Genomic DNA, 57,671 nt, shown 5'->3' on the forward strand with positions numbered 1-57,671 from the left:
ACCGCAATATTTAGGCTTAGCTCGTCCAGCTGCTCTTGGTGAATGGTTGACGGTGCGTCAATCATAACATCTCTTCCCGAGTTGTTTTTTGGGAAGGCAATCACGTCGCGGATGGAATCTAAACCTGCCAATAAGGATACGAGTCGGTCAAAACCAAAAGCCAATCCGCCATGTGGAGGAGCACCGAAGGTAAAGGCCTCCATCAGGAATCCAAATTGTTTTTTTGCTTCTTCAGGACTGAATCCTAGATGTTTGAACATGATCGATTGCAGCTCCCTGTCGTGGATACGGATTGATCCACCACCGACTTCTACACCGTTTAAAACAAAGTCATAAGCATTTGCTCTTACTTCCCCAGGATTGGTATCTAAAAGTGGGATGTCTTCCGGTTTTGGTGAAGTGAACGGGTGGTGCATTGCATGGAAGCGGCCATTTTCTTCGTCCCATTCCAATAGGGGAAAATCAACGACCCATAATGGTGCAAAGGTTTCTTTGTTGCGGAAACCAAGTTGTGATGCAACTTCAAGGCGTAGTTCATTGAGTTGTTTGCGAACTTTGTCTGTTCCACCAGCCATAATTAACAATAGGTCGCCAGGTTTCGCGTGAAACGCAGCTGCAATGGCAGTTAGTTGTTCTGGTGTAAAAAATTTATCTACAGAGGACTTCACTGAACCATCTTCATTCACGCGTGCATATACCAATCCTGTTGCGCCAATTTGTGGACGTTTGATGAAATCTGTCAACGCATCCAATTGTTTTCTGGTGTAATGTGCACAGTTTTCAGCGTTGATACCAACAACTAATTCTGCGGCATCAAATACAGGAAAACCTTTTCCTTTGGCGACCTCGTTTAGTTCAACAAACTGCATTCCGAAACGGATATCTGGTTTGTCTGATCCGTAAAGGCGCATCGCATCCGCGTAAGTCATACGAGGAACAGTACCTAGGTCAATTCCTTTGATTGTTTTGAAGATATGTTTTGCAAGACCTTCGAAGATATTTAACACATCTTCCTGTTCTACAAAAGACATTTCGCAGTCTATTTGCGTGAATTCTGGTTGGCGATCTGCACGTAAATCTTCATCACGGAAACATTTTACAATTTGGAAATAGCGATCAAAGCCCGAAACCATCAATAATTGTTTGAAGGTTTGTGGGGATTGTGGTAACGCATAAAATTCTCCAGGATTCATACGGGAAGGTACGACAAAGTCGCGTGCGCCCTCTGGAGTTGATTTAATCAGATAAGGGGTTTCTACTTCCAGGAAGTTTTGGGAATCAAGATAACGACGTACCTCTTGGGAGGTTTTATGACGTAAAATCAAGTTTTCACGTACGGGGTTACGCCGTAAATCCAGGTATCTGAACTTCATTCTGATGTCATCACCACCATCTGTTTCATCTTCTATTGTAAAAGGAGGTAACTTAGCAGCATTTAATATTTCAAGATTTGAAACCTTGATTTCAATATCTCCAGTGGAGATTTTAGCATTTTTATTAGAGCGTTCGATAACTTCTCCAGTTACCTTGATGACATATTCTCTTCCGAGCTCACGGGCACTTGCGCGCAAGGAAGCATCATCATCTGCATTGAACGTTAATTGTGTGATACCATATCGGTCTCTAACATCGATGAAAGTCATACCGCCCAAATCGCGGGATTTTTGAACCCATCCACTTAGGGTAACCGTTTTCCCTAAGTCAGCTAGTGTTAATTCTCCACAAGTGTGTGTTCTGTGCATATCGTTATGAAAATTATATTTGACGCAAAATTATTGGTTTTACTCGACAATAACGAATTCTGTTCAGGTTATTTGAGTAGCGTTCTCCCACTTTCTTCCACATCTTTTGCCGCTGTTTTTGATGTCTCCCACTTTTCCCCCTTTTTGGGAAAAAAATGAGTGAAATTAGATTTCTAAAGAGTGAATTTTTACAATTCGTTATTGGTTTTGACAAAGAAAAGAACGAAAAATCATGTTTCTTGTATTAGCTTGTTTTGTGAGTAAATAGGGGTTTAACTGTTTGTAAATAAGGTTTTATGGTATTTTTCTTTGACGTCGACTTCCGTTTGTTGTAGCTATTTTTCGATGTGGAAAACTTTTTTATGTGATAAAGTGGGGGAAAGTGGGAGAAAGTGTATACTTTTACATTTAAATTAGAATAGGATAATTGGCGACATGACTCAGTTGATCGGAGAATTCGAATGCAAGTTAGACACCAAAGGAAGAATGGTGTTGCCAGCTGCGCTCAAGAGGCAAATGCCTCATGTAGAGCGGGATGGTCTTGTAGTGAATCGCGGTTTTGAGAAGCATTTGGTGTTTTATCCAAGGGAGGAGTGGGATTTAATGACGGCTAAGCTGGCGAAATTAAATCAGTTCGATCCCAAAGTTCGGGCGTTTGTTCGTGCTTTTACGCGTGGCGCCACAGAATTGACATTGGATGCTGCGGGTCGTGTTTTATTACCGAAAAGTTTGCTGGAATTTGCGGGAATAAGCACTGAGCTTGTTTTGGCTTGTCAGTTTAATAAAATTGAGGTTTGGTCAAAAGAGGGGTATGATGAATTGATGGGTGATGGCGGTGTTGAGGATATATCATCTTTGGCGGCAGAGGTAATGGGAGATATTAATTTTGGACTATAAGCGTATGGAGAATGTATATCATGTTCCGGTAATGTTGCAAGAATGCATGGATGCATTGGCTATTAAGCCAGATGGTGTTTATGTAGATGTGACTTTTGGTGGTGGTGGCCATTCTCGGGAGATTCTGAAGAGGTTAGGGCCGAAAGGGAGGCTGTTTGCTTTTGATCAGGATCCGGATGCATTAGAAAATGCAATTGACGATCCTCGTTTTACGTTGATACACCAAAACTTTAGGTTTCTAAAGAATAGCCTTCGTTTGGAAGGTGTACGTTCTGTAGATGGTATTTTAGCAGATCTAGGTGTTTCTTCGCATCAATTCGATGCTGCAGATCGTGGCTTTTCTATTCGCTTTGATGCAGACTTGGATATGCGTATGGATCAGGTGGGCGATTTGGATGCAAAGTCGCTGTTGGCAACCTATTCGGAGGAGGATCTGCATCGTATTTTTGGTATGTATGGTGAAATCATGAACGCCAAGTCGCTTGCGAAAACAATTGTTACTGCGCGTTTGTCACAGCCGATCCAGACTGTTGCCGAATTGAAAGAGGTGATTCAACGTATGGTTCCAAAGGGTAAAGAACATAAGTATCATGCACAGGTATTTCAGGCTCTTCGTATCGAAGTGAATCGCGAGTTGGAGGCCTTGCAGGAATTTTTGTTGCAGACCGTTGATGTACTCCGTGTTGAGGGCCGATTGGCTGTGATGTCTTATCACTCTTTGGAGGACCGTTTGGTTAAGAATTTTATGGCCAAAGGTAAGTTTAAAGGGGAAGTTGAAAAGGATTTTTTTGGAAATGAAATTAAGCCATTTCATGTATTGAGCCGTAAAGCAATTACGGCATCTGCACAAGAGTTGGCGGTAAATAATAGATCGCGCAGTGCGAAACTGCGTATTGCTGAAAAGTTGGATTTGTCTTAAAAATGGAGCGAGAGGATGAGCAGAAATACGATAAGACAGAAAGAATTGAGTGAAGAAGTTCAGGAGGAACTACAAGAAACTGTCGAAGAAAAGGCGGAAGAAACAGAAGCGTTTATTAAAACGCTTTTTACCGTTGGAGACCTTTCGTTAAATAAAATATTGCAGTACTTGCCTTTTGGTGCCTTTATCGCTTTTCTGATGTTGTTATATATTTCCAATCGTCATTTTGCCGAGCGAACTATCCGGAGTATTGATAAAGTGAGTAAAGAGGTAAAGGAATTGGGCTGGGATCATAAGTCCCTCTCTGCTGAGCTGATGAAAATGTCTACACAGACAGAAATTGCCAAACGTGTGGATTCTTTGGGGTTGAAAGAGCGTGTGGAGCCACCGATCAAGGTTGAAGTTATAGAGAATAAAGAAGATAAATAGGAAGAGTTATGAGTATCAGAAATACGATTCTTGTTCGTGTCTACTTTGCTTTTGGGCTTATCGTGCTACTTGCGTTTTTGGTATTTGGAAAAATGACCAAGTTGCAGTATGTCGATGGAGAGCATTGGAAAGCTTTAGCGGATAGCCTTTCTATTCAGGAACGAGAGGTGGAAGCTGCTCGTGGTAATATTTATTCAAACGACGGAAGCTTATTGGCTACTTCAGTGCCTGAATATGAACTTCGTTTTGATGCAATGGCGATTTCCGAAGAGGATGAGGAGTATTTCAATTTGAAAGTTGACTCCTTGGCTATTAAACTTGCTGATTTTTTTAAAGATAAATCATCTCGACAGTATTTGACATTATTAAAACAGGCGCGGAACAAAAAACAGCGCTACTTGTTGCTCAAACGCAATGTGTCACATCAGGATTTAAAACGGGTAAAACAATTTCCTCTACTTAAATCTGCTCGTGTCAATAAGGAACGGTTTCCAAGTTGTTTGATTACAGATAGGCAGAATAAGCGTATTTTACCTTTTGTCAATCTTGCTGCAAGAACCATCGGTTATAAAAATGTGAAAGAAAATATTCATGTTGGATTGGAAGGGGCATATGGAGAATATATCGACGGAAAAAGTGGGAAGAGGTTGATGCAACGTATTGCTGGTGGGGTATGGATTCCTGTTAACAAAGATATTGAGGTTGCTCCGGTTGATGGGTCTGATATTATTTCTACCATTGATGTAAATATGCAGGATATGGCTCAAAGGGCGCTGGAGAAGCAAATGATTACGAGTAATGCGGATGAGGGCTGTGTGGTGATGATGGAAGTGAAAACAGGGGAGGTGCGTGCGGTAGCCAATTTTATGCGCGATAAAGATGGAGTCTATCGTGAAAAGTTCAATCTTGCGATTGCGCAAAGTGCAGATCCAGGTTCAACGTTTAAGTTGGCTTCTTATTTGGCTTTGATTGATGATAAGAAAATAGACTCGAGTACAACAGTGAATATTGGTAATGGTAATTGGCCAATTTATAAGCATACGATTCGTGATTCACATGCGCCTAAGAAGTCTATAATTTCAGCGAAAAGGGCTTTTGAGGAGTCGTCCAATGTCGGTGTTACGAAGTTTGTATATCAAGCCTATAAGGATAACCCGGATCAGTTTACATCAAAGCTACATTCTTTTGGTTTTGGTAAGACGCTCGATCTACAGATTCCGGGGGAAGGTATACCCTTGGTGAAAACGTCGAAAAGTAAAAGCTGGAGCGGGTTGTCGCTGGTACAGATGGCTTACGGCTATGAAATGAAAATTACGCCATTGCAAACGTTGACATTTTATAATGCTGTCGCAAATAACGGGAAGTTGATAGCGCCGCTATTTGTTAAGGAAATTCGGCATTTAGGAAATACAATTCAAACGTTTCAAGCGAAAGTGATTAACGAAAAGATCGCTTCGGATCATGCTTTAGCAGAGGTGCGGGGAATGATGGAAGGTGTTATGACTGAAGGGACAGGTAGAAGTGTTGCTAGTCCGTTGTATAGCTCTGGTGGTAAAACAGGTACAGCACAGATGGCTGACGGCTCGAGAGGATACGGTGCTAGACGATATCAATCTTCATTCGCTGGATATTTTCCGGCTGAAGATCCAAAATATTCCATTATTGTGGTAATTCGTAACCCGAGAAATGGATACTATGGTGCATCGATTGCTGGACCCGTGTTTAAAGAGCTTGCAGACATGGTATATGCAAACGATATGGAAATGGAGGGGAAAAAGACGTTTAAAGCAGTCAATGTAGGCGGAAGAATGCCATTGACTTTGCAGGGTTCGAAGGAAGCTAGTAAAAAAGTGTACGATAGATTGGGGATTAATACCGTGAATTGGGATACGATCGCGCGGGGAGAGGTGGATAGCTCTACACGAGGCGTACCATTCATGGATTTAAAATATAAAGAAGGAATTGTTCCGAATGTGGTTGGCATGGGGTTGATGGATGCTTTATATGTTGTGGAGAATGCCGGATTTAAGGCGCACGTGACGGGAAAAGGAAGAGTTGGAATGCAGTCGTTAGCTGCGGGGCAGAAACTGCCTTTTGGAACGGCGATAAATTTAGAACTTAAGTAAATGATGGATTTAAAAAAAGTATTGCATGCTATCCCTGTACAGCAGGTTGTAGGGAACCTCGAAGAGGTCGATGTGCACTCTTTGTGCTTTGATTCCAGAAAAGTGGAGTTGGGAAGTTTGTTTATCGCAGTGCGAGGTGTTCAGACAGATGGTCACTTGTTTGTGGACAAGGCAATTACCTCGGGAGCTAGAGCCGTTATTGTGGAAGAGTTGCCAAAAGAAACGTTGGATTCTGTCGTCTATATCTTGGTGGCGGACTCTGCTTATGCTTTAGGTGTCGCTGCTGCTAATTTCTATGGCAATCCTGCTGAGCAGTTGAAACTTGTCGGTGTAACCGGTACAAATGGTAAAACGACAGTCGCAACATTGTTGTTTCAGCTGTTTACTGAGTTGGGCTACCATGTTGGCTTATTATCTACGGTACAAAACCAGATTGGAACGAAGGTTATACCCGCAACGCACACAACGCCAGACCCTATTCAATTGAATAAATTGTTACGGGATATGGTTGATGATGGCTGTGATTATGCGTTTATGGAGGTTAGTTCACATGCTGTCGTTCAGAAACGTATTGCAGGCTTGGTGTTTGCGGGCGCAATATTTACGAATATTACCCATGATCACCTGGATTTTCATAAAACTTTTGATAACTATATTAAAGCGAAAAAAAAGTTTTTTGATGATTTGGATGCGAATGCTTTTGCTTTGACGAATGCTGACGATAGAAATGGTCAGGTCATGCTTCAAAATACAGTGGCACATCGGAAAAGCTATGGCTTACGTTCTGGAGCGGATTTTAAAGCAAAGGTGATCGAAAGCCATTTCGATGGTATGTTGATGAGCGTGGACGGGCAGGAAGTGTGGGTAAAATTGATCGGCGATTTCAATGCTTATAATCTTTTAGCGGTTTATGCTGCCGCTATTTTGCTAGAGCAGGAAACGGTGAAAGTGCTAACCGCGCTCAGTACATTGAAGGGAGCAGAGGGGCGGTTTGAAACGATGAAATCAGCTTCGGGTGTTTTTGGAATCGTAGACTACGCGCATACACCTGATGCGGTTGAAAATGTGTTGAAGACCATAAGTTCATTGCGACGTCCAGAACAAAAAATCATCACTGTGTTGGGATGCGGAGGAGACCGGGATAAGACCAAAAGACCTGAAATGGCAGCGGCAGCGCTGCGTTATAGTGATCGTTTTTTGATTACGTCCGATAATCCGCGTACAGAAGATCCTTACCAGATTATTAGAGATATTGAGGCGGGTGTGGCGGCAGACCAGAAGGTGAAGACGCTCTCTATAGCTGATCGTAAGGAAGCAATAAGGACAGCCTATCAGCTGGCTAGTCCTGGAGATATTATCCTAGTGGCAGGAAAAGGGCATGAGAAATATCAAGATATACAGGGTGTAAAGCATCATTTTGATGATAAAGAAGTTTTAGAGAATACATTTAACGAACAATAGAAATATGTTGTACCATCTTTTTACGTGGCTTAGCGAATATATTCATATACCTGGAGGAGGTTTGTTTCAATACATCTCCTTTCGGACATCTATGGCTGTAATCGCTTCATTGATTATTACCACGGTTTTTGGGGGAAAATTGATTCAATTCTTGCATAATAAGCAAGTTGGAGAGACAATTCGTGATTTGGGGCTTGAAGGAGAAAAAAAGAAAGCTGGTACGCCGACAATGGGTGGGATCATCATCATTGCAGGTATCCTTATACCGACCTTGTTATTTGCGAAATTGACGAATATCTATGTGATTATCATGATCGTGACAACACTTTGGATGGGCGCAATTGGATTTTTAGATGATTACATAAAGGTCTTTAGACATAACAAAGAAGGTTTAGCTGGTAAGTTTAAAGTTGTTGGGCAAGTTGGCTTGGGAGCGATTATTGCTTGTACGATGTACTTTCATCCAGATATCGTTGTCCGAAAAGGGGTGGATAAACCGACCTCCACTAAACCCGTTGAAGTGGTTATCAATGAAGGTACAGGTGAGAAAACCTACGCTGAAAACGTGAAATCATCGAAGACAAATATTCCATTTTATAAAAATAACGAGTTTGATTATGCTAAGGTGTTTAAGATATTCGGACTACAAAGTGATTATCTGACTTTTATCGTCTTTTTAGTTGTTGTTATTTTTATCGTTACGGCAGTTTCAAACGGCGCAAATATTACGGACGGTATCGATGGTTTAGCTACGAGTACATCCGCTATCATTGGTGTTACTTTAGCCATTTTAGCTTACGTGTCGGGTAACGTGATCTTTTCAGATTACCTCAATATTATGTATATCCCCAATTCCGGAGAACTCGTGATTTTCGCTGGAGCATTTGTGGGGGCCTGCGTGGGTTTCCTATGGTATAACACGTATCCTGCTCAAGTTTTTATGGGGGATACGGGAAGTTTGGCGATCGGTGGTATTATTGCTGCTTTCGCGATCCTGATCCGGAAAGAATTATTGATACCGATTCTATGTGGTGTATTTCTGTTGGAAAACCTTTCGGTAATTCTTCAAGTGTCGTATTTCAAATACACTAAAAAGAAATACGGTGAGGGTAGACGGATTTTTTTGATGTCGCCATTACATCATCACTTTCAGAAGAAGGGGTATCACGAGGCAAAAATTGTAACACGTTTTGTTATCGTAGGAATTATATTGGCCATTCTTACTATTGTAACATTGAAAATTAGATAATGATGTCAAATATTGCAACAACATATTATCCTCAATCTGGAAGTTTGGTCATTTTAGGTGCTGGCGAAAGCGGTGTTGGAACGGCAATTCTGGGAAAAGAAAAGGGATTTGATGTATTTGTGTCAGATAAAGGGCTTATTGCAGACCACTATAAGGAACAACTAAAAGCGGAAGGAATAGCTTTCGAAGAAGGTCAACATGACGAAGGCCGTATCTTGAATGCTGCACTGGTTGTAAAAAGCCCTGGTATTCCAGCGACCGTACCATTGGTCGTTGCATTGAGAGCAAAGAATATACCTGTGATTGCAGAAATTGAATTTGCGGCGCAATATACGGATGCAAAGTTAATCTGTATTACAGGGTCAAACGGAAAGTCTACCACGACGATGTTGACTTATGAAATGCTTAAGCATGGCGGTTTAAACGTCGGATTGGCAGGTAATATCGGGAAAAGCTTTGCATTGCAGGTGGCTAAAGAACAGTTCGATTGCTATGTATTGGAAATATCGAGCTTTATGCTGGACGATATGTACCATTTTAGAGCAGATGTTGCTGTTATACTGAATATTACTCCTGATCATTTGGATCGCTATGACCATAAAATGGAAAATTATGTGGATTCAAAATTCAGAATGATTCAGAATCAAACGGAGAAGGATTATTTTATATACTGCCTGGACGATCCGGAAACAGTTAAGGGATTGGAAAGACATCATAGTAAAGGGACCTATTTGCCTTTTACACAAGAACAACTTGTTGAATTGGGGGCTTATTTAAATGCCAACAAAACAATAATTATTAATACACCAAATAACGATACATTCACTATGAGAGCTGAGGAATTGTCATTGCAGGGGAAGCATAATATTTATAATAGCATGGCTTCTGGATTAATTGCGAAAGTGCAGGAATTGAGAAATCAAGTGATGAAAGAAAGTATGGGGTCGTATGTGAATATTCCGCATCGCCTTGAACATGTAGCCTGTATCGGCGGTGTAAATTACATTAATGATTCAAAGGCGACGAATGTAAATTCGGTATGGTATGCTTTGGAAAGTTTCTCTACACCAATCGTGTTGTTATTGGGTGGCGTGGATAAAGGAAACGATTACAGTATGCTTGCTGATTTGGTCAGAGACAAGGTGCGCGCTATCGTTTGTTTAGGAAAAGATACGGCTGCAATTCATAAAGCATTTGAACAAGATGTAGAGATTATTGTCAACAGTACCTCCATGCAAGATGCCGTGGTATTGTCGTCTCACTTGGCTCAAAAAGGTGACACCGTCTTATTGTCTCCTGCTTGCGCTAGTTTTGATTGGTTTAAGAATTATGAAGATCGTGGCGATAAATTTAAGGCTGCTGTAATGGAATTATAAATGGTGTAACCCAATAAGAGGAGGAAGGATATGCTACAGAATATAATGTCTAAATTGAAGGGTGATCGATGGATATGGATCATTGTGATTATCTTATCGGGATGGTCACTTTTGGCTGTATACAGTTCGGTGGGTACGTTGGCTTATAAAGAAGGGAAAGGGACTGAAATGTATCTGTTAAAGCATTTCTCTATTATTGCCATAGGCTTTGTCCTGATGTATCTTTCTCACAAGTTAGATTATCGGTATTATGCGGGTATATCCAAAATAATGATGGGTATTACAATCCCTTTATTGTTGTTTACGCTGTTGTTCGGAAGTAAAGTTAATGAAGCTAGTCGTTGGTTGACTATCCCTGGTATAGGTTTGACCTTTCAAACATCGGATTTAGCAAAGTTGTCACTTATCGTCTTTCTTGCAAGGATGTTATCCCGGAAGCAGGAAGAGATCAAAGATGTGAAAAAATCGTTCTTACCCATTATGGGGTCGGTGTGTGGTGTGTTTATTCTGATTGCCTTGGCCAATCTATCTACCGCATTGATGCTGTTTGGCGTGAGTGTTTTATTGCTCTTGATCGGACGGATTAGTTTTAAGCAGATAGCCATTGTTTGTTGTGGCGGAGGGGTGCTTCTCATGATGGTTATCTTCTTTGGTCCCCGTAGAACGACTTATATCAGTCGGGTAAAATCTTTTTTTCATACTGAAAAAGTGGATAAAACGGTATCCTTCCAGGATGATAAAAATTATCAGGCAAACAATGCGAAAATTGCTATAGCAACTGGTGGGCTTTTTGGAAAAGGACCGGGAAATAGTGTGCAACGTAATGTGTTGCCGCACCCTTATTCCGATTTTATTTACGCGATTATCATCGAAGAATATGGAACAGTCGGGGGGGTGATTCTGCTATTTCTGTATTTGGCATTTATGTATCGATGTATACGTATTGTCACGATGAGTCCCAAAGCTTTTGGTACTTTTCTGGCTGCGGGTTTGGGATTTAGTTTGACGATTCAGGCCTTGGCTAATATGGCTGTGGCAGTAGGATTAGGACCGGTAACGGGGGTTCCGCTTCCACTAGTGAGTATGGGGGGAACCTCGATTTTATTTACGAGTGTCGCCTTGGGAATCATCCTGAGCGTGAGTAGAAATATTGAAGAATTAAAAGGTAAAGAAGAGCTGGATGAAAAGCCTAAACCGAAAAAAGTGGTTATAGGATCTATTCCTGCATAATAATAAATTAAGCATGGCAATTCGCGTAATTATCAGTGGTGGTGGGACCGGAGGACATATCTTTCCGGCGATTTCAATTGCAAATGCGTTGAAGGCAATGGATCCTGCAAATGAAGTTCTATTTGTGGGTGCCAATGGCCGGATGGAAATGGATAAGGTGCCGGCTGCAGGATATAAGATTGTTGGACTCGACATTCAGGGAATCAATAGAAAGCAGCTGTGGAAAAATATCTTTTTGCCGTTTAAGCTTATGAAAAGTTTAAGTAAAGCAAAAAGCATAATCAAGGATTTTAGACCGGATGTGGCTGTAGGTGTAGGCGGTTTTGCTTCTGGTCCATTGTTAATGATGGCTAATAAACTGGGGGTGCCAACAGTGGTGCAGGAGCAAAATTCCTATGCGGGGGTAACCAACAAAAAAGTTGGCGCTAAGGCAGCAAAAATATGTGTGGCATATGAGGGGATGGAGCAATTTTTCCCTGCTGAGAAAATATTGCTTACGGGCAATCCAATAAGACGCGAGTCTATTGCGATAGCAGGAAAAAGAGAAGAGGCCTTAACGTTCTTTGCGTTAGATCCACACAAAAAAACAATTTTGGTACTTGGAGGTAGTCTGGGGGCCAAAACATTAAACGAAAGTGTCGTTGCCTATCTGAATGAGCTGAAAGCAGAAGAAGTGCAGGTGATTTGGCAATGCGGCAGTTTCTACGTTGAACAGTTACAGCAAGAGCTTGCAGGAAAGCTTCCAGGTAATATTAAGATGTTAGCCTTTCTTCAGCGTATGGATTATGCTTATGCTGCGGCAGATTTAATTATTAGCCGTGCCGGAGCTGGTACTATTTCTGAGCTCTGTGTGGTTGGAAAACCTGTTGTTCTTGTACCTTCACCTAATGTTGCTGAAGATCATCAGACCAAAAATGCAATGGCGTTGGTCAATAAAGGTGCTGCATTATTGGTGAAGGATAGTGAGGCAAAAAGAGACTTAATACCTGCTGCTTTAAATTTATTAAAAGAGGTTGATCAGGTCGCACAATTAAGTGAAAATATCAAAAAACTCGGTAGGTTGGATGCTGACGTGCAGATTGCCGAGGAGGTGTATAAATTGGTTAATAAAAAATAGACGAAGTATGAATCTAGATGCAATAAAACAAGTTTACTTGATCGGAATAGGTGGTATAGGCATGAGTGGTCTTGCACGCTATTTTAAGCATTTGGGCTGTGAGGTGAATGGATATGACCGTACAGAAACTGAGCTGACTAAAACCTTAGTCGAGGAAGGAATTGTGATCTCCTATCAGGATGATATCAATACGATTGATGGTATTTTTCATGCCCCAACAGCAGAGACACTAGTCATTTTTACACCTGCTATTCCTAAAGATTCGAAGATTAAGGCCTTTTTCGAATCACATGGACATACGCTTTATAAACGGTCTCAGGTTTTGGGGATCATTAGCGAGAGTAGATTTACAGTAGCTGTCGCTGGTACACATGGTAAAACAACAACTTCTACTATGGTGGCACATGTATTGAAGGATTCGGGTTACGACTGCTCTGCCTTTTTGGGAGGAATTAGTTCTAACTACGGTACAAATGTGCTTTATGGTAATAATAATACAGTTGTGGTTGAGGCTGATGAATTTGATCGTTCATTTCTGACGCTTCACCCCAATATCGCAATAGTAACTTCTTCTGATGCGGATCATTTGGATATTTATGGCGACCGTAGCCATTTGCTTGAATCGTTTCAAATGTTCTTGGATAAAGTGGTTGAAGGAGGTACACGTATTATAAAAAAGGGCCTTGAGTTTAAGGGGCAAATCAGTTATTCAGGCCATGAAATCGCTGATGCATATGCTTCCAATGTGCATGTACGCGATGGAGAGTTCTTTTTTGATTATCAAGATACCAATGGAAAGATCGATGATATCCATTTGGGGATTCCTGGTATCCATAATGTTGAAAATGCGGTGGCTGCAATTGCAGTGGCCCGTTTACTTGGGATTGAGAACGAAGCGATCAAGAAAGCGTTGACGACATTCAAAGGAGTGAAAAGAAGGTTTGAATATATTGTCCGTAAACCTGGAGCGGTGTATATTGATGACTATGCACACCATCCAGAGGAATTGCGTGCATTTTTAACTTCGATGCGTAAATTGTATCCCACAAAAAAACTAAATGTGGTGTTTCAGCCGCATTTATTTACGCGTACGCGGGATTTTGTGGATGGTTTTGCCGAGGTATTGTCCATGGCAGACAATCTGTTGTTAATGGAAATTTATCCAGCACGGGAGCTCCCCATTGAAGGGATCAATTCGAGTTGGTTATTGGATAAAATTACGGCAACGGAAAAACAGCTTGTAACAGCAGAAGAAGTCCTGGAATTCGCACGCGATGAAAAGCCGGAACTAATTGTTACAGTTGGGGCAGGTGATATTGACAAATTGGTTAAACCGTTACAGGCGATTTTAGAGCATGCTTAAAAAATTACGTAACATACAATGGAATCGTGTCCTCTACTTTACGCTGTTTTTTATCGGCGTAATAGTCGTCGTCGTGATTATGAGTATTGTTGGGAAACGTGATGAGCAGCAGGTTTGTAAAGATATTAAGATTGTCATTGAAGGCACAGAAGCTTTTATTGATCAGGCTGATATCTCCAAATTGATCGAACAGAACTATGGTAGTTTCGTGGGGAAGAAAGTCAATGGAATCCCCTTTCAGAAGGTTGAAAAAACCTTGCGCAAATTACCGTATGTTTCCGATGCCAGTATACATGCCGATATGGATGGTACGATCAGAATTAACATTAATCAGCGCGAGGCTGTCATGCGGGTCATCAACAAAAATGGCAAGGAATTTTATGTAGACCCCAAAGGATTGAAGATACCGACAACGTTGAAGTATATACCGCACATCATGGTTGCTACAGGTAATATTGCAGAAGGATATAATGAAGCATTGGATACCATCGCAACACCATTGGTTAAAGATTTGGTCAAGGTTGTTGAATTTATCAAAAATGACGAATTATGGAATAACCAGGTGGTGCAGATATATGTGAATCCGGATAAGGATATTGAACTTGTACCTCGTGTAGGGACACAGCAATTGATTGTTGGATCGGCAGATTCATTGGAACAAAAATTTGAATTATTAAAGACCTTTTATACGCAGATCATGCCAAAGGTAGGTATAAATGCTTATGGTGTTGTCAACGTGAAATATGGAGGTCAGATCATCTGTGAAAAGCGAGGAAACTGGAGTTTTTCAGATGATCAAACAAAAAAAGTAGCAAATAATACATTATAGTAATACAGCAACAATACAGGAAATTATGAACTCAAAGGCAGCAGAAATTGAAAGAGAAAACCCAATTATCGTGGGACTCGATATTGGTACTACCAAAATTTGTGTTACGGTTGGGAGACGTAGCTCAGGAAACAAAATTGAATTATTAGGTGTGGGGAAAGCGGACTCTGCCGGTGTAAGCCGCGGAGTAGTTGCTAATATCCAGAAAACTGTGGGGAGTATTTTAGAGGCTGTTGAGATAGCCGAAGCACAGTCCAATGTGGATATTAAAGTGGTGAACGTAGGGATTGCTGGCCAACACATCAAAAGTATTCAACACCGCGGAATATTTACCAAAACTGATGGTGACGACGAAATTATTCGACGCGATATCGAACGACTGATTTCGGATATGTATAAACTGGTACTGCCTCCAGGAGAAGAAATTATACATGTTTTACCACAGGAGTTTACGGTAGATAACGAGCCTGGTATTCGCGAACCAATCGGTATGGCAGGGCGTCGTATTGAAGCAAATTTCCATATTATATCGGGACGTGTAACTGATATTAAAAACATCAAAAAATGTATTGATAATTCCAATCTGGAAGTTGCTGAATTAATTCTCGAACCTTTAGCGTCTTCAGAAGCTGTATTGGATGAAGACGAAAAAAATGCTGGTGTTGTATTAGTAGATATCGGTGGTGGAACCACAGATGTTGCCATCTTCCATGAAGGAATTATTCGTCACACAGCCGTGATTCCTTTAGGCGGTAATATCGTCACAGAAGATATCCGTCAGGGATGTTCTGTTTTGCGTTCCCAAGCTGAATTGTTGAAAACTCGCTTTGGATCAGCTTTAGCCGATGAAAACAAAGAAAATGAGGTGATTTGCGTGCCCGGATTAAAAGGTCGTGAACCAAAAGAAATTTCTGTTAAAAACCTAGCTTATATCATCCAAGCTAGAATGGAGGAAATTATTGAGCATGTATATTATGAAATCAAATCTTCTGGATATGAAAATAAACTGATCGGTGGTATTGTAATTACCGGTGGTGGTGCTCAATTAAAACATCTGGTACAACTTGTTGAATATATTACTGGAATAGATTGTCGTATCGGATTTCCGAATGAATATCTTTCTAAGAATGAGGTTTTGCCAAAACCGTTGTTTGAAGAATTGAAAAGTCCGTTGTATGCAACGAGTATCGGCTTGTTGATCAAGGGAATCCAGTCACACGAGGAAGAGGAAGATAGCCGTAGAGAAATGCACACCCCATCTAAAAAAGTGCAGGCCGCTACAGTGACGACAAAAGAGGTTTCTGAACAGCAACAAAAGGAGCAAGGATTATTGTCATGGTTCAAACGTTTTATCAAAGACGGTAATGAAATCGATGACGCAAGTTTTTTAGATAAGAAGTAAGTTTTCCACAATAGTTGAAGTTTTCCACAATTTAACAAATGTGGAAAACTTTTGTTGAAATTATATTATTATTACATTACATATAGTGGGTTTGATTCGTTTTGATATCATCTTCATTGTAAGTTAAATAGGGATAAGTTATGTCAATACAGTTTGAAATGTTAAAAGAACAATCTTCAATAATCAAAGTTATTGGGGTTGGTGGTGGTGGCGGCAATGCCGTAAACCACATGTATAAACAAGGAATTAGTGGGGTAGATTTTATCGTGTGTAATACTGATGCGCAAGCATTGGAATTGAGCCCGATCCCAAATAAAGTTCAATTGGGGATAAGTCTGACCGAAGGAATGGGGGCAGGAGCAGATCCTGATGTAGGTGAAAATTCAGCGATCGAAAGTATTGAAGATATCAAACGTATGTTGGGTACCAATACCAAGATGTTGTTTATTACAGCTGGTATGGGCGGTGGTACTGGTACTGGTGCTAGTCCAGTATTGGCGAAAGCTGCCAAAGAATTGGGTATTTTAACTGTTGCGATTGTAACTACACCCTTTACGTTTGAAGGTAAACGCCGTCGTTCACAGGCGGAAGAAGGTTTATCTGAGTTACGTAAATATGTAGATTCTTATCTTGTGATTTCAAATGACCGCCTTCGTGAGATTTTTGGTAATTTGACGATGACTGCGGCTTTTGCAAAAGCCGACGATATATTGACTACCGCGGCAAAAGGTATCGCCGAAATTATAACTATCCCTGGTTATGTAAACGTCGATTTTAAAGATGTTCGCACTGTTATGAACGATAGTGGTGTTGCCATTATGGGGAATGCTGTTGCCGAAGGTGAAGATCGTGCATTACGTGCAGTGGAAGGTGCCTTAGCTTCTCCATTGTTGAAAGACAATGAGATTGAAGGTGCTCGCTATATTTTATTGAATATTACTTCTGGAACGAAAGAAGTAACTATGGATGAAGTTGCGATCATTACGGATTACATTCAGGAAAAAGCTGGTTTGTCAGCAGATTTAATCTGGGGTAACTGTATTGATGAGAATTTTGAAGACGAATTGTCAGTAACAATTATTGCCACTGGTTTTCAAACATCTGAAGAACGTGATAAAGAACGTGAAAATACAAAGGTGTCTATGCCCTTAACTGCTGAACCGGCTAATTCTTTTATCAAACCTGTTTCTCAGGTAGCGCCAAGAGAAGTTCCAGCTACGAATAGTTTCGTAACTCCGGTTCAACGTGTGGATACACCAGCACCTTCTACAAATACTTCTACTCCAAATAATTTGCAATCTGACTTGTTCACTTCTCCCAGAAATGCGGTACAACAACAGGTAGCTGTTGAGGAACCACAAGTAATACGTCATGATTTGGGTTTTGATGGTGGTTATGAAGAGGAAACTTCATTTGGAGATAGTGATTTTCAATTGAAAACCTCGCCGTCAGTGTTTCAATTCCAGATGCCAACAGTGTTTGATTCTTACACAGCTCCTTCTGCGTCAGGATATGAGGAGAAACCTACATTTTCATCAAGTACAACAAATGAGCAAGTAGAAGTCCCTCAGGTAGAAGAAGAGCAAGTTTCGTTTGAAGATCAGCTGGTTCGTACAAAAGAACGCATCTTGCGTCTTAAAGAATTGAGCATGAAACTAAAATCTTCTAATGGTCTACATGAGTTGGAAAACGAGCCTGCTTATAAGCGGAAACAAATGTCATTGGAAGATACACCGCATTCTTCACAATCTCAGGTGTCTCGTTTTACACTTTCCTTTGAAGACGGAAATACTGAAATTAGACCGAACAATTCTTTTCTACATGATAATGTAGACTAATTGATTCACCATAAAATAACAAAAAGCCATCCGATCGGATGGCTTTTTTAGTATCTTTAAATACCGAAATAAGACAATTATACAAGCTATGACGACAAAATTAAATAACCCTGTATGGGTAATGAGTTCTGCATTTGATAAATTATCCTTACCGGAGTTGATTCAGACGACCAAAAGAATCGGAGCAGGGGGGATAGACCTTTGTGTGTTTAGAAAAGATGGGACCCGTGAAGATCATACCGCAACGCATTTGGATTATGATGATTTTACTCCTGCAAAAGCGAGGGAAATCATTGAGCTGTTCAATCAGGCTGATTTAAAACTTTCGCTTGGTGCTTTTGAAAATATGATTGGCGGAGATCCTGAGCAACGAGTGAAGAATCAAAATCATTTATTGAAATTGATCCGTATTGCACATTTGCTGGGAGGTGATGCAAATAACGTTAAGGTAGGGACATTTGTGGGGTACAATCATGAATTGGGCAATCAAATTGACGGATTTCAGAAAAATCTTGAAGAATACAAGCGTGTATTTGCGCCCATTATTAATTATGCAGAGAGTTTAGGTGTAACGATCCTTTATGAGAACTGCCCAATGGAAGGATGGCGCTCATCACGTTATAGCTCTACCTATAACAATCTTCCAGCAGTGCTTGCTGCTCGTAAATTAATGTATGCGATGATACCAAGTAAGGCTCATGGTGAGATCTATGATCCTTCACATGATGTCTGGCAAAATACAAACCCCATAGACGTTATTCGTAATACGGACATCACGCGCTTACAACGTATACATGTGAAGACTACGCGTAATCTACAGACTGCTGCACGTATTGATTGGGGTGGTATGTATCCCATGCAGCATGTTGACGCCGAATTGGCTAAAAAAGCGAATGTAAGTATACCGGGCCACGACTGGGATAGACATCATTACGAAGCTATGTTGCCAGGCTTTGGCGGATCTGACAGTATGGATTGGCGCGGGTTTGTTGACTTATTGCAAGAACGTGGTTTCAGTGGACCTTTTGAGATTGAAAATGAAGCTAAAAATTCGAAAGACACGGGTGATTTTTCTGCAACGGTTCAAGGCTTTACAACCTGTCTTAACTTTTTGGCACCGATGTTATGGGATTTAGAAGCAGAGGTGGGGTATTCTTATAAGAAATCTCAACCTTTAAAAGACCTGAACGTAAAAGATGTTCCTGTTGTTACGATGGATGAGTTAATTTAGTATGATAAAAATACACTCCAACAAAAATGATTAGTTGTTGGAGTGTATTCTAAAAAGTTCGATAAGTTCTGGAATATTAGAAACATTGAGCTTTTCAAAGATTCTACTTTTATATGTGCTCACTGTCGAAGGGCTTAACTCCAACAAGCTGGATACTTCAATAATGCCCAGTCCCTTTATCAATTGCTTGGCGACGTCCACCTCTCTATTTGACAAACGTGCCAACGGATTTAGTTTCGTCAGTTCAGACTTGCTCTGCGTCAATTTTTGAATGTATAAGTCCTGTACATTGCTCGACATGTACTCCCTCTATCCTGAATAGCCAAAATAGCATTGGAAAGTTCAGCCATTGCTGTTGTTTTATTGAGATACCCTACTGCTCCGGCTTCGATATAACGTAAAGCGTAAAGTGATTCGTCATAAGATGAGAAAATCAAAATTTTAACGCTTGGTCGAATTTGAAGGATTTCCTCCACGACACGTATATTATTTCCTCCCGGCATATTAATGTCCAATAATAATAGGTCGAAATCCTCTACCTTTATTTTTTCAAGAACCTCGTCAAAGGTTTCAGCTTGGAATATTTCTGCTTTTTGAAGAGTTTCTTTAATAATAACGGAGGCTCCTAATCGTACAATGCCGTGGTCGTCTGCTATAAGAATCTTTTTCATAGATACGCTATCTGATGCTTGGCTTTAATTACTGTATGAAATAAAGTACTAACAATATACAATATATCTTGATATTTTACTAGTTAACGGCCAAATATAAGAAATTAAGTTAACAAAAATTAGTGGAGTACGGGGTACACGTCTTTTTTATAAAATAGGGCAAAAGCTAGAAAATAGCGCACAATATGAGTTTAACGATAAAAAATTAGCATATTTTAATTAGATTTATGTGACAATTATTAGTTTTGTCATAATTCATGGACTAAAAAATTTAAATATGGGATTTTTAAAAGAGTTTAAAGAGTTTGCAATGCGCGGCAGCGTGGTTGATCTAGCTGTCGGTGTTGTCATCGGTGGAGCTTTTGGTAAAATTGTTACCTCATTGGTTGATGATATTATCATGCCGCCCATTGGTTATTTAACAGGTGGCGTTGATTTTTCATCCAAGAAATTGATCTTGAAAGCTGCTGATGAAGCTACTAAACAAGCTGAAGTATCTATTAATTATGGAAACTTTATTAATGTAGTTATACAATTTTTAATTGTAGCATTCTGTATTTTTTGTGTTATTAAGGCATTAAATTCATTGAAACGTAAAGAGGAAGCAGCTCCGGCGGCACCGGCAGCACCGACGAAAGAGGAAACACTTTTGACTGAGATCAGAGATATCCTGAAAAATAAATAGGGTAGGATAGATACTGCATTTTATAAAAATCAGTACAGCCAAGCTGTGCTGATTTTTATTTTATGGTACATGGAAAATTGTTTTTTGAAGCTGTAGCTGAATAAATTAGCTTGTCCGCTTCACATTAACTTTAAATGTTCGTAATATTGTTTGTTTTTCTCTAAAATAAACTTTACTTTTGCATTCCTCTTGGGGAGTTTTGTATTAATTGAAGTAAGAACAAATTAGCATAATAGCGTCATGAAAAGAACATTTCAGCCATCGCAAAGAAAAAGAAGAAACAAACACGGTTTTAGAGAGCGTATGAGCTCTGCAAACGGTAGAAGAGTATTAGCTTCACGTAGAGCTAAAGGTAGAAAACGTCTTACAGTGTCTGACGAATACCGTCACAAAGGTTAATCTTTGACAAGGATCGGTGGCCGCTTATAAGAGCTTTTTCTAATAAGATTAAGTCATCGTATGAAAAATACATTTACAAAAGAAGAACGGTTATGTGCGAAAAGGCGTATTGATACGCTTTTTAAAAGCGGTTCTTCTTTTGTCTTGTATCCGTTTAGAGTTGTTTTTATCTTCGAGAAAAACACTGCGGCTGACGATATCCCCTCCAGTCAGTCTATTATTTCTGTATCCAAACGTAGGTTCAAAAGAGCAGTTGATCGCAATTCGATTAAGCGAATGATGCGTGAGAGTTACCGTTTACAAAAATCGAATGATTTGATTCCATTTTTGTTGGAACATAATGTAACTTTGTATTTAGCTATTCAATATGTAGGCAAGCAAATCTTAGCGTATGATATGTTTAGTGCCGCAATGAATAAAATGCTAAAAAAATTGCAGGATGAATGTGCTGAAGCTTATTTGGAAAAAGGGGATTAAGCCCCTGTTTAGTTTTATTTTCTTGGCTATTATCCGTTTCTACCAAGTTTTTATCTCACCATTTTTAGGCGCCAATTGTAGATACACGCCTACCTGTTCTCAGTACGGGAAGGACGCCATTCTGAAATATGGTCCTTTTAAAGGTGGATGGATGGCTTTGAAACGAATCGCACGTTGTAACCCCTGGGGTGGGCACGGACATGATCCTGTGCCTTGATTTCAATAATGACGATGAATAATTTAATTTTACAAATTGATACTTCAACCACGATTTGCTCGGTTGCTTTGAGTGAAAATGGTCAAACGCTACGGGTTATCGATCTCGATGAACCTAATGCTCATGCGGCTAAATTGACTATTTTGATCGCGAAAGTCCTTAAACAGACAAACCGAACGATGCAGGATTTAAGTGCTGTAGCGGTGAGCATGGGACCGGGCTCTTATACTGGTTTACGAATAGGGGTATCTACGGCTAAAGGTCTCTGTTATGCGTTAGATATACCTTTAATCGCTATTAATACGTTAGAAGCGTTGTTTCTAGGGTATAAGGGACAATTTGGTTCAACAGCAGGTGATGCTTATCTTCCTATGATCGATGCCCGCCGTATGGAAGTGTATACGGCAGTTTATGACCATAATGCTGCATTGGTGAAAGCGACATCAGCAGAAATTATCGATGTCGATTATTTCAATGAATTATTACAGAACTACCATCGTGTCCATTTATTTGGTTCGGGAGCCGATAAATTCGAAGATTTGTTCAGCGCATCGGATCGGGTGAATGTGCTTAGCAGGTTTAATGTTTCCGCAACTTTTCTATCGACGTTGGCCTTTGATAAATTTCAGCGGCAAGAGTTTGAGGATGTTGCGTATTTTGAGCCATTCTATCTTAAAGATTTTGTGGTTACCACGGCAAAGAAAAAGGTTGGCTTATTATAGCCAACCTTTTCTTTTGAACCACAGATAAATGGCAAGGGATATGGCGACCATGATCCCCATGGCCACTGGATATCCATAGTACCATTCCAGTTCGGGCATATTTTTGAAATTCATTCCATAAATTCCTGCCACAAAAGTGATGGGCATAAAAAATACGGAGAAAATTGTCAGGATACGCATAATCTCATTGGTGTGATTAGATGAGATGTTGAAATACACATTAAGCAGTTGAGCTACATTTTCCGATAAGTTTTCGTACAAGGTTGATGTCCGGACCTGCAGGTCTTTTAAATCCCGGGTATAGACATCTTTTTTTGACGAAGAATGGAAATGCTCGACGACCTCCCTGTAGAGAAAGATGACCTTTCGCGCAACATCAATCTGCCTTTTGATAAAATAAAGATTTTTCAGTATCGGCTGTTGTTTCATGCGTTTGAGGAATATCAATTCTTCGTAAGCATCGATTCGTGTTGAAAGTTGTTCTAACGTTTGGCTAAAGGTAAATACAGCCGCAGTCGTGATAAATACAGCCAGTTTACGACTATTTTTTGTCTTGATAGACGTGAATTCAATATTTTTAAGTTTTTCTAAAAACTCGATGCGACGTTTGTGTACCGTAATCACAAAATCACTTCCATAGAAGATGGTCAAGCGATCGGTGATTTCTCCGATACTGTCTGAATTTTCTTTAAAATTGTCCGACATGACACGAAGAATGACAAAAGTATAATTCTCAAATTCTTCAATTTTAGGTAGATGTTCTGGTTCTTTGGAATCCTTGATCGATGCTTCATTCAAATTGAAGCGCTCTTTGATGAAGGCGAAGTCTTCTGAGGTTGGCTCAGCTATATCTATCCATTCGTAGTTCGCGATTTCTTTTTCAACAATCGTTCTGACCATAAATCTAATTTTAGTAAGGACAAGATAAGAAAGAAAATAAAAAAAGCCATCAACTCAGTTGATGGCTTTCTTAAATTAGGATGATCTTCTATTTATTTGAAGATTTATATTCTTCATTTAACTGTTTAATTACTTCATTCGTGATTTCCAAAGATGGGTCTGCATACAATACTGTTGGGTTGGTCTTCGAATAGGTCAGCACCAGTTTGTAGCCATTTTCAGCAGCATGTTTTTTCAGGAATTCGGTAATTTTGTTATAAACATTGTTGAATTCTTCAGACTCGTCCTTTGCAATGGAAGAAGAAGCTGTTTGGTCTAAACGTGCAAGCTCATCTTGTTTACGCGCCAGTTTTTGTTCCGTAGCTTGTCTATCAGGAGCAGACATTGTGGCTGCATTTTTTTGATATTCGGCAACTTCGCGTTGGAAGGCAGTACTTTTAGATTGCAGATCTGTTTGTGCTTTCTTTACTTTGTTTTCAAGCTTTGACTTAATGTCCTTAAAATATTGATATTTTTCAGAAAGTGAATCCGAGTTTAAATAGACGATTTTATCTTTGTTACTTCCCTGACTTTCCTTGCTTACCGTATTAGAGTCATTTTTTGCAGGTTCGTTTGCTGTTTTTGCACCTTGATTACATGATGCAATAGTTCCAACCAATAAAAGGCCAAAGGAAACTTTCGATACAATTGAAAATATAGTATTCATTTTTTTGTTATTTGCAAGTTATTACTGAAAACAAACCTAACATAAAAAAATCGAAATTCTAGTTTTTAGTATTAAAAAAGTAAAATTATCCTATGTATCATTAATTCCGAATATCGGGTCAATACTTCCTTATAGACTTGATAAATCGGCCGAAATTTCGTATTTTTGAATATTACATTTAAGAGGTTTTCAATGAGCGAAGAAAATAAAAATGCATCCACCTATTCGGCCGATAATATTCAGGTATTAGAGGGTTTAGAGGCGGTTCGTAAGCGTCCATCCATGTATATTGGTGACACCGGTGTAAAAGGATTGCACCATTTGGTATACGAGGTAGTTGACAATTCAATCGATGAAGCTGTAGCGGGATATTGTACAGATATCTTCGTTACTATCCATAAAGATAATTCGATTTCTGTCCGCGATAACGGTCGTGGTATTCCCACAGGAATCAACAAAAAAGAGAATAAATCGGCCTTAGAGCTTGTAATGACAGTATTGCATGCTGGAGGTAAATTTGATAAGGATACATACAAGGTTTCTGGTGGTCTGCATGGTGTCGGTGTTTCCTGTGTGAATGCGTTGTCCACCCTTTTGAAGGCTGAGGTTCACCGCGATGGAAAAATTTTCCAGCAAGAATACCAAATTGGTAAGCCTTTATATGATGTAAAGGAAGTTGGTGTTTCGGATAAGACGGGTACTATTGTAACGTTCCATCCGGATGCGACAATTTTCACGCAGACAACTGTTTATAATTACGATACATTGGCAAATCGTCTTCGTGAGCTAGCATTTTTAAATAAAGGTGTAAGTTTGACGTTGAATGATGAGCGTGAAACAAATGAAGACGGTTCTGAAAAGAAAGAAACATTCTATTCGGAGGGCGGTCTTAAAGAATTTGTGAAATTTTTGGACGGTAACCGTCAGTCGTTGATCCCTGAACCAATTTATGTTGAAGGTGTAAAACAAGGTATCCCTGTTGAACTGGCTTTACAATATAACGATACCTATTCGGAGAATGTCCATTCTTATGTGAATAACATCAATACGATTGAAGGCGGCTCTCATGTTGCCGGTTTCCGTCGTGGTTTGACACGTACCTTGAAAGCGTATGCGGACAAGTCCGGTTTGCTTAAGAACTTAAAAGTGGAAATTACCGGTGATGACTTCCGTGAAGGATTAACAGCCGTTATTTCAGTCAAGGTTGCAGAACCTCAATTTGAAGGACAAACAAAAACAAAATTAGGAAACTCTGAAGTTATGGGGGCTGTAGATGTTGCCGTAGGTGAGATCTTAGGCGTCTATTTGGAAGAGAATCCACGCGAAGCTAAATCTATCGTTCAAAAGGTTGTCATTGCGGCTCAAGCACGTGCTGCTGCGCGTAAAGCCCGTGATCTGGTGCAACGTAAAACCGTTATGGGAGGCTCCGGACTTCCAGGTAAATTGGCCGATTGCCAAGACAATGATCCGACAAAGTGTGAGATCTATTTCGTCGAGGGGGATTCTGCGGGTGGTACTGCAAAGTCTGGTCGTGATAGAAAACATCAGGCAATCATGCCTTTACGTGGTAAGATCCTTAACGTCGAAAAAGCAATGGAACATAAGATCTACGAAAATGAGGAGATCAAGAACATGTTTACAGCTTTGGGAGTGAGTGTCGGTACTGCCGAAGATGCTAAGGCATTGAATCTTGAGAAATTACGTTATCACCGCATCATTATCATGACCGATGCCGATGTGGATGGGTCCCACATTACAACATTGATCCTGACGTTCTATTTCAGGTACATGAAGGAATTGATTGAAAGAGGATATGTCTATATCGCTACGCCGCCATTATATTTGGTTAAGAAAGGAAAAGAACATGAATATGCTTGGAATGAAGATCAACGTATCAATGCGATTCAGCGTTTGAAAGGGTCAGGTAAAGAAGATAGTGTACACGTACAACGTTATAAAGGTCTTGGAGAGATGAATGCTGAACAGTTATGGGATACCACCATGAACCCCGAGACGCGTACTTTAAGACAGGTGACGATTGAAAACGCTGCGGAATGTGACCGTATTTTCTCTATGCTAATGGGGGACGAAGTTGCACCACGTCGTGAATTTATTGAGAAAAATGCACGTTACGCTAAGATTGATATTTAATTGATCTTATCATAACAGAATAAAAAAGCCTGATAAAATTTTTTATCAGGCTTTTTTTATTCTGTTATATTTCTTAATTTCATACCAGTGAATCGTTTTTCTGCCGGGATAAAGGGTTCATCGCCTAGCAATTAGCCAATATTAATTAAAACCTATTATGAAATATTGTAGCAAAATTTTGCTCTTTATAGGTTGTTTTATTGGAATAACCTGCCAGGCGCAAACAAATGAAAAAATCGATTTCCAAGATTTATTTGAAAGCTTATCGGAAGAGTTCCCAGCGGACGCTGATTTGAGTGAATTCACTGAAAAGTGGTATCATTATCTCAAACACCCGATCGATCTCAACAAAACAGATGGAAGAGAACTCACAGAATTACAGTTTTTAGACCCTTTATTAATCGAGCATCTACTGGACCATAGAACCATTTCAGGAAATTTTATTGACGTACTCGAACTACAGTCTATTGAAGGGTTTAATGATCGTGTGATCAGTTTATTGTTACCTTTCGTGAGGGTAGGCGCGGGATCTTCTCTTGAGACCCTGAAATCGAGAAATTTTAAACAGGAATTTACGGTACGATATGCCCGGACACTCCAGAAAGCAAAAGGGTACCGTATAGTCGATACGACGAAGTCCCATTATCTCGGCGATGCCAATCGTTATGCTTTTAGGTATAGAGCCCAATTGAACGATGCAGTCCACCTCGCAGTCAATATGGAGAAAGATGCTGGGGAACCCTTTTTTAGGGATAAACAAAAAATGGGATTCGATTTCTATAGCCTAAGCATATCGATAAAGAATTTTGGCCGTTTCAGGAATATCGTAATCGGCGACTATGCTTTGCAATTTGGACAAGGGCTCAGCATGTGGAACGGTTTGAATTTTGGAAAAGGAGGACTGGTACAGCATACAGCAAGACAAGGGATTGGAGTAAAGTCATATACTTCCTTAAATGAAGCAAATTTTATGCGGGGTATTGCCGGGACACTACAGATCGGTCAATTTGAGATTACACCCTATATCTCCTACCAATCCATTGATGGAAAAGTTAACCTTATCGATTCTCCTGCAACGATTTCAACAATCGCGAGTACCGGACTGCATCGGACCGCAACCGAACAGCAATACCGTCATGCCGCATCTCAACTAGCCTATGGATTGAATCTATTGTGGCGCTATAAACGGATAAAAATAGGGATTCATTTCAATCAGACTCAATTGGATGCCTTTAAAACGAGAGGCAAAGCAATACGGCAAAAAGCGGACTTTGAAGGGGATTTGCTGCGAAATATAAGTTTATATGTAAACTATACGATTCGAAATGCTTATTTATTTGGTGAATATGTGAATAGTATCGACGGCGGTTCGGCATTGGTGGCAGGAGCTATCATAAGCTTACATCCACGTTTATCATCGGTAATATTGCTTCGGGACTACAAGAAGAATTTTCATACTTTTTATGGACAGGGATTTGGTGAATCGGATAATACCTCCAACGAGCAGGGGGCTTATGTGGGGTTAACATATCAATTGGGAAGAAAATTGCTCTGGTCCAATTATGCCGATATATTTCGTTTTCCCGGAGCAAAGTATCAGGCTGATACCCAATCTACTGGGGCCGATTTCTTTAGTCAGCTGAGTTACATGTGGCACAAGAAAGGCCAACTTTCGTTGCGCTATCGTAACCGATTGAAACAAGTGAACTACCAGGGAGAGGGGCAAACCGAGAATGGGCTTGTGAATACCGGTAAACAGCAGTTAAGGCTGGAATTTCATTATCGCTTAGGTTCAATGTGGACTATTCGCTCCCGTATAGAAGCCAATTTATTTCAAAAAGAGTATCAGGAAAATAGTTTCGGATACATGTTTTATCAAGATATACTCCGGAAGTCTACCACTGGAAGGTTCCAGTCGAATATGCGGATCGCGTATTTCGATGCGGCAAGTTATGATAATCGGATCTATGCTTATGAGCGGGATGTATTATATGCTTCGGGTTTTGGAATGTACAATACACGAGGATGGAGAATGTACTTGAATCTGCAATATCGGTTAAGTCGCCATCTTCAGGTATGGGCCAAATATGCGGTCTATTATTATCCGGGGCGAGAGCGTATTGGGACTGGATTGGACCAAATTGAGGGCAATAGAAAATCCGAGGTTAAGGTGCAGTTGCGGTGGCAGTTATGAAAGAGCTGAGTTTTACACAAAGATTAGAGCGGCTGCCTATTCTTAAGATAGCTGTCGTATATATTGTGACGCTTCTCTTCACCCCTAAATTACCGATGTCGCTTTCCTTATTTCACTATATACAGCAGGGATTGGTTGTGATGACTCTGTTAACGATGTTTAGTTATTTTTTTAAAGGTACGATTCGCAAATACGGGTATACCTGCGGATATTATGTGTCTGTTGTATTATTGGGGATTTTCCAATTTTGGCGCGAGGACCCTTTGGTTGCAATCGGTCATTTCTCCCATATAATGACAGATCGTTTTGTGGTCAAAATTATTGAAGAGCCCAAAGTGAAGCGTGATATCGTTCGTTTTTCTACAGAGGTAATAGGGGCTTACCAAAAAGGTGAATTTATAGAAACGACAGGTAGACTTATGTTATCCCTAAAATCCAGCCAGAAGAATGCGCTGCAGTTTGGTGACCTACTGTGGTTAAAAGGTCAGCCCCAAGAAATAGCTCCGCCATTCAATCCAATGGAGTTTGATTATAGGGCGTATTTGAAAAGGCAGCATGTCTACCATGAACTTTTCGCAGTCTCTGGTCAGTATAAGCTGATCAGCCGGCAAGAAACAACGACTTTTTCGTTGATTGCGCTCGCTTTACAAATGAGAAGATATTTTTTGCTCAAGCTTCGACCCCATATTAAAGGGGATGAGAACTTTGCGATTGCGTCAGCTTTATTATATGGTTCCCGGAGCGATATCAGTGCCGAAAGCATACAGGCCTTCACTAATACGGGAACGATACATGTGTTAAGTGTATCGGGAATGCATGTTGCTGTTTTATTCGGGTTTTTATCCCTTATTTTCAAACGAATTGCTTGGCCTTCCTATCTCAGATGGTTGCCACTAATTTTGTTATGGAGTATGATCTGGATATATGCTTTTATTGCAGGTCTTGATCCGCCCATTACGCGGGCGGCTATTATGATTAGTTTTGTACTCTGTGCAAAGCATTTTAAACGAGGCTTTTCAACGCTCAATTCGCTTATTATTGCCGCAGTATTGATTCTGCTGGTCGTTCCAAGGGCGGTTGCTGATGTGGGATTTCAACTGTCTTTTCTAGCGGTTTTAGGTATGATTGTATGTTCGCCGCTTGTCGAGGAACTTCTTCCTGTCAAAAGACCGATATTGCGGCTTTTGAGAGATACACTGGCGGTGTCTATCGCCGCGCAAATCCTGACAACGCCACTGAGCCTTTATTATTTTGGACAGTTTCCAACTTATTTTCTGGTAGCTAACTTATTAGTCGATTTTCCTTCAACCCTAGCGATGTATCTCGGTTTTATCATGACAATTAGTCCAATGGAAGGGCTTAACGATTTAATGGGTTTCCTCTTGGAGCATCTCATTGCCTTCATCTTATACGGATTGAAACATATTGACCATTGGGCTTTTTCAACAATAAAAGTTTATCCTATGGGGCTGGAGCTCCTATTTTTGACCTATTTTGCACTGTTTTCTTGTTTATATGCTTTTCAGTGGAAAGATAAAAAATACGTTTGGTTAGGGGGATGCTGTGCAATTGGAATGCTATTGATCACTGTGCAAAAACGCTTAGAAAATAAAGATGCAGAACGATTTCGGGTCTATAATACGAAACAAGAGTTGACGATCGGTTATTTCAAAGGTGGGCGCGGTATCATTTACAGCACATTTGATTCTTTGCAAGCCCGGGGCTTGCAATATGCATGTGGAAGAGAAATTCAATTATTGACGAAAAAAGAAGTTCAGTTTGTGGCTTTGAATGGCCGGGAGCGTAAAAACTATCTTGTTACGCTCCCCTTGGGTAAAATAGCTATTCTATCACATACGCAAGGGAAAATGCCACATGCTGACCTCGTTATCGTTAGGAAAAATATATTAGATGGTTTACCCCGATTATTGAAGCAAATTAGGCCAAAACTTGTTATAATGGATGGATCCAATTCAATGGAACAATCGCTGCAAACTCAACACATGTTAGATAGTTTGGGTGTACAGAATTATCTCATGAAAGATAATTTTGCGTATGTTTGGGATAAGGAGAATTTATGACGCAAGATAGTATATCAATCTTAAGGCAATACTGGGGATTCGAATCATTTAGACCCTTGCAGGAAGAAATTATTCAATCGGTCATTTCAGGTAAAGATACCTTGGCTTTATTGCCGACTGGCGGCGGAAAGTCGATCTGTTTTCAAGTACCTGCCTTGATGCGAGAAGGGATTTGTATTGTCGTAACACCGCTTATTGCATTGATGAAAGATCAGGTTGAGCATTTGAAAAAAAATGGAATTCAGGCGGTCGCAATTTATGCTGGAATGCGGAAGAGGGAAGTGGATATTACCCTGGATAATTGCGTCTATGGGCAAATAAAATTTCTCTATCTTTCTCCGGAAAGATTGTACAATGATATGGTAAGGGAGCGCATACGGTTTATGAATGTAAATCTATTTGCCATAGACGAAGCACATTGTATTTCTCAATGGGGATATGATTTTAGGCCGCCCTATTTAGAACTCGCTAAGTTGCGGGAACTGCATCCCCAGGTTCCTTTTCTAGCTCTTACGGCGACCGCAACGGAGCGTGTCATCAGTGATATTCAGCAGAAACTGAATTTTCCGAAAGAAAATGTATTTGTCAAAAGCTTTCTTCGCGAAAATCTGGCTTATATGGCCATTGAAGAAGAGGATAAGATGGGACGTATGGTGCGGATTATACATAAGTTGGGCGGATCCGGGATTGTCTACGTCAGAAACCGGCGAGAAACGCAGGAGATAGCCCGTATTTTGGTCAATAACGGCATTTCGGCAGATTATTACCATGCCGGACTTTCGGGGCAGGAACGGGATCAGAAACAGCACGGGTGGATGACAAATGTTGTTCGCGTAATTGTAGCTACAAATGCCTTTGGGATGGGAATTGATAAACCCGACGTGCGTTTTGTGATTCATCTCGATTTGCCCGATTCGTTGGAGGCCTATTATCAAGAAGCCGGTAGGGCAGGACGAGATGGCAAGAAGGCGTATCCCGTTATTCTTTATCAAAAGACAGATGAGCAAAAACTTGTCGATAATTTGCAAGCTAGTTTTCCTGATATTCCATTTATTCAACAGACCTATCATTACCTTTGTAATCATTTTCAGATTCCCTATGGTGCTGGAGAAGGAGTGACTGTAGATTTTGATGTTGTTGCTTTTGCCAAAAAATATCAGCTGCCATTGGTTCCCGTTATGAATGCGCTGAAGTTTCTGGAACGGGACACTTGGTTGGTTTTGTCAGAAGCTATAACAATACCCTCACGCTTTAAGTTTGAAATTGATAGCGCCGAATTGTATAAAGTTCAGGTGCAGTATGTCAAATATGATAAGCTCATTAAGGCTATTTTGCGTAGCTATGGAGGCGTATTTGAAAACTATATTCTCATCAATGAATATGAATTTGCGCGTAAGTTGGGTCTGCCTTATGATCGTGTTGTCGAGCTGTTGAAGTCGTTAGAGTTGTTGGAAATAGCGAGTTATCTACCTTCTACAGATGCGCCACAATTGACCTTTTTGCAGAACCGCGTCGATTACAAACACCTGCATATCGATCATATTTTTATTCGCGATCGCCATCAGGTGAAAGAAGAAGAAGTCAATGGCATGATCGGTTACATTGAACATAGCAATTGCCGCAGTCAGTCACTATTGTTATATTTTGGCGAGAAAAATGCGGGGTTCTGTGAAGTATGCGATTTGTGTCTGATCCGCAATCATCAGGAAAAGCAGCGGGCAGATATTAAAGCAGAAATCAAAAGCAGTTTGCTCGCTGGAGCTAAAAATATCCACGATTTGATTGGTAGCTTAACGATAGGTACCGAAAAGAAAAGAATAGAAATCATCCGTGATCTCTTAGATGCGGAAAAAATCCGCTTGGAGGATAATCTCTATTCTTGGAATACCTTGTTTTAAACTATTTTTCGATGGGAAGATTAAGCTCTTCGCGCCCCCATTCTGACCAAGAACCATCGTATACACGGATTCGCTCGTGACCAGCAAGATGACAAGCAAATGCTAAGATTGAGGCCGTGATCCCCGACCCACAGGAGAAGACATATTCATTTCCGGTCGCATTAAAATGATCAAATTGCTGTTTCAATTCATCGACGGGTTTATAACTTATTCCATCAAATAACTCGTCGAAAGGGAGGTTTTTGGAATGAGGAATATGTCCACCAAGAAGGCCTTTCCGCGGTTCAGCGACTAAACCACTAAATCGACCTTTACTTCTGGCGTCAAAAATATTTACGTCAGCATCCCGATAATGTGTTAAGATATACGCTTTATCAGCATAACGGTTTGCTTGAAACTGGGCTTTAAAGTTGCCGGGTTTTACGGCAGCTGTATACTGGTCTACCAGTGGTAATTTGCTTTTTTTCCAAGCGGGAACACCACCATCTAGAATAAATACCTGTTCGAAACCCATAACCTTAAACATCCACCAGGCTCTTGGGCTCGAATAAACACCCCATCTGTCATATAATACGACGGTACTATCCTGATTGATTCCTAGGCGTTGCATTTCCTTTTCGAATACTTCTGCCGATACAAGGGTATGCGGTAATTTAGAAGTAGCATCGGAAAGTTTCCCTTCGATGTCAAAAAATTGAGAATGAGGTAGTACTTCGAACTTGGCTTCCTTGATGGATTGGCCAACTTTGTCGATGGTGCAATCAAGGAGGACAATGTCTGTATGCTGTCCCAATGATTCCTGAAGTTCGGTGGGGCTAATTAAGGCTGAATTGAATGACATAACAATAACGTTTATTGCTACAAAATTACAAAAGCATCCCTATAAAAGCAAAGCGGCTGTTCTTTTGGAACAGCCGCTTTTTATGGATTCAAATTGCTAATTACTTAGCGTTTTTATCATTTTCCATTTGCTCTTTCAATTGAGCTAACACGTCTAAGTCGCCTAAAGTAGATTTTTCAACAGAATCTTTTACTTTTTTCACAGCTGAAGACTCAGCTTTAGCGTCTTTTTTACGGTTGTTAGACTCTTCTTTGCGAGCTTCTTCTTTCTCTTCTTCCCAGATACGAGAGTGAGAAATTACCAAACGTTTGTTCTCTTTATTGAACTCGATGATTTTGAATGAAGTAACTTCATCAACTTTCAATGAAGAACCGTCTTCTTTAACAGAGTGTTTAGAAGGACAGAAACCTTCAACACCGTATTGTAAAGCTACGATATCACCTTTGTCACCAACTTTGATTACTGTACCTTCGTGGATAGAACCTTCAGTAAAGATCGTTTCGAAAGTATCCCAAGGGTTTTCTTCCAATTGTTTGTGACCTAAAGATAATTTACGGTTTTCTTCATCTAATTCTAAAACAACTACGTCTAATGTTTCACCAACTTTAGTGAATTCGTTAGGGTGGTTGATTTTTTTAGACCAAGATAAATCAGAGATGTGGATCAAACCGTCGATACCTTCTTCTAACTCAACAAATACACCGAAGTTAGTCATGTTTTTAACAACAGCTGTTTGTTTAGAACCTACAGGGTAACGCTCAGTGATGTTTTTCCAAGGATCTGGAGTCAATTGTTTGATACCTAAGCTCATTTTACGCTCATCGCGGTCTAACGTTAAGATTTGCGCTTCGATCTCGTCACCAACTTTCAAGAACTCTTGTGGAGAACGTAAGTTTTGTGACCAAGACATTTCGGAAACGTGGATCAAACCTTCAACACCAGGGATGATTTCTAGGAAAGCACCGTAATCAGCAACTGTTACGATTTTACCTTTCACTTTAGAACCAACTTCTAATGCAGTATCTAAAGATTCCCAAGGATGCTCAGATAATTGTTTCAAGCCTAAAGCAATACGTTTTTTCTCATCATCAAAGTCTAATACAACAACGTTGATTGTTTGATCTAATGACAAAACTTCTTTTGGATGATCGATACGACCCCAAGAAATATCTGTGATATGCAATAAACCGTCAACACCACCTAAGTCGATGAACACACCGAAGTCAGTGATATTTTTAACTGTTCCTTCTAATACCTGACCTTTTTCTAATTTAGCAACGATTTCAGATTTTTGGTTTTCTAAATCGTTTTCAATTAACACTTTGTGAGATACGACAACGTTTTTGAATTCGTGGTTGATTTTCACAACTTTAAATTCCATTGTTTTACCTACGTATACATCGTAGTCACGGATAGGTTTGATATCGATTTGAGATCCAGGTAAGAATGCTTCAACACCTTTGATATCAACGATAAGACCACCTTTAGTACGGCTCTTAACGAAACCAGTAATGATTGCATCATTTTCCAATGCCTCATTGATAGCTTCCCAAGATTTTTGAGTTTTAGCACGTTTGCGAGAAAGTACTAATTGACCGTTAGCATCTTCTTGAGACTCAACGAATACGTCAACTTTGTCACCAACTTTTAATTCTGGTAAGTCACGGAATTCTGATAAAGAAACTAAACCGTCAGATTTGAAACCAACATTTAAGACTACGTCTTTGTTGTTGATAGAAACTACAGTACCTTCAATAATTTCACCTTGGTTAACTTGGTTGAAAGTATCTGCGTATTGTGCTTCAAGTTTAGCGCGTTCAGCTTCGCTATAATTTCCGAAACCTTTATCATTTGCATCCCAGTCAAATTCACCTTCTGGTGTGATCCAAGTGTTTGATTTGATTTCGTCGATTAAGTTTGAATCAGCTTCTGATTCAATTTTTTCAGTGTCTTTCACTACTTTAGTGTCAGCACCTTGTAGCTCTGCGTTTTTCGCTGCTAATTCTTTTTCTGCTTCTTGTTTTTTTGCCATTAATTAATTTTCTCCTTTTTCCTACTTTGTAGGAGTTGCAAAGGTACAAAAAAACTTTAAATGCAAAATTTTATTTTTCTTATTTTATTGAAAGACTTTCAGTTATACGGGCCTTTTGAGTAAGATGACGAAACTGACTGTTGGAACGGTCGTTTGGCACCTTTTACCGTTCATATGTTGCAAGACTGATGGGTAAATTAGGCTTTTAAACCATTGTAATACACCTATTCGTCTTTCTTAAAAGAGTTGAAAATGCGTAGTTTGGCAATAACAATGGTTTGTTTAGACAGAGCTATTGCCGCATTAAGCTCATAGCCCAATAATAAAATAAGTGTATTCAGGTAAATCCAGAGCATGATGACAATCAATGTCCCGATGGATCCATAAAGTTTGTTATATGCGCCGAAATGATTGATATAAAAGGTAAATATGGAAAACGTCAATATCGCTAAAATGGTCGCCATAGAAGCTCCGGGACTGAAGAGTTTCCATTTATTGGAGTTGGAAGGACCAAATTTGTAAATACAGCTTACCGTGAAAAAGTAAATAGCAAATATAATCAACCATCGGGCTACTTTAAGTAGTATAGCCCAGAAGCTCGACTTTATACCTGTGGTTTCCTTGAGGTAGTCTATGGTAATGCCAGCTAGGGTAAATATTGTCATCCCAACTGTTAACGCAAAAATAATTAGGAAAGCCAAGGCTAAGGCAAGCAAACGTTTTCTGACCCATGGTCTTCTTTCCGTCATGAGGGAAGCCTTATTGAAGGCATTCATCAGAGAGGCCATACCATTGGTTGCAAAATAGGCCGCAAATAAAAAACCGAAAGAAAGTAATCCACCATTTTGGTTTTTAATAATATCCTCCAAAGTTGTTTCAACAACCAGAAAAGCATTTTTGGGAATAACCACGGCCAGAAAGTCCAGCAACTGTTCCTGAAAATTATTGATCGGAATATAAGGGATCAATGTAAATAAAAAAATGATACCCGGAAAAATGGCCAATAAAAAGCTATAGGAAAGGGAAGAAGCCTTGCTGACAATGGAATCTCTCGATAGCTCCTGAAAGAAAAATACAGCCACAGTATAGAGTGGTAGCGAGCCAAAGCCAGGTAGTACGACACGTTTACTCCATTCGATTAATCTAAAATAAGGTTCAATATTTAATAGCCATTGGTGGATTTTCCCCATATCAATTAAAATAGTTACTCATCTTATCCAAGAAAACCTGTGGCGGCATACAAGGTCTATTTTTTTCCATGTTGACAAAGACCAAAGTTGTCTCGCCCTGGTTGAGTAGTTCTCCGCTTTCATTGAACAGCTCATATTCGAAAATAATACGGATGGCAGGTTTCTGGCGGATTGTTACCCGTATTGTGATCAAATCATCGTATTTGCCCGGTTTCAGGTATTTTGTTTTCATCTCCGTAACGGGGAGCATGACCCCCATTTCTTCCAGCTCCTTATACGATATCCCCGTACTCCGCAGCATTTCAGTCCGCGCTATTTCGTAAAATGCAGCATAATTTCCATAATAAACATAACCCATTTGGTCTGTTTCTGCATAGCGGACACGAATCTGATGGTCAAATACAAACATTATTTTTTAATATTTCTGGCGTCCAATGCCTGTTGGAATTTACGTGCATTGATCAAATGCTCAGCCTCTGTTTTTGCAAAATTATGATACCCTGAAAAATCATCTTTGGCACACATGTAAATATAATCATGTTGCTTAAAGTTTAAGACCGCATCAATTGCAGCAATGCTTGGAATTGAAATAGGACCTGGGGGCAAGCCTCTATAGATGTAAGTATTGTAAGGATTGTCTGTTCGGAGGTGCTTATTCAATACCCTTCTGATTGTAAAGTCATTGTTTGCAAAGATCACAGTAGGATCTGCCTGTAATAACATCCCTTTTTTGAGGCGGTTTAAATATAATCCGGCTATCATGGGCATTTCATCCTGATGTAAGGCTTCCCCCTTGACGATAGAAGCCAATGTGCTAACCTGTTGTGGCGTCAAATTGAGCGCTTTTGCTTTCGCAATACGATCCGCATTCCAAAACTTTTTCCATTCGTCATCAAAACGGGCAATTACTTTTTCGGGATTGGTGTTCCAATAAATTTCGTACGTATTGGGGATGAACACCGAAACCAGATTTTCTTTTGTAAATCCATATTTCTGTGCTGTAGCCTCATCATTCAGTACAGCGATAAATTGTGCAGAATCTGCCTCAAAACTTTTTCCAAGCAGTGCGGCCATATTCTCTTTCAATCGCACATTGGAAAATCTGAATTTTACAGGTTCTTGGTAGCCACCAATCAAATTGCCAATTAAGCGTCTATTGTTCATTCCTGGAGTTAACAGATAACGTCCAGGTTTTACACTTTGATCATATTTTTTATATTGTGCGGCACGCTCAAATGAAGCAATATCATCCACTAAATTTGAATCCTTGATTGATTTCAGCACATCTTCATATTTTTCACCTTCGTGTATGTACAGGTACTTTTTCTCTCCAGATACATTCGAAGCATAAAATGCTTTATAAAATGTCCAAGCAAAATAACCTCCAACAACAATAACGATCAGAGCAATGATTTTTAACCAACTTGGTATTCCTTTTTTATTTTCCATGCTAAAATTTTTTTTTCATTTGTTGTTCGCTATTTAGGGTATTCATACAGCCTTTAGCGGTCAATGGTTGATGAAATCGCGCACATGTAGATCGGTTTCATCATGATTTTATATGATTTCTGAATCTGCCGAGAACGCTAATCCATGATTATGGAGAACATGCCATGCAGCTTTATTTTTGAGTCAATAAACTTAAAAGCCGAGACTATTCCCTTTATTCTCTTTTTCCTTTTTCTGTCCTGCAGCCGGATTTGTCGTTGTCGGTTTAGCTGCCGGGGTATTTGTTGTCGTACTTTTCGCTGGAGCAACAGGCTTGGATTGAACCGGAGGTTTTGCCGCTGGCGGATTCCCCTGTGGTTGGTTTGCCTGTGGTTTAGCTGTTGTGACACCTCCAGTTGTCGCTCCCGTTGATGGTGTCGGTGCCGTGAGCGAGAGTGTTACGTCTATTTTAGCGCCTAAGCTGGTTAAGCCCTTTTCTATTCCGGGCGACTGTACACTAATGACTGCTGTAGCTGTATCCGTTACATTTGGATCGTAGGTCACGGTACCTAGTCCTAGCCCAGCTCCCGACAAGGCAAACTTCGCTTCGTTTAGCGGAAGGCCTATTAAGTTGGGGATTTCCACTTCATTAGCACCGAGTCCATTTCCCAAAACTAGGTCTATACGCGAACCTTTAGGGATCATGCGCCCGTTACGGATTGATTGTCCCGCAAATTGAGCGTCCAACACGATATCCCTGGCAATATCTGCCACATAGGAAGTGTCTCCGATTCTAAGATTATGGTTTTTCAAGATTGCTGTTGCCTCGATCAATGTTTTGTCTTTTATATTCGGAAAAGCAACCTCAGGAGCTACTTGCGTGATAATGGTCAAATAGATCGTCCGGCCTGATTTTACATGGAAGCCTTGTTCGGGATCCTGCTCGATGACCATGCCGGGTTTGGCATCCATCTGATAAACGGAATCGATTTGATATTCGAGCCCAGCGTTCTCCAGCGCCTGGATAGCAGCACTGATATGAAGACCTTTCACTTTAGGGACGGCTATAGATTCATCATGTTTGGTATATATTTTCAGTCCAACGTATACGAAAAGGAATACACATACTATCGCGATAAGAGCGGCAATAAGATTTTTCCTAAAAGTGGGGGTCTGAAGATATTGTACGACTTTGGACATTTCTCTGTTTGATAAAAATTAATTCTGCATAGAACCGCAATATTAAAGCCAAGTTTGCAGAATGATTAAATAAAATTATTCCTCACAAAATTATTCGTTTTTCCGTGTATAGCAAATTATATTTGCTATTCGAATCGCTAAAATTTATGAAAGCAAAAATAGCATTAATAACTGGAGGTTATACAGGAGAAGCTGAAGTTTCTTTTAAAAGTTCTGCCTTCGTCAATTCTCAACTTGATCACAACAAATATGATGTGTATTTGATTACCGTGACCAAAGAAGCATGGTACTACGAAGATTTAGCAGGTAAACGGCATCCGATTTCAAAAGCAGATTTTACGCTTCCATTGAACGGAGATACCTTAAGCTTTGACTTAGCATTTATTATGGTGCATGGTGTGCCTGGGGAAGACGGAAGACTTCAGAGCTATTTTGATTTATTGGACATTCCTTATACCTCATGTGATGCCTTGACCTCCGCATTGACCATGAATAAAGGGTATACAAAAGCGATCTTATCGGATATTCCGGAATTGCATTTGGCAAAATCGGTCTTATTGTTTGAATCGCAACGCCCAGAAGCGATCAAAATCGTCGAAAGCAATCTTTCACTCCCTTATTTTGTGAAACCTAATGCCGGTGGTAGTAGTATCGGAATGACCAAGGTAAAGGAATCTGCACAATTACAGGAAGCGATTGATAAAGCTTTTGATGCGGAAAATACGGGGAAACAGGTGATTGTTGAAGAATTTGTGACTGGACGCGAATTTTCCGAGGGAATTTTTCGCAATTCAAAAGGCGAGCTCGTTGTTTTACCTGCTACAGAAGTTCGTACTACACGTGAATTTTTTGATTATGAAGCCAAATATGTGCCCGGATTGACCGAAGAGATTACACCGGCAGCGCTGACGACAGAAGAGCAGGCGCGTGCTGCACGTATTTTAAGGGAAATTTATGTGAGATTGAACTGTAAGGGTATGGTTCGTGTAGACTTCTTTTTGGAAACTGGTACCGATAAATTTTATTTTATCGAGATTAATACTGTTCCTGGACAGACTGCGCAAAGCTTTATTCCGCAGCAAGTACGGGCTTTTGGGATGAAGGAGGGAGATTTTTACGGCGAATTGATCGAAACAGCCTTACAATCGAAATAGTTCTATTTCAAAAATACCTTGAAGCAAGCAGCCTTCAGGACAAGGCGGATAAAAATATACCGCGATAGCGACGCAGGCAAACGGCTTTCATAACTTGAAAGCCGTTTTTTATGTTTTATTTTCTGAAATCAAATTTGGATAGATCAGGTCTAAACTTTTTAGCTCTTTTCAGCTCCTCCTGATAAATTACCTGACCAATATTTTTTAAAAAAGGATAGGTTACTGTTTCATATTCATAGCGTCCATCGTTATAGATGCCATTTTCATTGGACTGCACAACAACGGCGAGCATAAATTCCACCCCATGTTCAAAGTCGACGATATAGGCATTATCAATATTATAGCCGTAAGAATCGCCATACTTGTTGAAAATCCGGATGTTGGGATTTAAGGTCGCGTTTTTTTCACGACCATAAAAAAGGAGCTTGCTATACGTTGGCCAGAATTCTGCTGGATCATATTTTGGGAAATCTGATTCAAAGGGATAGCGTGACATATAGTCATAGAGGAGCGCGTAATCATCTTTTTTCAGATTAAATCGTTCCTTAGGCCGAAATGTTTCGGGAAATAACAATTTCTTCAATATCAGCTGTTGATCTTGCAAAGCGTATACATTTAATCCTTCAAAACTCCAAGGCTCATGAACAAGTTCATCTTTATCGTTTATGTAACCTTTCCCCTGAAGCGTATTGGACAGCTTGATGGTATAATCCTTGGGATCGAACTGTGCTTCTTGTTTATAGATAATATCCTTCCCCTTATAAAAGGTGACGGGGTTGGTATGTTTGGCCCATATGCCTTTGTCGCCAATAGCAAGACGGTTGACAATGCGGCTATATTTAGTGCCGTATCTTTTAAGTTTCGCATTCAGTTCTCCACGACCAATAAATTCAAAGAGCCTATTTTGTGCATCATTATCGCTGGTCAATAGTATCTTTTTTACGTATTGTGCAACAGAGGGAAGACCATTGGCGGCCGATTCGTCCACAAGAACCTTAGTCTGCTTTTCAAAAGCAGAATCAATGCGGAGCGGAGTATCTTTGGTTAAACCGGCAATATGGAGGTCATTGATTTTTTCCAAAGCCAAAATTGCGGTCGGAAGTTTTACGGTGCTTGCCGGATAAAAATACCAATGTGGATTAAGGCGATAGCTATACGACCTGAAATGTGGAATATTGGATTTATCACGATCGATCTGCGTGTAAAGGATCTGTACCTCGTTTTTAGTAGGGTGACTTAATATTTTCTGAAATAGATCTGGATGGCTTTGGAGTAACTTTTCCAGGTATATGGTATCTACCTTTTGAGCGTATAGATCTGACATAAATAGGGTGAGAAATAGGGTGAGGTATTTGCGCATATCCAAGTATCGTGTTTATTTACTATCGGTTAAACTCCTCTATGGCTTTTAACAGCTGGTTTTTTGATAACAGTTTTTTGGCTTTTTCATTTCCCTCCACATAAGGCTCCAGGGTTTCTTTTTTCATTGGTAAAATTTCATTCGCCTTTTCCATCTTGAAATGCGATATCGCAGGCTGATTAATATCAGCGGTCATGCTATAGCGACGGATTCGTCTTTCATAACTAACAGTGTCCACCAGGAATAACCAGCAGCTATCTTGTGGAATGCCTTTAATTTTCTTATTCCAATAATCTATCCGATAAATTTCTTTTGTTTGATCTGGTGTTACAGTGTATTTTTTGCCTTTTTCCCGCCAAGATATCTCACTGGGTTTGGTTGCCGTTCTCAATTTTATTTTGGTTTTTGAAACGACAGTACTGTCATTTTTTAAAACAATATAAAATTTATACCTACTGCTGATCGGTTCGCGGTCGAAAGAATAGAGGATCGGCGCATACGATCCTGGTATTGTAATATTACCACCTGGCGTACGTATCGTATACGGTGCGCGGAATTGCGCAAAAACTTGCGACAAATTACCCAGCATAACAAGTCCGAAGCATAAAATAGGCAGCATATACTTGGGCGTTCCAGTGTATGTTTGCCTGTTGGTTTTAATACCCATGGATTTATTTTTTCGTATAAACTTCAAAGGTATAAGCAAATGCATGTTTCTCATCGGCTTGATGCGAATCTGAAGCAACTAATTCCCATTCTTCTGACGGTAATTCAGGAAAGAAAGCGTCACCTTTGATGGTGGTATGTACGCGCGTCAGAAGCACTTTATTTGCCAAGGGTAGCGCTTGCTGATAAATGTTTGCGCCACCAATGATGAATACCTCACGTTCATCCCGGCAATACAAGAGTGCCTCTTGGATGCTGTTGGCAACATCAATATCTTCTCCCTGGAAATTCGCGTTACGTGTAATGACAATATTCCTTCTGTCTGGTAATGCTTTGCCTATAGCCTCAAAAGTCTTTCTACCCATTAGGACAGAGTGCTCAATGGTATTTCTCTTAAAATATTTAAAGTCGTTGGGTAAATGCCAAGGCATCTGATTGTCGATTCCGATGGCATTGTTTTCCGACGCAGCTACGATTAATGTGATCGTTGGGTTGCTCATTTTTGATATAAGGTGATTATTCGTTCGCTAAAATATGTTACAAAATCAGGTACCTTCCTTGTTAAACGGCCACCGGAGCTTTGATATGTGGATGGGATTCGTAGTTTAACAATTCAAAATCTTCAAACTTAAAATTAAAGATATCTTTTACTTCTGGGTTTATTTTCATCTGGGGTAGCGCTTTTGGCTTGCGGCTCAATTGGAGCTCCGTTTGCTCGAAGTGATTACTGTAGATATGTGCATCGCCCAGGGTGTGGATAAACTCTGCGGCTTCCATGTCGCAAACCTGTGCGACCATCATCGTCAATAAAGCATAAGACGCAATGTTGAAAGGAACGCCCAAGAATATATCGGCACTACGTTGATAGAGTTGACAGGACAATTGCGGCTTTAAGATACCTTTTTCAGGTTGTGCCGGAGCGACATAAAACTGAAAAAAGGCATGACAAGGAGGTAATGCCATATGCTCTATTTCGGCAACATTCCATGCCGATACAATAATACGGCGTGAATCCGGTGAATTTTTTAGCTGGTTGATAACCTGTGTGATCTGATCGATATGACGGCCATCAGGTGTTGGCCAGGAGCGCCATTGTGATCCGTATACAGGGCCCAAATTTCCTTGTTCGTCAGCCCACTCGTCCCAAATGCTTACGCCATTTTCTTTGAGATACTGAATATTGGTTTCACCTTTAAGAAACCAGATCAATTCATGGATAATGGACCGCAGGTGTAATTTCTTCGTCGTTACCAAAGGGAAACCTTCCTGAAGGTTGAAACGCATCTGATATCCAAAGACACTTTTGGTACCTGTGCCCGTACGATCTGTCTTTACAACACCATTCGTATATACATGTCTGAGTAAATCTAAATATTGTTTCATCTGTAAAAAGTAATTATTAAATACCAAATATCAATGCTTTAATCGAACTGGATAGAACGAATAGCACTTTTATGTGTCTGATTCTCAATCGGGGAATATTTGAATACATCATGTCCGGCTCTAATTTAGTTTGTCCGTATTAAGCCGCCGGTGCATTCAACCTTTCAAGATAGTCAAAACTAAGGAAAATCCTTATAACGAGAAAGTCAAAACTTAAAATGATAAGAGGGGTTACTGAAAAAAAATGTAATTTTGCAAAATATTATGGAGAATAAGAAAGTAGCTTTTTATACACTTGGATGTAAACTGAATTATTCGGAGACATCATCCATTGGTCGTTTATTTAAAGATGCAGGCTATGATACCACAGCGTTCAATAGCCGTGCAGACGTTTATGTAATCAATACATGTTCGGTAACGGATAATGCTGACAAGAAGTGTAGAAAAGTAGTGAAGGAAGCTTTAAAGCACTCTCCCAACGCCTATATTACGATTGTTGGCTGTTATGCGCAGCTAAAACCGAAAGAGATTGCAGAGATTCCCGGAGTGGACATGGTCTTAGGTGCAGCTGAAAAGTTTAATATTATTGAGCATATCAATGATTTGACGAAACAGGAAAAAACGATCGTTTATAATGGTCCAATCGATGAGACCAATCAATTTGTCTCGGCTTATTCGATTGGCGATCGTACGCGTACGTTCCTAAAAGTACAGGACGGGTGCGATTATTCATGTACATTTTGTACGATTCCTTTGGCACGTGGTGGAAGCCGCTCGGGCAAGATCGAAGATATTGTGCGTCAAGCAGAAGAAATTGCAGCTTCAGGCGTCAAAGAAATCGTGTTGACAGGCGTAAATATTGGCGATTTTGGTATTCGGGATGGTAAGCGCGAAGACCGGTTCTTGGATTTGGTACAAGCACTGGATGAAGTCGAAGGGATTGATAGAATTCGTATTTCCTCGATAGAACCCAATCTTCTTTCCAATGATATTATTGAGTTTGTGGCCCAATCAAAACGTTTTGTTCCACATTTCCATATGCCATTGCAGTCTGGAAGCAATAAAATTCTGAGTTTAATGCGCAGAAGGTACAAAAGAGAGCTTTACACAGAGCGCGTCGCTTTTATCAAGTCATTGATGCCTAATTGCTGTATCGGTGTTGACGTTATTGTCGGATTTCCGGGAGAAACACGTGAAGACTTTATCGATACATACAATTTCTTGAATGATTTGGATATTTCTTACCTGCATGTCTTTACCTATTCAGAAAGGGAGAATACGATTGCTGCTCAAATGGACGGTGCTGTACCGGGAGCTCAACGCAGCGATCGTAGCAAAATGTTGCACATCCTTTCGGAGAAGAAGCGCCGTGCGTTTTATGAGTCACAGCTTGGTGAGACTGGTGATGTTTTGTTTGAAGCAGACGAAAAAGATGGTTATATGCATGGTTTTTCTAAAAACTATGTCAAAGTACGGACCTTATACGATCCATTATTGGTGAATGAGGTTGTGCCGGTTAAATTTATGGAAGTAACGGATTCCTGTGAAGTGGAAGTAGAAGAAATTCCGGAGACACTGACACATTAATCTTTGTAGGGTTATACCATATTTAGATTTTATAATATACAAAAAAGGCAATCTTATTAGAGAAGATTGCCTTTTTTTCGTTAAAGGGAATTCCATAATTTCCCTATTGATTGCAGCATACAGTTGTGTTCCTGATCAAATTGACTGCAGTATTCTGACCGGAAGTGGATCGGTCGCCTAATGCGTATTGCTCTTTGCTGCATTTAACCAGATGACGGTACCCAAGATCAAAAGTACCCCGAGCCATTGTATCGTGGATACACTTTCATGAAGTATAAAAAACGACATACAGGTGGCTACGGGTAGCTCCGCCGAACTTAATATTCCGCCTAAGGAGAAGCCCGTTTTCGGTAGGCCATAGGCAAATAATAAAGGCGGGATGACCGTGCCAAATAGCGAGAGGATCAAGCCGAAATAGAGAAAGTTACCATCAAATTGACCATTCCATAAATAAGCAGGTGGAAACAAGGTGAAGACCAGTATACAGGCCCCCGTTACCATAATAGCACTTTTTTGAATGGGGTGATAGTCATTGCCGACACGCCCATTCACGATCATGAAGACCGAATAGGCCGTCGCCGCTAATAGACCAAATAAGACACCTGTTAGGTTGAGGTGTTGTAAGCCTTTTTCAATAAGTCCAGTCGCTAATAATGTTGCAATGAGTACAATGCCGATACCAATCAGATTGTTTTTTGAAGGTTTTGCCTTGAAAAAGATAAATTCGATTACCACACCGATCCAGATATACTGCATGAGCAGTACGATGGCCAACGAAGCCGGGACGAGCTGTACACATTTGTAATAGAGAATGCTCACCAAACCGGTCGAAGTACCACTGATTAATATCTTGATCCATGAAGATTTCTTGCTTGAAGAGTGAAATGACTTTGCTGAAAAGAGTTTGATGATGATATAGATAAGCCAAAGGATAAGCATGCCAAACAATACCTGAATTCCCGTTACCTCTCCTAAATTCAACCCTTTACCATAGGCTTTTTTAACAAACGTTGATAGTATCCCAAAACTACTCGCACCTAAAAAGACAGCTAATGCACCTTTTAATTTTTCCATTCTCAAATAAATTAGGCGTCAAAGTTACGATTTCTGAACAATTCTTTTTCTTATCTGACGTTCTTATCAAGAAAAGCAATCTCCGGGGGCAAGCTTAACAGTACTGCTTAAATGCGTCCAACAAGGGAAATTTACAGGCTGGAAACTGTATTGTTCGTCGTAGTACGTTGCGGAGGACAGTTTTATAGCAGAAGTCATCGGAGTAAATTGTTTTTTAGCAGTAGGCAAATTTATTGGATATCAACAGCAATTTAATTAAGTTTGTTATGCAAGTAAGTTTGTTAAGCAAGAACGTAAATCGAACAGCATGGGTGTCAGATCTTATTTTATCTTCTTTTTAGGTGCAGTTCTATTTTTGAGCAGTTGTTCAACGAAGAAAAAGGTACTTAGCTCCAAAACACATTCTTCCAATGGTTCGGTTTTGACAGATGCGAGCTCAGCGCGTGGAAAAACTTTTTCGGGATCCAAACTTGACAATTATGCAGACTTACTCAATGTGAGTACCAAAAAACTAAATCCGCACCTTTATTCCTTTATTGACGATTGGATGGGGATACCGCATCGTATGGGTGGACAGACCAAATCGGGGGTAGATTGCTCGGGATTTGTTAATTTGCTCTATATTGAAGTATACAAAGGGAATTTGCCGCGGACTTCCCGTGACATGGAAGGAATAGTAAAAAGAAAAAAGGTCGATAAACTCGAAGAAGGGGATCTCGTGTTTTTTTCTTTCGGACGAAACGGAATAGATCATGTTGGTGTATACCTGCATAATAACAAGTTTGTTCATGTTTCGACCCGCAAAGGTGTTATTATCTCTGATCTTTCTGACAGCTGGTATGCGAAGACCTTTGTTGACGCGGGCTCTCCCAATATCTAAATGCGTGACTTTCATGTAGGTTTTATGTCATATCTTGATATAAACTTTTATACCCTGTATAAATCCTTATTTTTGTCAAAATTTTATAGAAATGACAATCAAGAGTAAGAAGATTTTTTTGGGCCTTTGTATTATTGTGCCGTTTTTGATGTATTGTGTTTATTACTATAGTAATATGATCAAAAATGCCCCTTTTCGTTTTGCCGATTTTGAATCCATTGAATTCAAATACGGCGAGCCGAACCACATGGTCAACGAATACGATTCAAAAACACGTATCTATAAATATTTAGACAAAAAAGATTCTCTAATTACCGATACTGTAAAATTTACAAAAGACGATTTATTATACCTCCACCGCAAAGCAATGGAACTCGGCTTTTGGAACCTGGACACCGATATGACCGGACCCGAATGGCAGCAGGATTCAACAAATTCCAAAGTCCCACGTTTTTATTTGGAATTCAACTATAAAGATAAGTCCAAGCATATTACTTTGGATGCAGATTTTGCAGGTAACCCTCGTATGCACGACGCTGCAAAATCAATGATCGATGAAGTCAACCGCATGTTGGCGACAGCACAAGCCAGATAGTTAAGAAATAAACCCTAAGGGTAAAGAGAGAAATCAAGCAATGGTTTCTCCTTTTTTGTGCCAAATATCCGTCTGAAAACAAAGGGTGGAAGAAGGATTTAAGTAGCTAACAATATTATTTCTAATAGGGATTTTATAGGAGCTAATAGGGACCTGACAGGGACCTCATTCGGATGAATGCGAATAAAACATGGATAAAGTCCCTATAACGATAATATTAAATATGGGTTAATTAATACGGAAATATTAAATTGTTGCCTTTGTTTTTTTGATAAATTCTTTATATTCTCTTTATACTCCGTTAACCTGAATCGGATACTTTAGCGCCAAAACAAATTTCATATGAAAGCATTTTTGGCATTAGCAATTTCCTGGGCATGCGTAAACGCTGTGCAGGCACAAGATGTTGCGAAAGGAAAAGTTTATCTGGACGTAAACAAAAACGGAAAATTAGATAAAAATGAAAAAGGCATTGCGTCTGTTTCTGTTAGTAACGGGCGGGAGGTGACAACAACGGATAAAGATGGTGATTATCAATTACCCGTTGGAAATGACAATATCATTTTCGTAGTCAAACCAACAGGTTATACCTTACCTTTGGATGAAAATAACCATCCAAAATTCTATTACATCCATAAACTGAACGGTAGTCCAGTTTCAAAATACCCTGCTGTTGCTGCTACAGGAAAACTCCCTGCTGCTGTAAATTTTGCATTGTATCAACAAGATGAGGATCCTAATTTTTCAGCTTTTGTTTTTGGTGATCCACAGGCTTACACGGAGGAAGAACTGGCCTATTTCAAAAATGGTGTGATCAATGAAATTTCCGATAAGACAATTGCGAAATTCGGAATAAGCTTGGGCGACTTGGTAGGTGACGATCTTTCACTTCAGCCAAAGTATAAATCGGTGATTTCCACGATGGGCCTGCCATGGTATAATGTCATGGGAAACCACGATATGAACTATGATGCTAAAGTGGATAGCCTCTCCGATGAATCGTTCGAGCGGACGTTTGGCCCCAATAATTATGCGTTCAACTATGGAAATACGCATTTTATCATTCTTGATAATATCATTTATCCGAATCCACGGACAGGTAAAGGTTATTTAGGCGGATTCCGTAAAGATCAGCTTGATTTTGTGGAAAATGACTTAAGAAACGTTGCTAAAGACAAATTGATTGTGTTGGCATTTCACATTCCTTTATATCATCAAAACTCGGATGTCTTTCGTAACGAAGATAGACAACGTCTGTTCGATATTTTGGCTCCCTTTAAGCACAGCTTGTCTTTATCGGCACATACACACTTTCAGCGTCAATATTTTTATGGACAAAAAGACGGATGGAAACAAGAAAAGCCACATCACGAATATAACGTAGGTACAACCTCTGGCGACTGGTATTCGGGGGAGTTGAATGACAAAGGAATTCCTGTTTCTACAATGCGCGATGGTACACCAAAAGGGTATGCCATTTTAAAAATAGAGGGCAACCAATACAGTTTTGATTATAAGGTTGTCGGTAAGCCAGCAACGTATCAGATCGATTTATATGGCGCTACGGTAGTCCCAGAAAAATACACAAAGAGATATCCGATATACGCTAATTTTTTCATTGGAAAGGAAGGTGACAAGGTAACGTATAGAATTAATCAGGGCGAATGGAAGGAAATGGATTTTGTCAATGAAAACGATCCAGCATTTCTAAATTCTCTGGCTAAGTACGATACAGCAACTGAATTAAAGAATACGCGTAGACCTTCAAACCCTGAAAAATCCAGCCACTTGTGGATGGCTAATTTGCCAAAACTTAAAGCTGGTAAATATCAGATTGAGGTTCAGGCGGTTGATCTTTTCAATAGAGTACACCTGGCAACGAAGACTATTGAGGTGAGATAAATAACCATTTGTAGAGTTGTTTTAAGTTTAAAGATAGCTTAAGATGCACTTAACATAACCATCCTATATTTGTGTAGAGTAATTTTTGATTCATAAAGAGTTAGGGTTAATGTGTAGATCTGTTGTGAAACACGTCTGAAAATTTAGTTTGTTTTTAAAGTGAAGGTAATCTCCCCAGATTACCTTTCACTGTTTTTGGAACGTTCAGACTAAATTACGGCGCCAGTATTTAAATGCTTTTGGGTGGCCTGTTCTTACAGTTCATTCGATTTGTACAGACAAGGTTTTGTAGGGCAATTCGTTTGGTATATGAACTTTAGTTAGTAGATGAACACTTAGTTGGGCCGTGGTATTTCTTCTGAAAGTGTCTGATGTTATTGGCCAGAAAGAACATTCCGTTCGCTTTTATCGTTGTCGGTCTGCGAAGTCATGTAGGCTTTGTTGCCGCATAACATGACGGAAATCATCCGATGCCGGATTTTCAAAGATCTCCAGGTCGAAGTATTTTGTGGCGGCAAATAGGTGGTCGAATACATCTGAAACAATTCCTTCGTAATATTCCCAGCGGATATCGTTTACAAAGAAATAAAGTTCGACTGGAACACCGTGTTCGGTTGAAGCAAGCTGACGCACCATCAGGGGCATGGTCTTGTGGATATTGGGGTTTTGACGCAAATAGGTGAGCGTATAAGCTCTGAACATCCCTAAATTGGTCATTTTGCGGCCGTTTATGGGGCTTGACTGATCTATCTGTTGTTCGGTGTTGAATTGGTCAATTGTCTTGGCGCGCTCTTCGATATAAGGCCGCAGGATCTGTATATTTTTGAGTTTTTCAATTTCTTCATTTTCTAAAAATCGAATCGTGGAAATTTTGATATTTATGGCCCGCTTTAAGCGCCTACCGCCCGACTGCTGCATGCCCCTGTAATTTTTGAACGAATCCGACAATAGCGTATGTGTCGGTATCGTCGTAATGGTCTTATCAAAGTTCTGTACTTTTACATTATTGAGGTTAATCTCTTTGACCGTTCCATCGGCGCCATATTTGGGCATCTCTATCCAATCTCCGACACGGATGGAGTCGTTGGCCGAAACTTGTATACTAGCAACAAATCCCAGTATAGTGTCTTTGAATACCAACATCAATATCGCTGACGCAGCACCTAAGGATAATAAGAAGGACCAGGGAGATTTTCCTGTCAGTATGGAGAAACAGATCGTCCCACCGATAAATAATAGGATGATTTGACAGACCTGTAAATAACTCTCCAGGGGTTTGTCGGCAAAAGATTTTTTCATGCGCAGCATATCCCGTAAACTCTTCAGAAGCGAATGAATAATCAGCAAACTGACGGCAGTCGTCGCGATGTCAAGTACTTTATTGCTATTTTCTTTCCAGGTTGGAAACCCCATGAAGATAATGGGCATGATATATTGTGCCACTAAGATCGGGACAAAATGAGCAACAAGTTTCAGTGTTTTATTGCGGATCAATAGATCATCAAAGCGATTTGTGCTGCGTCTAATGGCTTTGATTGTTAACAGGAGTAATGTTCTTTTGGTGAAATAGTCAATGATGATCAAAAACAAGACAACCAGTAGGAGTAAAAGGATCGAGTTAACAAAATGACTGCCCTGATTATCAAGGCCAAGTTGTTTAATCCATTGAAATGTCCAATTATAGATGTGGGATTGAGAATCTTTGAATAATTCCGTTGCTGTGCTTTGCATGTTACAAATATACAAAAAGCCGCAATTAGCGGCTTTTTGTTATTTTGAATTGAGCGGTTCACGCTCGTGTTTATGTCTAAAGAAGACTGCAAAAAGGACTGCTATAACCAAGGTGTAGATGGCAAAAGCTAGCCAGATGTCATGCCAGTCTTTTAGCATGAGGTTACCACTTAACATGCCGTCAGGTAAGATTGAGATACTCTTTTCCTGCAGAAAATGTAGGAAGTGGGTGTTGTCGATTGTTGTATCTAAATATTGTGCGAGATCTTTGCTGTTTTGAAAACTTTTGGTAAAGTAGTGGTCAATGATCCAACCCGATGCAAAACTGCCTACAACGGCACCAAAACCATTTGTCATCATCATAAACAAACCTTGTGCCGAGCTGCGTATGCTTGATGTTGTCGAGGTTTCGACAAATAATGAACCTGAAATATTAAAAAAATCAAATGCCATACCATAAACGATGCATGATAATACAATCATCCAAAGCCCGCCAGCAGGGTCACCAAAGGAGAATAATCCAAAACGTAATACCCAGGCTAACATCGAAATCAGCATGACCTTTTTTATACCGAATCTTTTAAGAAAAAATGGAATAGCCAAAATAAATAGTGTCTCGGATATCTGGGAAATCGACATAATGATGGTCGAATATTTCACAACGAAAGATTCTGCAAATTTAGGATAGAATTTAAATTCATCCAAGAATACATCACCGTAGGCATTGGTCAATTGGAGTGCGGCCCCCAAGAACATGGAAAAAATAAAAAATAAAGCCATTTTATAATTTCCGAAAAGTTTAAATGCCTCTAAGCCTAATAGTTGTGTCCAGGAAGCGTCTTCCTGTTGTAACTTTTTTGGCGGACATTTAGGTAGCGTAAAAGCATAGAGACTTAAAGCCAGCGCTGCGGTTCCGGCGATATAAAATTGATAAGCTGTAGCCTTGTTGCCGGTTAAATTGGTGATCCACATGGCGACGATAAAGCCTATCGTTCCGAATACCCGGATAGGGGGGAATGCCTTGACCAAATCGTAGTTATTTTCATTCAATGCCGTATACGCAATGGAGTTGGATAGGGCCAAAGTGGGCATATAAAAACACATCGCCGCTAGCATTGCATAAAAAAAAGTGTTTGGATCATTTACCTGCGGTAAATAGAATAAAACACCCGCATAACATAAGTGAAGGATAAAATATAATCTTTCGGCATTTATCCAACGATCGGCGATAATTCCCATCAGAGTAGGCATAAATAAAGAAGCGATCCCCATGGTTGCGAAAATAGCTCCAAATTGTGTACCATCCCATTGTTTTGTGCCAAACCAATAGTTTGCTATTGTAATCAACCATGCTCCCCAGACAAAGAACTGAAAGAAGCTCATAATGGTCAATCTTAATTTAATAGACATAAATCGATGTTATTTAAAATTTTTATTTCGCTTTAATGAAAGGAGTTATTTTCTTTTGGAAATCTCATCCCTAATCAAGGCAGCCTGCTCGTAGTTTTCTTCGGTCAAAGCCTGATTAAGTGCTTGCTCCAGTTGCTCATCTGTCAACGAGGAGAAAGGGTTTTGTGGGGATTTTGAAGGAGTTTTTTCTTCGACCTCAACAACACTTGGATCCTGAACTTTGTTGGATTTGTCCAGGTTTTCCAAAAATGCAAACTCATGTCCTTCAATGATGATTCCAGCAGAGGACATAATAAATTCATAGGCATAGATCGGAGCTTCAAACCGTACAGCCAGTGCAACGGCATCGGATGTGCGGGCATCAATCTCTACAATCTTATTGCCGTCAGAACAGATAATTTTAGCATAAAATATACCTTCAATCAAATTATAGATCAGTACTTCAATGAGTTTAATACCAAAAGAATCTGCAAAAGATTGAAATAGGTCGTGTGTGAGCGGACGACTAGGAATCATTTTCTCTATCCGAATAGCAATAGCCTGAGCCTCGTGGCTGCCGATAATGATGGGCAATCTTCTGTTGCCCTCCACTTCTCCCAATACAAGGGCGTAAGCCCCAGACTGTGTTTGACTATAGGATAAACCAACGATATCTAATCTGATTTTCTTCATTTTAATTCCAAAGCGGTCTACAAACTTAGATAAATTTGCTTTTATATGCAATTATAACAACTAAAAACTCCCCATTCATTTTGGATAAATGGGGAGAATATATCGGATGAAAGCTTTAAATACCTTTGTAAGCCTTCAATGCGTGCGTTAATTTCGGAACGACGTCGAAGGCATCGCCTACAATTCCATAGTCGGCCACCTTGAAAAAGGGCGCTTCTGGATCTTTGTTGATGACAACGATTGTTTTAGAAGAGCTTACCCCCGCCAAATGCTGGATCGCTCCGGAGATACCAATTGCGATATAGAGATTGGGACTCACTACAATACCTGTTTGGCCTACGTGTTCCGAATGCGGGCGCCAGCCAGCATCGGATACTGGTTTTGAACAGGCTGTAGCTGCGCCAAGCACATCGGCGAGTTCTTCAATTATCCCCCAGTTTTCAGGTCCTTTTAGACCACGGCCGGCAGAGACGACGATTTCAGCTTCCGGTAGGGATATTTTGTCTGTTGCACGAACAATCTCTTTGACCATAGTTGTAAAATCTGTTTGGTCAATATTCGGAGCAAAAGTTTCGACATTTGCGCTACCACCGGTCTCTTTTGTTTCATATGCATTTGGACTAAGTGCGATGACTTTTATATCCGAGGTTAGTTCGAGCGTAGCGAACGCTTTATTGGAGAACGCTGTTTTTTTGACAGTCAGTTTGTCGCCATTGATTGTGGGCAATTCGAGTGCGCCATCGGCCAGACCAGCCTCCAATTTGGCTGCAATACGGGGAGCGAGTCCCTTACCTGAGAATGAGTTGGACAGCACAAGTATTTTTGAACCGGTACTTTTTACGGCTTCAGCAATGATGCTTGCATACGCTTGGTTTATAAAAGAAGCAAGTTGTTCATTATTGACATTTAATACTTTGGAAGCACCGTACTTGCCCAAACCAGCAAGTTCGTCTTCAGCGACATTTCCGATTGAAATAGCCACAAGATCAGTCTGTATGTTATCGGCGATGGATTTTGCATAAGAAACAACTTCAAAAGCAGATTTTTTGAATTTTCCATCGGTATTTTCTACATATACGAGTATAGACATAGTGTTTTAGCGTTTAAAGATTAAATAACTTTAGCTTCATCATGAAGAAGGGAGACTAATTTTTCTACCTCGGAAGCGTCAACAAGTTTGACCGTACCCCGTGGAGCAGGCGTCTCATAGCTGACAATGTGTTCAAGAACGTCTATTGCGGAAGGTTCCAGCACATCCAATGGTTTGGTCCGTGCGCTCATAATACCACGCATATTCGGTATTTTGGGGTCGGCAACACCTTCGGCAGTGCCAATGACGATGGGTAGCTTTGCTGTCAATACTTCTTTTCCTCCTTCAATCTCGCGCTCAACTGTGACTGCGTCGCCCGCAATGTCAACTTTTTTGGCAATGGAAACAGAAGGGATATGCAGCAGTTCACCTACGATTGCTCCCACTTGAGCACCGTTATAGTCGATTGATTCGCGGCCGGTTAAGATCAAATCAAATGCATTGTCTTTGGCATATTGTGCTATCTGATTCGCAACAAACCAAGCATCGCGCGGAACGGCGTTAATCCGTACAGCATTGTCTGCACCAATTGCCAATGCTTTTCGAATGGTTGCATCAGTAGATGCATCGCCCACATTGATGACAGTTACGGTTCCTTTTCCACCTTCGGCCAACTCAACTGCTTTGGATAAAGCAATTTCATCATAAGGGTTTATAATGAATTGTACACCAGCTGTATTAAATGCAGTGTTGTCATTTGTAAAAGTGATTTTGGATGTAGTGTCAGGGACATTACTTATACAAACTAATATTTTCATATACGATTGGTTTTACTCAAACTTACCATATTTTCTTTCAATTAAAAAGTGCTAAGGCGTTTTAAATGCTGTTAAAAAGTAGTCTTGCGATTTTGATGAATTTGCAATTTTACCAGTTGTTTTCTTGTATTTTTTTTGATGTGATATAATATTGAGGTGTTTTGTTGTCTTTTTTGTAATTTTTTATTTTAAATAGCCGGTTCTTGACAATAGATTTATTACGTCAGTAAATTGTCATTTTATATGCTAGCATAGTAATTTTATATAACATCGCACCTCATTCGGGGTTCCTGTTTACAAAAACCTTTCGTGTGATATGGAGAAGCGGGGAATTGTTTTAATGGATATACAATTAAATTGCATATAATATGCAATTTGTCTAAGTTTGAAATAAAAAAGATATGTCGACACGATTGGATCAACTGAATGAATTTTTGAAAGAGAGCCCCGAAGATCCATTTTTAAAATACGCGATTGCAGCTGAATATCTCAAGCAGGAAGATGAACAAGAGGCCATGGTAAGATTTGAGAATTTAGTACATACGAATCCAGATTATGTAGGAACGTATTATCATTTGGGTAAATTGTACGAAAAACTGAATAGACAGGAGTCCGCGATTAATACCTATAGATCCGGGATTGAGATCGCTCGCAAGACGCGTAATTTCCATGCTTTGGGCGAGTTACAAGGTGCACTGTCATTCTTGACAGACGATGATGAAGATGATTTTTAATCTTTTCTAAATTTTTGGTATTTAATTTGTTATGAATTTATTGGTGTAACTGTTAGATGCTGATTTTTTTGAATTTGGAATGAGATGAAAAGGTATATTTGGATTGTGGGTTTGTTATTGACAATTGGAATGGTGGGATGTGATAATCCCAAACAAAGTGTTGCGGTCTATAAAGATAATTTACAGGACCTAAAAGGTAGGGATAAGGCGGAAGTAGTGATTGGTGAATACAAAGGTGTGATGCCTTGTGCGGATTGTGATGGTATAGAAACACTTATTTCATTGCATGCGGACAACACCTACCAATATTCATCTAAATACCTTAATAAAAGTGATGATGTGTTTATGCGTGAAGGAAAATGGAAATTGGATGGCAACATCATTACACTGGACGGCGTCGACTATAAGTTTAAATTAGGAAATCGAATACTGAGTCAATTGGATCTTTCCGGAAATGACATTACGGGAGATATTTCCAGATATTATGTCTTGACAAAAAATTGAATCTAGCATAAAAGATGTATGAAGAATAAAAAAGCCGAATCTATTTTCGGCTTTTTTATTTTTTTGAAATTATTCACTTTTTCCAGTATTACAATCTTTAATTGGGATTATACAGAAAGTTTTCTTCCCTTCTTCTCTTTAATTTTTAATCGCATCAAGTTAGGATCAAATAGGCTCTTTTAACAGTGCTTGTTCAGTGATTGTTCAGTGCTTGTTCAGTGCTCATACAGTGCTTGCTCAGTATGAACTGAATAATGAGTGACTGATCACTGTCTAAAAACTGATTGAAAATTGTTATTAGACATCAGTTGGTATGATGGATAAGTTCAGGTAATTAGGGTAGTTGTCGAAAATGGGGGAGGACGTATCCAGAACGGTTTAGCGGATACAAATATGCAGTGTAACTTGCTGTTGGATGAGGAAGTCCTCTTACTCCAGCTTGCTGCTCTAATAGCGCGCTGGAGCAAGATTAAACTTATCTAACTCAATGTAGAGCTAATTAAGAATTTTTGCTTGAATTTTTAATTAGCTCTACATTGAGCGATTTTATTCGTTGTCTGTTGTCAACTATCAAAATATTAGTTGTTTTTAGTGCAAAGTTCTTTTAACGTTGCTACGACGAAGTCAACTTCTTCTTTGGTGTTATGCTTGCAGAATGAAAAACGAACTGAAGGTCGTTCCGAGCTTGATTTGATTGCACCCAATACATGCGAGCCTATATCTGTTCCTGAACTGCATGCACTGCCACCAGAGCAGGATATACCCGCAATATCCAGGTTGAATAAAAGCATGTCGGCAAGGTCACTACAAGGGAAAGAAACATTTAGTACGGTATACAGTGATTTATCAGGTTCAATAACACCGTTAAAATCAATCTCAGGAATTGCTTTTTGCAACTCGTCGATCATATAAGATTTGAGTCCTTGAATATAAGCGTGGTGTTCTTCCATGTGCTCATAGGCAAGTTCTAAAGCTTTGGCAAGACCCGCTATTCCATAGACATTTTCTGTTCCACCACGCATGTTGCGCTCTTGTGCTCCACCATAGATTAACGGTTTAATCTTGTTATTCGCATTGATGTAAAGAAAACCAACTCCTTTCGGGCCATGGAATTTATGGGCAGCCCCTGTTATAAAATCTATTTTGAGGCTACCAAGATCATGTGGATAA

At 39.9% G+C, this 57,671-nt stretch carries 52 protein-coding genes (2 of these 52 running past the window's edge); 30 read left to right on the forward strand and 22 right to left on the reverse strand.

Features of this window, described 5'->3' with window-relative positions:
* Positions 1-1,742 carry the 5' portion of an aspartate--tRNA ligase gene (aspS, locus tag AAW12_RS12485; RefSeq protein ID WP_046673963.1) on the reverse strand. It extends 10 nt beyond the left edge of the window, so only the first 1,742 of its 1,752 coding nucleotides appear in the window; the start codon lies at positions 1,740-1,742; its stop codon lies off the left edge, out of view.
* A gap of 435 nt (positions 1,743-2,177) precedes the next feature.
* On the opposite strand from aspS, the gene mraZ reads away from it, so the two are divergent.
* From mraZ to AAW12_RS12555, 14 genes are all read left to right on the forward strand, one after another.
* Positions 2,178-2,639: a division/cell wall cluster transcriptional repressor MraZ gene (mraZ, locus tag AAW12_RS12490; protein ID WP_046673964.1), complete on the forward strand. Its 462-nt coding sequence runs from the start codon at positions 2,178-2,180 to the stop codon at positions 2,637-2,639.
* A gap of 4 nt (positions 2,640-2,643) precedes the next feature.
* Positions 2,644-3,558: a 16S rRNA (cytosine(1402)-N(4))-methyltransferase RsmH gene (rsmH, locus tag AAW12_RS12495; protein ID WP_046673965.1), complete on the forward strand. Its 915-nt coding sequence runs from the start codon at positions 2,644-2,646 to the stop codon at positions 3,556-3,558.
* A 15-nt stretch (positions 3,559-3,573) separates the two neighbouring features.
* Positions 3,574-3,987, forward strand: coding sequence for an FtsL-like putative cell division protein (locus AAW12_RS12500; RefSeq protein ID WP_046673966.1), 414 nt, complete (start codon positions 3,574-3,576; stop codon positions 3,985-3,987).
* Positions 3,988-3,995: 8 nt separating this feature from the next.
* Positions 3,996-6,113 (forward strand): penicillin-binding protein, encoded by a 2,118-nt coding sequence (locus tag AAW12_RS12505; protein ID WP_046673967.1) that lies wholly within the window; start codon positions 3,996-3,998, stop codon positions 6,111-6,113.
* A complete protein-coding gene (locus AAW12_RS12510) occupies positions 6,114-7,574 on the forward strand; it encodes a UDP-N-acetylmuramoyl-L-alanyl-D-glutamate--2,6-diaminopimelate ligase (RefSeq protein ID WP_046673968.1) in 1,461 nt (486 codons plus the stop codon).
* 4 nt (positions 7,575-7,578) lie between these two features.
* Positions 7,579-8,823, forward strand: a complete 1,245-nt coding sequence (gene mraY, locus AAW12_RS12515; protein ID WP_046673969.1) for a phospho-N-acetylmuramoyl-pentapeptide-transferase — start codon at positions 7,579-7,581, stop codon at positions 8,821-8,823.
* Between the two features lie 2 nt (positions 8,824-8,825).
* Positions 8,826-10,199, forward strand: a complete 1,374-nt coding sequence (gene murD / locus AAW12_RS12520) for a UDP-N-acetylmuramoyl-L-alanine--D-glutamate ligase (RefSeq protein WP_046673970.1) — start codon at positions 8,826-8,828, stop codon at positions 10,197-10,199.
* Between the two features lie 30 nt (positions 10,200-10,229).
* Positions 10,230-11,429, forward strand: coding sequence for an FtsW/RodA/SpoVE family cell cycle protein (locus tag AAW12_RS12525; RefSeq protein ID WP_046673971.1), 1,200 nt, complete (start codon positions 10,230-10,232; stop codon positions 11,427-11,429).
* A 13-nt stretch (positions 11,430-11,442) separates the two neighbouring features.
* On the forward strand, positions 11,443-12,546 hold the full coding sequence (gene murG, locus AAW12_RS12530; RefSeq protein WP_046673972.1) for an undecaprenyldiphospho-muramoylpentapeptide beta-N-acetylglucosaminyltransferase: 1,104 nt from the start codon (positions 11,443-11,445) through the stop codon (positions 12,544-12,546).
* A gap of 7 nt (positions 12,547-12,553) precedes the next feature.
* The gene (murC, locus tag AAW12_RS12535; protein ID WP_046673973.1) at positions 12,554-13,909 is read left to right on the forward strand and encodes a UDP-N-acetylmuramate--L-alanine ligase; all 1,356 of its coding nucleotides are present in this window, start codon (positions 12,554-12,556) and stop codon (positions 13,907-13,909) included.
* Positions 13,902-14,738: a cell division protein FtsQ/DivIB gene (locus AAW12_RS12540; protein WP_046673974.1), complete on the forward strand. Its 837-nt coding sequence runs from the start codon at positions 13,902-13,904 to the stop codon at positions 14,736-14,738. The genes murC and AAW12_RS12540 overlap by 8 nt, the downstream gene beginning before the upstream one ends.
* A 25-nt stretch (positions 14,739-14,763) precedes the next feature.
* Positions 14,764-16,140: a cell division protein FtsA gene (ftsA, locus tag AAW12_RS12545; protein ID WP_046673975.1), complete on the forward strand. Its 1,377-nt coding sequence runs from the start codon at positions 14,764-14,766 to the stop codon at positions 16,138-16,140.
* Between the two features lie 140 nt (positions 16,141-16,280).
* Positions 16,281-17,978 (forward strand): cell division protein FtsZ, encoded by a 1,698-nt coding sequence (gene ftsZ, locus AAW12_RS12550; protein ID WP_046673976.1) that lies wholly within the window; start codon positions 16,281-16,283, stop codon positions 17,976-17,978.
* Between the two features lie 88 nt (positions 17,979-18,066).
* On the forward strand, positions 18,067-19,209 hold the full coding sequence (locus AAW12_RS12555; RefSeq protein WP_046673977.1) for a sugar phosphate isomerase/epimerase family protein: 1,143 nt from the start codon (positions 18,067-18,069) through the stop codon (positions 19,207-19,209).
* Between the two features lie 30 nt (positions 19,210-19,239).
* Here the strand turns inward: AAW12_RS12555 and AAW12_RS26655 are convergent, their stop codons facing one another.
* Together AAW12_RS26655 and AAW12_RS26660 are read right to left on the reverse strand one after the other, a co-directional pair.
* Positions 19,240-19,473: a helix-turn-helix domain-containing protein gene (locus tag AAW12_RS26655; protein WP_231585260.1), complete on the reverse strand. Its 234-nt coding sequence runs from the start codon at positions 19,471-19,473 to the stop codon at positions 19,240-19,242.
* Positions 19,470-19,880 (reverse strand): response regulator transcription factor, encoded by a 411-nt coding sequence (locus AAW12_RS26660; RefSeq protein ID WP_231585261.1) that lies wholly within the window; start codon positions 19,878-19,880, stop codon positions 19,470-19,472. Before AAW12_RS26660 ends, AAW12_RS26655 begins: the two co-directional genes overlap by 4 nt.
* Before the next feature lie 277 nt (positions 19,881-20,157).
* On the opposite strand from AAW12_RS26660, the gene mscL reads away from it, so the two are divergent.
* The 5 genes from mscL to tsaB all read left to right on the forward strand — a co-directional run bounded on the left by mscL (position 20,158) and on the right by tsaB (position 22,380).
* On the forward strand, positions 20,158-20,565 hold the full coding sequence (mscL, locus tag AAW12_RS12565; RefSeq protein WP_046673978.1) for a large-conductance mechanosensitive channel protein MscL: 408 nt from the start codon (positions 20,158-20,160) through the stop codon (positions 20,563-20,565).
* Positions 20,566-20,805: 240 nt separating this feature from the next.
* Complete coding sequence (gene rpmH, locus AAW12_RS26045) at positions 20,806-20,964, forward strand: 50S ribosomal protein L34 (protein ID WP_075991291.1); 159 nt, start codon at positions 20,806-20,808, stop codon at positions 20,962-20,964.
* A 60-nt stretch (positions 20,965-21,024) separates the two neighbouring features.
* A complete protein-coding gene (locus AAW12_RS12570) occupies positions 21,025-21,441 on the forward strand; it encodes a ribonuclease P protein component (protein WP_046673979.1) in 417 nt (138 codons plus the stop codon).
* Positions 21,404-21,658 (forward strand): membrane protein insertion efficiency factor YidD, encoded by a 255-nt coding sequence (gene yidD, locus AAW12_RS26050; RefSeq protein ID WP_084823159.1) that lies wholly within the window; start codon positions 21,404-21,406, stop codon positions 21,656-21,658. The genes AAW12_RS12570 and yidD overlap by 38 nt, the downstream gene beginning before the upstream one ends.
* A gap of 14 nt (positions 21,659-21,672) precedes the next feature.
* On the forward strand, positions 21,673-22,380 hold the full coding sequence (gene tsaB / locus AAW12_RS12575) for a tRNA (adenosine(37)-N6)-threonylcarbamoyltransferase complex dimerization subunit type 1 TsaB (RefSeq protein WP_046674034.1): 708 nt from the start codon (positions 21,673-21,675) through the stop codon (positions 22,378-22,380).
* On the opposite strand, the gene AAW12_RS12580 is transcribed toward tsaB, so the two are convergent.
* A complete protein-coding gene (locus AAW12_RS12580) occupies positions 22,375-23,280 on the reverse strand; it encodes a CorA family divalent cation transporter (protein WP_046673980.1) in 906 nt (301 codons plus the stop codon). The genes tsaB and AAW12_RS12580 overlap by 6 nt on opposite strands.
* Positions 23,281-23,368: 88 nt before the next feature.
* A complete protein-coding gene (locus AAW12_RS12585; RefSeq protein ID WP_046673981.1) occupies positions 23,369-23,986 on the reverse strand; it encodes an OmpH family outer membrane protein in 618 nt (205 codons plus the stop codon).
* 192 nt (positions 23,987-24,178) lie between these two features.
* On the opposite strand from AAW12_RS12585, the gene gyrB reads away from it, so the two are divergent.
* From gyrB to AAW12_RS12605, 4 genes are all read left to right on the forward strand, one after another.
* Positions 24,179-26,137: a DNA topoisomerase (ATP-hydrolyzing) subunit B gene (gene gyrB / locus AAW12_RS12590; RefSeq protein WP_046673982.1), complete on the forward strand. Its 1,959-nt coding sequence runs from the start codon at positions 24,179-24,181 to the stop codon at positions 26,135-26,137.
* A gap of 157 nt (positions 26,138-26,294) precedes the next feature.
* Entirely contained in the window at positions 26,295-28,331 is a 2,037-nt protein-coding gene (locus AAW12_RS12595; protein WP_046673983.1) for a helix-hairpin-helix domain-containing protein, read from the forward strand.
* Complete coding sequence (locus tag AAW12_RS12600) at positions 28,328-30,412, forward strand: ComEC/Rec2 family competence protein (protein WP_084823160.1); 2,085 nt, start codon at positions 28,328-28,330, stop codon at positions 30,410-30,412. Before AAW12_RS12595 ends, AAW12_RS12600 begins: the two co-directional genes overlap by 4 nt.
* Positions 30,409-32,310: an ATP-dependent DNA helicase RecQ gene (locus AAW12_RS12605; RefSeq protein WP_046673985.1), complete on the forward strand. Its 1,902-nt coding sequence runs from the start codon at positions 30,409-30,411 to the stop codon at positions 32,308-32,310. Before AAW12_RS12600 ends, AAW12_RS12605 begins: the two co-directional genes overlap by 4 nt.
* A gap of 1 nt (position 32,311) precedes the next feature.
* On the opposite strand, the gene AAW12_RS12610 is transcribed toward AAW12_RS12605, so the two are convergent.
* The 6 genes from AAW12_RS12610 to AAW12_RS12635 all read right to left on the reverse strand — a co-directional run bounded on the left by AAW12_RS12610 (position 32,312) and on the right by AAW12_RS12635 (position 39,001).
* The gene (locus AAW12_RS12610) at positions 32,312-33,151 is read right to left on the reverse strand and encodes a sulfurtransferase (protein WP_053003667.1); all 840 of its coding nucleotides are present in this window, start codon (positions 33,149-33,151) and stop codon (positions 32,312-32,314) included.
* 100 nt (positions 33,152-33,251) lie between these two features.
* Positions 33,252-35,183: a 30S ribosomal protein S1 gene (gene rpsA, locus AAW12_RS12615; protein ID WP_046673987.1), complete on the reverse strand. Its 1,932-nt coding sequence runs from the start codon at positions 35,181-35,183 to the stop codon at positions 33,252-33,254.
* A 224-nt stretch (positions 35,184-35,407) separates the two neighbouring features.
* Complete coding sequence (locus AAW12_RS12620) at positions 35,408-36,373, reverse strand: YihY/virulence factor BrkB family protein (RefSeq protein ID WP_046673988.1); 966 nt, start codon at positions 36,371-36,373, stop codon at positions 35,408-35,410.
* Between the two features lies 1 nt (position 36,374).
* Entirely contained in the window at positions 36,375-36,782 is a 408-nt protein-coding gene (locus AAW12_RS12625; protein ID WP_046673989.1) for an acyl-CoA thioesterase, read from the reverse strand.
* On the reverse strand, positions 36,782-37,822 hold the full coding sequence (gene mltG, locus AAW12_RS12630) for an endolytic transglycosylase MltG (protein WP_046673990.1): 1,041 nt from the start codon (positions 37,820-37,822) through the stop codon (positions 36,782-36,784). Before mltG ends, AAW12_RS12625 begins: the two co-directional genes overlap by 1 nt.
* 192 nt (positions 37,823-38,014) lie before the next feature.
* On the reverse strand, positions 38,015-39,001 hold the full coding sequence (locus AAW12_RS12635; RefSeq protein WP_084823161.1) for a PASTA domain-containing protein: 987 nt from the start codon (positions 38,999-39,001) through the stop codon (positions 38,015-38,017).
* A gap of 146 nt (positions 39,002-39,147) precedes the next feature.
* Between AAW12_RS12635 and AAW12_RS12640 the strand changes: the two genes are divergently transcribed.
* A complete protein-coding gene (locus AAW12_RS12640) occupies positions 39,148-40,155 on the forward strand; it encodes a D-alanine--D-alanine ligase family protein (RefSeq protein ID WP_046673991.1) in 1,008 nt (335 codons plus the stop codon).
* A gap of 115 nt (positions 40,156-40,270) precedes the next feature.
* On the opposite strand, the gene AAW12_RS12645 is transcribed toward AAW12_RS12640, so the two are convergent.
* From AAW12_RS12645 to AAW12_RS12660, 4 genes are all read right to left on the reverse strand, one after another.
* Positions 40,271-41,515: a serine hydrolase gene (locus AAW12_RS12645; protein WP_046673992.1), complete on the reverse strand. Its 1,245-nt coding sequence runs from the start codon at positions 41,513-41,515 to the stop codon at positions 40,271-40,273.
* Between the two features lie 22 nt (positions 41,516-41,537).
* Complete coding sequence (locus AAW12_RS12650) at positions 41,538-42,182, reverse strand: hypothetical protein (RefSeq protein ID WP_046673993.1); 645 nt, start codon at positions 42,180-42,182, stop codon at positions 41,538-41,540.
* Positions 42,183-42,186: 4 nt separating this feature from the next.
* Positions 42,187-42,681 carry a dihydrofolate reductase gene (locus AAW12_RS12655; protein WP_046673994.1) on the reverse strand — a complete coding sequence of 165 codons (495 nt, stop codon included), beginning with the start codon at positions 42,679-42,681 and terminating at the stop codon, positions 42,187-42,189.
* A gap of 61 nt (positions 42,682-42,742) precedes the next feature.
* Positions 42,743-43,564 (reverse strand): thymidylate synthase, encoded by an 822-nt coding sequence (locus AAW12_RS12660; RefSeq protein WP_046673995.1) that lies wholly within the window; start codon positions 43,562-43,564, stop codon positions 42,743-42,745.
* Between the two features lie 264 nt (positions 43,565-43,828).
* Here AAW12_RS12660 and mtaB point away from each other — a divergent pair, with 264 nt between their 5' ends.
* Positions 43,829-45,151, forward strand: coding sequence for a tRNA (N(6)-L-threonylcarbamoyladenosine(37)-C(2))-methylthiotransferase MtaB (gene mtaB, locus AAW12_RS12665; RefSeq protein ID WP_046673996.1), 1,323 nt, complete (start codon positions 43,829-43,831; stop codon positions 45,149-45,151).
* A 177-nt stretch (positions 45,152-45,328) separates the two neighbouring features.
* Here the strand turns inward: mtaB and AAW12_RS12670 are convergent, their stop codons facing one another.
* Positions 45,329-46,225 (reverse strand): EamA family transporter, encoded by an 897-nt coding sequence (locus AAW12_RS12670; RefSeq protein WP_046673997.1) that lies wholly within the window; start codon positions 46,223-46,225, stop codon positions 45,329-45,331.
* A gap of 307 nt (positions 46,226-46,532) precedes the next feature.
* Here AAW12_RS12670 and AAW12_RS12675 point away from each other — a divergent pair, with 307 nt between their 5' ends.
* The 3 genes from AAW12_RS12675 to AAW12_RS12685 all read left to right on the forward strand — a co-directional run bounded on the left by AAW12_RS12675 (position 46,533) and on the right by AAW12_RS12685 (position 49,602).
* Positions 46,533-47,105 carry a C40 family peptidase gene (locus AAW12_RS12675; RefSeq protein WP_046673998.1) on the forward strand — a complete coding sequence of 191 codons (573 nt, stop codon included), beginning with the start codon at positions 46,533-46,535 and terminating at the stop codon, positions 47,103-47,105.
* Positions 47,106-47,196: 91 nt separating this feature from the next.
* Positions 47,197-47,700, forward strand: coding sequence for a hypothetical protein (locus AAW12_RS12680; RefSeq protein WP_231585262.1), 504 nt, complete (start codon positions 47,197-47,199; stop codon positions 47,698-47,700).
* Between the two features lie 342 nt (positions 47,701-48,042).
* On the forward strand, positions 48,043-49,602 hold the full coding sequence (locus tag AAW12_RS12685; protein ID WP_046673999.1) for a calcineurin-like phosphoesterase C-terminal domain-containing protein: 1,560 nt from the start codon (positions 48,043-48,045) through the stop codon (positions 49,600-49,602).
* A 405-nt stretch (positions 49,603-50,007) separates the two neighbouring features.
* Here AAW12_RS12685 and AAW12_RS12690 read toward each other — a convergent pair whose 3' ends face one another.
* The 5 genes from AAW12_RS12690 to AAW12_RS12710 form a co-directional block, all read right to left on the reverse strand.
* Positions 50,008-51,333: a mechanosensitive ion channel family protein gene (locus tag AAW12_RS12690; protein WP_156167635.1), complete on the reverse strand. Its 1,326-nt coding sequence runs from the start codon at positions 51,331-51,333 to the stop codon at positions 50,008-50,010.
* 39 nt (positions 51,334-51,372) lie between these two features.
* Positions 51,373-52,743 carry a nucleoside permease gene (locus AAW12_RS12695; protein ID WP_046674001.1) on the reverse strand — a complete coding sequence of 457 codons (1,371 nt, stop codon included), beginning with the start codon at positions 52,741-52,743 and terminating at the stop codon, positions 51,373-51,375.
* Between the two features lie 45 nt (positions 52,744-52,788).
* The gene (locus tag AAW12_RS12700; RefSeq protein ID WP_046674002.1) at positions 52,789-53,415 is read right to left on the reverse strand and encodes a bifunctional nuclease domain-containing protein; all 627 of its coding nucleotides are present in this window, start codon (positions 53,413-53,415) and stop codon (positions 52,789-52,791) included.
* 115 nt (positions 53,416-53,530) lie between these two features.
* Positions 53,531-54,505 carry an electron transfer flavoprotein subunit alpha/FixB family protein gene (locus AAW12_RS12705; protein WP_046674003.1) on the reverse strand — a complete coding sequence of 325 codons (975 nt, stop codon included), beginning with the start codon at positions 54,503-54,505 and terminating at the stop codon, positions 53,531-53,533.
* Between the two features lie 20 nt (positions 54,506-54,525).
* Entirely contained in the window at positions 54,526-55,263 is a 738-nt protein-coding gene (locus AAW12_RS12710; protein ID WP_046674004.1) for an electron transfer flavoprotein subunit beta/FixA family protein, read from the reverse strand.
* 401 nt (positions 55,264-55,664) lie between these two features.
* Here AAW12_RS12710 and AAW12_RS12715 point away from each other — a divergent pair, with 401 nt between their 5' ends.
* Both AAW12_RS12715 and AAW12_RS12720 read left to right on the forward strand, forming a co-directional pair.
* Positions 55,665-55,997 (forward strand): tetratricopeptide repeat protein, encoded by a 333-nt coding sequence (locus AAW12_RS12715; protein ID WP_046674005.1) that lies wholly within the window; start codon positions 55,665-55,667, stop codon positions 55,995-55,997.
* An 84-nt stretch (positions 55,998-56,081) separates the two neighbouring features.
* The gene (locus AAW12_RS12720) at positions 56,082-56,501 is read left to right on the forward strand and encodes a copper resistance protein NlpE (protein WP_046674006.1); all 420 of its coding nucleotides are present in this window, start codon (positions 56,082-56,084) and stop codon (positions 56,499-56,501) included.
* 578 nt (positions 56,502-57,079) lie between these two features.
* Here AAW12_RS12720 and AAW12_RS12725 read toward each other — a convergent pair.
* Positions 57,080-57,671: the 3' portion of a cysteine desulfurase family protein gene (locus tag AAW12_RS12725; protein WP_046674007.1), read on the reverse strand. The gene runs 545 nt beyond the window's last position; 592 of the gene's 1,137 nt are visible here — the last part of the coding sequence; its start codon lies off the right edge, out of view; its stop codon occupies positions 57,080-57,082.

The sequence above is a fragment of the Sphingobacterium sp. Ag1 genome, assembly GCF_000988325.1.
Lineage (GTDB): Bacteria > Bacteroidota > Bacteroidia > Sphingobacteriales > Sphingobacteriaceae > Sphingobacterium.

Excerpts from the sequence above, each read along its gene's own strand:
- rpmH (WP_075991291.1), top strand. The coding sequence starts at position 20,806 with ATGAAAAGAACATTTCAGCCATCGCAAAGAAAAAGAAGAAACAAACAC.
- AAW12_RS12700 (WP_046674002.1), bottom strand. The coding sequence starts at position 53,415 with ATGAAGAAAATCAGATTAGATATCGTTGGTTTATCCTATAGTCAAACA.
- AAW12_RS12710 (WP_046674004.1), bottom strand. The coding sequence starts at position 55,263 with ATGAAAATATTAGTTTGTATAAGTAATGTCCCTGACACTACATCCAAA.
- murD (WP_046673970.1), top strand. The coding sequence starts at position 8,826 with ATGTCAAATATTGCAACAACATATTATCCTCAATCTGGAAGTTTGGTC.
- AAW12_RS12510 (WP_046673968.1), top strand. The coding sequence starts at position 6,114 with ATGATGGATTTAAAAAAAGTATTGCATGCTATCCCTGTACAGCAGGTT.
- ftsA (WP_046673975.1), top strand. The coding sequence starts at position 14,764 with ATGAACTCAAAGGCAGCAGAAATTGAAAGAGAAAACCCAATTATCGTG.
- murG (WP_046673972.1), top strand. The coding sequence starts at position 11,443 with ATGGCAATTCGCGTAATTATCAGTGGTGGTGGGACCGGAGGACATATC.
- ftsZ (WP_046673976.1), top strand. The coding sequence starts at position 16,281 with ATGTCAATACAGTTTGAAATGTTAAAAGAACAATCTTCAATAATCAAA.
- AAW12_RS12655 (WP_046673994.1), bottom strand. The coding sequence starts at position 42,681 with ATGAGCAACCCAACGATCACATTAATCGTAGCTGCGTCGGAAAACAAT.
- tsaB (WP_046674034.1), top strand. The coding sequence starts at position 21,673 with ATGAATAATTTAATTTTACAAATTGATACTTCAACCACGATTTGCTCG.
- AAW12_RS12595 (WP_046673983.1), top strand. The coding sequence starts at position 26,295 with ATGAAATATTGTAGCAAAATTTTGCTCTTTATAGGTTGTTTTATTGGA.
- yidD (WP_084823159.1), top strand. The coding sequence starts at position 21,404 with ATGAATGTGCTGAAGCTTATTTGGAAAAAGGGGATTAAGCCCCTGTTT.
- AAW12_RS12540 (WP_046673974.1), top strand. The coding sequence starts at position 13,902 with ATGCTTAAAAAATTACGTAACATACAATGGAATCGTGTCCTCTACTTT.
- AAW12_RS12675 (WP_046673998.1), top strand. The coding sequence starts at position 46,533 with ATGGGTGTCAGATCTTATTTTATCTTCTTTTTAGGTGCAGTTCTATTT.
- AAW12_RS12585 (WP_046673981.1), bottom strand. The coding sequence starts at position 23,986 with ATGAATACTATATTTTCAATTGTATCGAAAGTTTCCTTTGGCCTTTTA.
- murC (WP_046673973.1), top strand. The coding sequence starts at position 12,554 with ATGAATCTAGATGCAATAAAACAAGTTTACTTGATCGGAATAGGTGGT.
- AAW12_RS12610 (WP_053003667.1), bottom strand. The coding sequence starts at position 33,151 with ATGTCATTCAATTCAGCCTTAATTAGCCCCACCGAACTTCAGGAATCA.
- AAW12_RS12645 (WP_046673992.1), bottom strand. The coding sequence starts at position 41,515 with ATGCGCAAATACCTCACCCTATTTCTCACCCTATTTATGTCAGATCTA.
- AAW12_RS12690 (WP_156167635.1), bottom strand. The coding sequence starts at position 51,333 with ATGCAAAGCACAGCAACGGAATTATTCAAAGATTCTCAATCCCACATC.
- mltG (WP_046673990.1), bottom strand. The coding sequence starts at position 37,822 with ATGGAAAATAAAAAAGGAATACCAAGTTGGTTAAAAATCATTGCTCTG.
- mtaB (WP_046673996.1), top strand. The coding sequence starts at position 43,829 with ATGGAGAATAAGAAAGTAGCTTTTTATACACTTGGATGTAAACTGAAT.
- AAW12_RS12660 (WP_046673995.1), bottom strand. The coding sequence starts at position 43,564 with ATGAAACAATATTTAGATTTACTCAGACATGTATATACGAATGGTGTT.
- AAW12_RS12635 (WP_084823161.1), bottom strand. The coding sequence starts at position 39,001 with ATGTCCAAAGTCGTACAATATCTTCAGACCCCCACTTTTAGGAAAAAT.
- AAW12_RS12500 (WP_046673966.1), top strand. The coding sequence starts at position 3,574 with ATGAGCAGAAATACGATAAGACAGAAAGAATTGAGTGAAGAAGTTCAG.
- AAW12_RS12570 (WP_046673979.1), top strand. The coding sequence starts at position 21,025 with ATGAAAAATACATTTACAAAAGAAGAACGGTTATGTGCGAAAAGGCGT.
- AAW12_RS12625 (WP_046673989.1), bottom strand. The coding sequence starts at position 36,782 with ATGTTTGTATTTGACCATCAGATTCGTGTCCGCTATGCAGAAACAGAC.
- AAW12_RS12685 (WP_046673999.1), top strand. The coding sequence starts at position 48,043 with ATGAAAGCATTTTTGGCATTAGCAATTTCCTGGGCATGCGTAAACGCT.
- AAW12_RS12600 (WP_084823160.1), top strand. The coding sequence starts at position 28,328 with ATGAAAGAGCTGAGTTTTACACAAAGATTAGAGCGGCTGCCTATTCTT.
- AAW12_RS12605 (WP_046673985.1), top strand. The coding sequence starts at position 30,409 with ATGACGCAAGATAGTATATCAATCTTAAGGCAATACTGGGGATTCGAA.
- AAW12_RS12525 (WP_046673971.1), top strand. The coding sequence starts at position 10,230 with ATGCTACAGAATATAATGTCTAAATTGAAGGGTGATCGATGGATATGG.
- rpsA (WP_046673987.1), bottom strand. The coding sequence starts at position 35,183 with ATGGCAAAAAAACAAGAAGCAGAAAAAGAATTAGCAGCGAAAAACGCA.
- AAW12_RS12555 (WP_046673977.1), top strand. The coding sequence starts at position 18,067 with ATGACGACAAAATTAAATAACCCTGTATGGGTAATGAGTTCTGCATTT.
- AAW12_RS12705 (WP_046674003.1), bottom strand. The coding sequence starts at position 54,505 with ATGTCTATACTCGTATATGTAGAAAATACCGATGGAAAATTCAAAAAA.
- AAW12_RS12620 (WP_046673988.1), bottom strand. The coding sequence starts at position 36,373 with ATGGGGAAAATCCACCAATGGCTATTAAATATTGAACCTTATTTTAGA.
- mraZ (WP_046673964.1), top strand. The coding sequence starts at position 2,178 with ATGACTCAGTTGATCGGAGAATTCGAATGCAAGTTAGACACCAAAGGA.
- AAW12_RS26660 (WP_231585261.1), bottom strand. The coding sequence starts at position 19,880 with ATGAAAAAGATTCTTATAGCAGACGACCACGGCATTGTACGATTAGGA.
- AAW12_RS12720 (WP_046674006.1), top strand. The coding sequence starts at position 56,082 with ATGAAAAGGTATATTTGGATTGTGGGTTTGTTATTGACAATTGGAATG.
- AAW12_RS12695 (WP_046674001.1), bottom strand. The coding sequence starts at position 52,743 with ATGTCTATTAAATTAAGATTGACCATTATGAGCTTCTTTCAGTTCTTT.
- AAW12_RS12715 (WP_046674005.1), top strand. The coding sequence starts at position 55,665 with ATGTCGACACGATTGGATCAACTGAATGAATTTTTGAAAGAGAGCCCC.
- AAW12_RS12640 (WP_046673991.1), top strand. The coding sequence starts at position 39,148 with ATGAAAGCAAAAATAGCATTAATAACTGGAGGTTATACAGGAGAAGCT.
- AAW12_RS12505 (WP_046673967.1), top strand. The coding sequence starts at position 3,996 with ATGAGTATCAGAAATACGATTCTTGTTCGTGTCTACTTTGCTTTTGGG.
- mraY (WP_046673969.1), top strand. The coding sequence starts at position 7,579 with ATGTTGTACCATCTTTTTACGTGGCTTAGCGAATATATTCATATACCT.
- AAW12_RS12680 (WP_231585262.1), top strand. The coding sequence starts at position 47,197 with ATGACAATCAAGAGTAAGAAGATTTTTTTGGGCCTTTGTATTATTGTG.
- mscL (WP_046673978.1), top strand. The coding sequence starts at position 20,158 with ATGGGATTTTTAAAAGAGTTTAAAGAGTTTGCAATGCGCGGCAGCGTG.
- AAW12_RS12670 (WP_046673997.1), bottom strand. The coding sequence starts at position 46,225 with ATGGAAAAATTAAAAGGTGCATTAGCTGTCTTTTTAGGTGCGAGTAGT.
- rsmH (WP_046673965.1), top strand. The coding sequence starts at position 2,644 with ATGGAGAATGTATATCATGTTCCGGTAATGTTGCAAGAATGCATGGAT.
- gyrB (WP_046673982.1), top strand. The coding sequence starts at position 24,179 with ATGAGCGAAGAAAATAAAAATGCATCCACCTATTCGGCCGATAATATT.
- AAW12_RS12580 (WP_046673980.1), bottom strand. The coding sequence starts at position 23,280 with ATGGTCAGAACGATTGTTGAAAAAGAAATCGCGAACTACGAATGGATA.
- AAW12_RS12650 (WP_046673993.1), bottom strand. The coding sequence starts at position 42,182 with ATGGGTATTAAAACCAACAGGCAAACATACACTGGAACGCCCAAGTAT.